The sequence below is a fragment of the Rhodopirellula sp. UH5 genome (assembly GCF_056839225.1).
In genome coordinates this window covers 1,497,835-1,555,505 of sequence record NZ_CM166390.1, presented here as the reverse complement: position 1 = coordinate 1,555,505, position 57,671 = coordinate 1,497,835, and the positions used below count along the sequence as shown (strand labels likewise).

25 protein-coding genes and 1 pseudogene (2 of these 26 only partly in view) are annotated in these 57,671 nt (G+C 56.0%); 22 read left to right on the top strand and 4 right to left on the bottom strand.

All coding sequences use genetic code 11. The annotated features are described in order from the left end of the window. Positions 1-1,513: the 3' portion of an alkaline phosphatase D family protein gene (locus tag UH5x_RS05745; protein WP_482635050.1), read on the top strand. The gene continues 497 nt to the left of window position 1, outside the view; the window shows 1,513 of its 2,010 coding nt (coding positions 498-2,010); its start codon lies off the left edge, out of view; the stop codon is at positions 1,511-1,513. A 413-nt stretch (positions 1,514-1,926) separates the two neighbouring features. Here the strand turns inward: UH5x_RS05745 and UH5x_RS05740 are convergent, their stop codons facing one another. Next, entirely contained in the window at positions 1,927-2,388 is a 462-nt protein-coding gene (locus UH5x_RS05740) for a hypothetical protein (protein ID WP_482635049.1), read from the bottom strand. A gap of 269 nt (positions 2,389-2,657) precedes the next feature. On the opposite strand from UH5x_RS05740, the gene UH5x_RS05735 reads away from it, so the two are divergent. Beyond that, positions 2,658-3,503 carry a PA4780 family RIO1-like protein kinase gene (locus UH5x_RS05735; RefSeq protein ID WP_482635048.1) on the top strand — a complete coding sequence of 282 codons (846 nt, stop codon included), beginning with the start codon at positions 2,658-2,660 and terminating at the stop codon, positions 3,501-3,503. Positions 3,504-3,634: 131 nt separating this feature from the next. Here the strand turns inward: UH5x_RS05735 and UH5x_RS05730 are convergent, their stop codons facing one another. Then, entirely contained in the window at positions 3,635-6,532 is a 2,898-nt protein-coding gene (locus tag UH5x_RS05730; RefSeq protein ID WP_482635047.1) for a CRTAC1 family protein, read from the bottom strand. A gap of 1,003 nt (positions 6,533-7,535) precedes the next feature. On the opposite strand from UH5x_RS05730, the gene UH5x_RS05725 reads away from it, so the two are divergent. Continuing rightward, complete coding sequence (locus UH5x_RS05725; RefSeq protein ID WP_236696166.1) at positions 7,536-8,741, top strand: DUF1559 domain-containing protein; 1,206 nt, start codon at positions 7,536-7,538, stop codon at positions 8,739-8,741. A gap of 236 nt (positions 8,742-8,977) precedes the next feature. Further along, positions 8,978-9,154 carry a hypothetical protein gene (locus UH5x_RS05720; protein ID WP_173442640.1) on the top strand — a complete coding sequence of 59 codons (177 nt, stop codon included), beginning with the start codon at positions 8,978-8,980 and terminating at the stop codon, positions 9,152-9,154. Positions 9,155-9,749: 595 nt separating this feature from the next. Here UH5x_RS05720 and UH5x_RS05715 read toward each other — a convergent pair. Beyond that, positions 9,750-10,562, bottom strand: coding sequence for a glycerophosphodiester phosphodiesterase (locus UH5x_RS05715; RefSeq protein ID WP_482635046.1), 813 nt, complete (start codon positions 10,560-10,562; stop codon positions 9,750-9,752). Between the two features lie 666 nt (positions 10,563-11,228). Here UH5x_RS05715 and UH5x_RS05710 point away from each other — a divergent pair. From UH5x_RS05710 to UH5x_RS05645, 14 genes and pseudogenes are all read left to right on the top strand, one after another. Then, a complete protein-coding gene (locus UH5x_RS05710) occupies positions 11,229-20,636 on the top strand; it encodes an SdrD B-like domain-containing protein (RefSeq protein ID WP_482635045.1) in 9,408 nt (3,135 codons plus the stop codon). 278 nt (positions 20,637-20,914) lie between these two features. After that, positions 20,915-22,693: a TolC family protein gene (locus UH5x_RS05705; RefSeq protein ID WP_482635044.1), complete on the top strand. Its 1,779-nt coding sequence runs from the start codon at positions 20,915-20,917 to the stop codon at positions 22,691-22,693. A gap of 159 nt (positions 22,694-22,852) precedes the next feature. Continuing rightward, positions 22,853-24,823: a preprotein translocase subunit SecA gene (locus UH5x_RS05700; protein WP_482635043.1), complete on the top strand. Its 1,971-nt coding sequence runs from the start codon at positions 22,853-22,855 to the stop codon at positions 24,821-24,823. Beyond that, the gene (locus tag UH5x_RS05695) at positions 24,798-25,754 is read left to right on the top strand and encodes an efflux RND transporter periplasmic adaptor subunit (protein WP_482635042.1); all 957 of its coding nucleotides are present in this window, start codon (positions 24,798-24,800) and stop codon (positions 25,752-25,754) included. The genes UH5x_RS05700 and UH5x_RS05695 overlap by 26 nt, the downstream gene beginning before the upstream one ends. A 109-nt stretch (positions 25,755-25,863) precedes the next feature. Beyond that, entirely contained in the window at positions 25,864-27,432 is a 1,569-nt protein-coding gene (locus UH5x_RS05690) for an efflux RND transporter periplasmic adaptor subunit (RefSeq protein WP_482635041.1), read from the top strand. Then, positions 27,429-29,564: a site-2 protease family protein gene (locus UH5x_RS05685; RefSeq protein ID WP_482635040.1), complete on the top strand. Its 2,136-nt coding sequence runs from the start codon at positions 27,429-27,431 to the stop codon at positions 29,562-29,564. The genes UH5x_RS05690 and UH5x_RS05685 overlap by 4 nt, the downstream gene beginning before the upstream one ends. 363 nt (positions 29,565-29,927) lie before the next feature. Next, entirely contained in the window at positions 29,928-30,305 is a 378-nt protein-coding gene (locus UH5x_RS05680) for a hypothetical protein (protein WP_482635039.1), read from the top strand. A gap of 228 nt (positions 30,306-30,533) precedes the next feature. Further along, positions 30,534-32,153 (top strand): endonuclease/exonuclease/phosphatase family protein, encoded by a 1,620-nt coding sequence (locus UH5x_RS05675; protein ID WP_482635038.1) that lies wholly within the window; start codon positions 30,534-30,536, stop codon positions 32,151-32,153. Positions 32,154-32,473: 320 nt separating this feature from the next. After that, the gene (locus UH5x_RS05670; RefSeq protein ID WP_482635037.1) at positions 32,474-34,282 is read left to right on the top strand and encodes a DUF1186 domain-containing protein; all 1,809 of its coding nucleotides are present in this window, start codon (positions 32,474-32,476) and stop codon (positions 34,280-34,282) included. Between the two features lie 31 nt (positions 34,283-34,313). Further along, a pseudogene (locus UH5x_RS05665) lies at positions 34,314-34,605 on the top strand (IS4 family transposase); the annotation flags it as partial. 1,143 nt (positions 34,606-35,748) lie between these two features. Next, complete coding sequence (locus tag UH5x_RS05660) at positions 35,749-37,410, top strand: hypothetical protein (RefSeq protein ID WP_482635036.1); 1,662 nt, start codon at positions 35,749-35,751, stop codon at positions 37,408-37,410. Between the two features lie 238 nt (positions 37,411-37,648). After that, entirely contained in the window at positions 37,649-39,070 is a 1,422-nt protein-coding gene (locus UH5x_RS05655; protein WP_482635035.1) for an efflux RND transporter periplasmic adaptor subunit, read from the top strand. A 77-nt stretch (positions 39,071-39,147) separates the two neighbouring features. Next, on the top strand, positions 39,148-42,069 hold the full coding sequence (locus UH5x_RS05650) for an efflux RND transporter permease subunit (protein ID WP_482635034.1): 2,922 nt from the start codon (positions 39,148-39,150) through the stop codon (positions 42,067-42,069). A gap of 347 nt (positions 42,070-42,416) precedes the next feature. Beyond that, a complete protein-coding gene (locus tag UH5x_RS05645; protein WP_482635033.1) occupies positions 42,417-43,409 on the top strand; it encodes a YHYH protein in 993 nt (330 codons plus the stop codon). Between the two features lie 362 nt (positions 43,410-43,771). On the opposite strand, the gene UH5x_RS05640 is transcribed toward UH5x_RS05645, so the two are convergent. Then, positions 43,772-45,019, bottom strand: a complete 1,248-nt coding sequence (locus UH5x_RS05640; protein ID WP_482635032.1) for a carbohydrate porin — start codon at positions 45,017-45,019, stop codon at positions 43,772-43,774. A 511-nt stretch (positions 45,020-45,530) separates the two neighbouring features. On the opposite strand from UH5x_RS05640, the gene UH5x_RS05635 reads away from it, so the two are divergent. The 4 genes from UH5x_RS05635 to UH5x_RS05620 all read left to right on the top strand — a co-directional run. After that, positions 45,531-50,600 (top strand): two-partner secretion domain-containing protein, encoded by a 5,070-nt coding sequence (locus UH5x_RS05635; RefSeq protein ID WP_482635031.1) that lies wholly within the window; start codon positions 45,531-45,533, stop codon positions 50,598-50,600. 261 nt (positions 50,601-50,861) lie between these two features. Next, positions 50,862-52,628, top strand: coding sequence for a ShlB/FhaC/HecB family hemolysin secretion/activation protein (locus UH5x_RS05630; RefSeq protein ID WP_482635030.1), 1,767 nt, complete (start codon positions 50,862-50,864; stop codon positions 52,626-52,628). A 703-nt stretch (positions 52,629-53,331) separates the two neighbouring features. Beyond that, positions 53,332-54,498 carry an efflux RND transporter periplasmic adaptor subunit gene (locus UH5x_RS05625; RefSeq protein WP_482635029.1) on the top strand — a complete coding sequence of 389 codons (1,167 nt, stop codon included), beginning with the start codon at positions 53,332-53,334 and terminating at the stop codon, positions 54,496-54,498. Positions 54,499-54,585: 87 nt separating this feature from the next. After that, positions 54,586-57,671, top strand: partial view of an efflux RND transporter permease subunit gene (locus UH5x_RS05620; RefSeq protein ID WP_482635028.1) — the 5' portion only. The gene runs 184 nt beyond the window's last position; 3,086 of the gene's 3,270 nt are visible here — the first part of the coding sequence; the start codon lies at positions 54,586-54,588; its stop codon lies off the right edge, out of view.

Genomic DNA, 57,671 nt, shown 5'->3' with positions numbered 1-57,671 from the left:
CGACAGCACTGATCTGAAAAAGGTGCGAACAAGGCAGCGTGAATTTTTGCAGATGCCTGATCTGGCGGAGTTGGCTGCCAACACACCGGTCGTGGGCACTTGGGACGATCACGACTTTGGACTCAACAATGGCAATGGCCACAATTTGATGGAGGGCAAAGTCGACACACGCCGGGGGTTCGTCAACTATCGGGCTCATTCGCAGTTCGGCAATGGCAAGGAAGGCGTTTACCATCGTGTCGACCTGGGCATGATCGAGGTGTTCTTTCTCGATCCACGCTACTTCTCGCAAACCGAGCCTTCTCCCGTCGATCCAACGCAGCCAACGTGTTTCGGTGCCGAGCAATGGGAATGGTTGCTAACAGGTTTGCGTGAGTCCAAGGCTCCCTTCAAAGTGCTGGCCTTCGGTGCGATTTGGGAGGACAAGAAGAACTTCGAAACCGATGACATGTTCACCTACTGGTACGAACGGGATGCGTTGCTGGACGTGGTCAAGAACGAAAACATTGGCGGTGTCGTGCTGCTAGGAGGCGACATCCACGTGGCCCGGCATTTGATCCATCCACAGCGAGTGGGGTATGACCTGCATGACTTTGTCATCTCGCCGGGGCACAAACGCACGATCACCGAGTTGGATGTCTTTCACCCGTCGTTGGAATGGTCGCTGGTCGAAGGTTGGCAGTTTCTCACCTTGACCGCGGACGGGACACAAGCAGAACCAACGTTGACGGCTGAGTTCCGCCAACCGGATGGCGTCGTGAACCGCCAAGTCAAACTCCCGCTTGCATCATTGACTGCAGTTGATTCATCCAAACCGGATTCTGGGTTGAGAGCCCACTGGTCATTCGATGGCGACTTGAAGAATCAATCGGTTCTCGGCAGCCGCATTGATGCGGTTGCTGTGAACGACGCTCAGGTGGTTTCCGACGGAGGCGTCTCCGGTGGTGCGTTGAAGCTGGATCGTTCTCGTGAACAGTTTGCTCGTGTGCCACGAAGTTTCTTGGATGACAACTCGAACCATCACACCGTGTCGCTGTGGTGCAAACCGACCAGCCTGCCGGCACACGGCACCTCGGAACGACACTTTTTGTTGGAAAGCACGGCGGAGGGAACCGAGTCCGCAAAATCAGCCTGGCATCTCTCGCTAGGAATGCGGTCTTCGGAGGACGCCAGCAAGGTGAACCTGCAATTGTTCACACACACGTTGCAGCCCGCTACCGAAATCGGGGCGGCTCCGGCCGCCAAGGCGCAAGGCGGTTTCGACGCCTTGGTTGATCGCGAAGCTCTCTTGGGCCGTTGGAATCATGTGGTCATGGTTTTCGATTCCAAATCGCTCACGCTGACTCTGAACGACAAACAGATCGCCAAGCATCCGCTGCCAGTTCCCGGTCCGGCTTCCGAGATTGGAGGACTGATCATTGGCGGGCATCGCGTCGGTGCCGGTCGAAACTTCGACGGGTGGATCGACGAGGTCTCGATCTGGCAAGGTGAGATGCCCGCTGAAACCGAATGATCGAACGGTCGCTGGGTGCGGCTGGTCAACGAGTGACTGCTGCAACAAACGCAGTTTCCCAAGCTCAGGATCCGTCCCCTCACTGCCGCAACCAGTTCAATGGCCACAAAGGGAACCGTCTCGCTCGCATCCCACCCGCCGCGTCAGCCAGGCATTGTCCTGGACTGCGGAATGTTTGTTAATGGCGTTCTGATAGCGGATGCCATTTTTCTTCCGGCTTCTGTCTTTCTTCATCCCTAAGCAGGTCGGCAGGAATGATCGGGCATCACCATGGGAGCCGTTTGGGCGTTCGCCCCGGTTGGACGTGAAAGCAACCACGCTTGCCAAGACATTTCAAATGCCGAAAGACTCCTGCCGACCTGTTTGCCAAGATGGAAACTTGCGCAAACGAATCCCCGCGTTCCGTCTGTCCTTTACGCGGTGTGCAGACTGACCAAGTACTGGCCGCCGGTGGGAGCGATTTCTGCACGCAACTTCAGTTCTGGGGACAGACGAGACAGCCGATCGATCAACCAGGCGGCGACAGAGTCCGCGTCGTCCTGCGAGGGACAGCGAGCCATCGCTTCGCGGCCACCTTTGCGTTCCAGCCGCTCAGTGGCTGCGATAATCGGTGCCGGGTCGACGACGATCAAATGCTCCGGCCACGGCACGACCGGATCGTTCCCACCCTTGCCTGTGTTGCACGCCTTGTGAGCCAAGCGTTCTGGCGGCACCGAGTTCTTGTCCTGCTTTTTCTTCTTGGCTTTGGCCTTGGTGATCCGAGTGTCCACGCTGGCACCGCGAGGGTCATTTGGCGACATGTCCGGATCAACCGGTTCGTCGCACAGCCAGCAGCGCCAGCCATCGGCCTCACCCACATCATTGAGTTGTCCCATCGGTTCCCTTCAAAGCGTAGCGAAACTCGTCAAGAGTTTCGTTCTCATCAAAAATACGAACATCTTCACAACATCCCCCCGGCTTCAATTGTTGTCCCATGATAGCGGTTGCACAGCTGAATCCGGCCCTCGCAGGCTCATCAGGAGAAATTTGTGCCGACCAGGGAGGCTGTTCTGGGGTGGCGATGTTAGGATCAGGGACGCATTTTGCTCCCCTTTCGTCTCCTGCTTCCCAGCGGAAGCGACTTCGTTCCTGAATCGGTCGTCCTTTGAAAGTCCCCAAACGCATCCAGCCTCTGATCGAAGACGGGCTTGTGGACCAAGTCTTGGGCTCTCTGATGAGCGGCAAAGAGGCCCAGGTTTTCCTGGTCCGTTGCGGTGACGAGGTTCGCTGCGCGAAGGTGTACAAGGACGTTGCCAAGCGTAGTTTCAAGAACGCGGTGCAGTACCAGGAAGGCCGAAAAATTCGAAACAGTCGTCGTCAGCGAGCCATCGACAAGCGTTCCAAATTCGGTCGGGATCAACAGGAAGACGTCTGGCAGCGGGCCGAAGTCGACGCCTTGATCAAACTCTCCCAGGCGGGGGTACGCGTTCCGAAGTCGTACGGATTCTTCGATGGCGTGTTGTTGATGGAATTGATCGGCGACGGGGAGGGCGGAGTGGCTCCACGGTTGAACGACATCACGATGTCAGCGGAACAAGCGGTCCGAGAGCACGCCGTCATGATGACGTACGTGTTGCGGATGCTATGTGCTGGTTTGGTGCACGGAGATCTCTCTGAATTCAACGTGCTGCAAGAGGAAAGCGGCCCCGTCATCATCGATTTCCCGCAAGTCATCAACGCATCTGGCAATAACAACGCCAAAACTATGTTGCAGCGAGATGTCCGAAACATCACCCAGTACTACGCCCAGTACGCGCCCGAGTTAGCGGAAACGCATTACGCGGAAGAGATGTGGGAGTTGCACGAGAAAAGCGAACTGGACCCCGACATCAAACTGACTGGCCGGTTCAAATTCTCAACCAAGTCCGCCGACGTCAAATCCGTCATCACAATGATCGACCTCGCCTACGAAGACGAACTGGACCGCCAAAACCGCTCCGATGGTGGCTGAGATCAGACGCCTGCCTGAGAAAGATCGAAGTGTCAATGCTGTTCGCTCACGGAGACTTCCGGTGTCCCTGCTCAACACTCTCGGTCTTTTCGCCTGAAATTGACCTCCGTCCCACACGATCACATCCGAGATCACCTGTGCTTCGGTTCGGGGGCTTGTTGGAATTTTCTTGCAAACGGTGATTGGCTTTGGACACACAGCCATTCGGTCCCGGTCGATAGGCCTTGATGGGACTGCGTCGATCCATCGGGCCAATCAATGGTCACCTCGACCTTGCCTTCATAGTCTGCCAAACCGAGATGAAGAGTTCGTTGGTTGCTGCATAGATAGCCATCGCCTGCAGTGATTGTCGCAACCGTGGAACGATCGCCGTACCGAGCTTTCACTCGTGCGCCGATGGCGTCCGTGGCTGAGTGAGTGCCTCGCAGTTCGAAACGGATCCAAGAGTGGTTTGTTTCTGTTCGGTTGATCATCAGTGCAACTGGTTCCGTCTGATGAGTCATGACAAAGTCTTGTTTGCCGTCGCGGTTCACATCAAGGAACCAAAGGGCACGTCCAACGTGGGGGTCAGCGAAGTATTCGTCACCGAAGTCGTCCTGCACGATCTCAAATTTGCGACGCCCGGTTTGTCGGATCATTTGAAACGGTTGTGCGTACCAAACTTCCTCGTCATCGACCGGGAAATCTGTATGCCCATTGGTGACGACAATTTCAGCATGTGAATTGTTGTCGAAATCGATGGCTTGGCAACCGAAGCCAACCATCGGCCACGTTGAAGATGCAAAACCGCTCGACGGCGTCGCATCTTTCCAAAGACCGTCCCGATACTGGCAATGCAGCGTATTGTATTCTCGCTCGAAATTTGTCACCAAGAGATCCTGTCGCTCGTCCCCGTCACAATCCCAGCAGGCAATCCCCATGGAACCTTGCGCATTGGAGTTGGCGTCGGTTGCCAATCCGGAGATCATCGCGGATTCACGCAAAATGAATGGGGCATCGCCTGTCGAGTGGCTGCTGTAGTAGTGGTTGGGGGTCATGTCATTGGCGACGAAAATGTCCAAACCAACTTGCGAGTCGACCGAACCGATGATGAGCCCCAAGCCCCTGCCCAAGATGTCAGCGGTGACCGACCACTGGGACGTCGCATCGACAAAGCGACCGTCAGGTGTTCCTTTCCAAAACTCATCTGCCCCTGCAGGGAAATGCGTTGGCGCGCACGATCGTGTGATTGTTCCACCCTCCGCCGTGCAAGCGTTGGTGCTGGGGGCAAATCCATCGCAATAATTCACGATCACCATGTCAGAGATGCCGTCGCCATCTAAATCAGCGATCGCCCCACTGGTCGACCAATTTTGATCGGCGGATGCGAAACGATTGGAGCACTCTTGAAACGTTCCGTCACCTTGGTTGATCCAAAGCTGATTGCCCCCGTAATTCAGTGACAAAACGTCCGGGAAGCCGTCTGCATTGACATCGCCGATGGTAACGCCCTGTCCAAACGCTTGATCGGTCGTCCCTGCATGCCTGGTGATCGGGACAAACTGCCCTTCAAGATTGCGGAACCAGGCACTGGACGAGGAATCACGTTGGCCAGGATTCCCGCCTGCCGCTGCGAAAACAAGATCACTCCATCCATCTAAATCGAGATCCAGTGCACCGCCGCCGCAACCGAGCGTGTTCGACAATAGAATGCCCGGTTGATCCAACGTATCGGACGTTCGCCCAAAAAAGTCCAAGCCGCGTTGAGTCGCTTCGTTGCGAAGCAGAGGTGTCGTCCACTGCGTCGCTGTCCAGTCCCGGTCGCGATCAGCATCCTTTCGGAACAGTGAAAATTCGGCCGCCGGCAACTCACCAAGATCCAGTTGCAATGCAGGATGCCGTTCAGTGCTCTGCCAAGGAGTTTGCCGGCGGAGTTGCCCAAGAATCTGTTGGCGTGCTTGGGTGAGTGCTGCCGGAGTTGGATGCAATTGACGAATCCCGAGCGCGGCCCACGCTTCTGCTTCCCACAATCGCCCCAGTGCCGCATGGGTTTCCACGAGTTCAACGAGCGTTTTGACGTTCTTTCCACTCGGCGTCGCGATCCGCTGTTCGGCTTGGTGCAAGCGTTCCAGCAGAGTGATCCGTGTTTGAATGGAATCGAGAATGTCCTGTGGCCACGGCGAAGAGGCTAGTGTTTTGGAATGGAGGGCGGATGTTTCGCGAATTGTCCTCGCCAAGTTTTGCCAAAGCTGCATCACGTTTGCATTGCGTCGGGTGCCCTCCCAATAGTATCTCGCCGCGGCTTGGATTTGACCGGTTTCCGATGCCCAGTTGCCCAGGACAGACCAGTACTCCCATCGATCGCTGCAACTGTCGTCGAGACCACGATGCCACGACTCCAATTGGTCCCATTTTGCTTGACGAGCCAGCGATCGGCCCAGCAAAATTTGGGCAGGCGCAAATTGGGAATCTTGCTTGAGAATGGTTTGAAGAACGCGCACTGCTTCAACAAGCTTGCCCCGATCAAACTGCCATTCTGCCTGAGCCAGCAACGGACGAATGTCTGATTCATTGCGGTCAACCATTTTGACCATCGAATCAATTTCCAAGGTTCGGCCACGCGTATTACCAATCGCCAACAGTAAGTCTTGGTCGATTTGTCGTTGACGCACCAATGCTTCGCCGTGAGGCAAAGCCGAGTGCCGATCCCCCAACCCTGTCCAAAGGTCAAACAGCAAACGTCGCGATTCGTGCTGAGCCGGCACTTGCTGGACAGCCATGGTGAGCAGGTCAATCGCGTCCATCACTCGACCAACCGAGATCAGTCCCACAACGGTGCGTTGTACCTGAACCGGCGAAGCAAAAGCATTTTTGCGAGTAGCGTCAATCATCAAGTCGACGGCCAGTTGCTTCTTGTCCAGAGCAAAGGCAAGCGACGCGATCTCTTCCAGGACTTGCGGGTCGTCTTGGTGTGTGATCAGCACGTCTTGAGCGATTCCCCAGGCTGTTTGCAGATCGCCAGATTTTATGGCCGTTCGCAAATCAACCATGGTCGAATGAGGCTCAACCGCCAGATGCTGATCGTCCCCCCCCGCATCACTTGGACGGCGGCACCCTGTGCATGGCAACGTGACCAGGGTCAGTACGAGCCACAATCCAAACCGTGGGATCGCCGAACCGAAAGGCATGACCAACATAAAACTCGCATGCATGAAATTCGCGTTTGGGGCGGACCAGGGAGCCATCGTCTCCTGGCGATACCCCGTTTGTGATTGCAACTCTCGATCACGTCTCCGGTAAAAACCTAGGTTGTTGAGGTTGACCTTGCAAGAAGCTCAGCCTGCTGATTTCGTTGGAGGTGTAACCAACAGGAACGAAGGCATTGAAACGGGTTTGCCGAATTGGTGCGCAGCACGCTTAGGCGTGTAGTCCCCCATCTCCAATCCGCCACCCAATGGTCGACGAGTTGAGTACACATTCATTCTCAAGACCATGCCGAATCGAAAGTGTCAATATCTGGCTCGTTAGCATGTTAATGCTTGGCAGACTGACTTCAGTCTCGCCTTGCCGAGTGGGCGTCGACACCCAGCAGATGTCCCCTCACCGGCATCGTGCCTTGGGGATTTCCGGGACATTCATGCTGACCGGAATCGAGCCGTCTTTGTCGCAAACGGGTGAATAAACCCCCTTGACATGCTCAGAATGCTCAGGCAGAGTACTGTAATACTGAGACGTTGTTTCAGTTTACACACGCCCTGGCCTGTTGTCCTGCCCCGAAATACTGAGTCGCTGTTGGTTCCCTTCGTTCGGAAAAACTGATTTCCCGATCGAACGTGAACGCTCTTGAAAGCTTTGCTCAAATCATTTCCTCATGGTCACGGAACGAGTCTGTCGTTTCAGTGATGCACTGACGAATCTAATTTTGGCGATCCTGACCATCGAAATTTCAATCCCACAGATTGCAAATTTGGTCAGAGAACTCACTGCGACCGCATCCTGCCCAGTTCTTGGTCCCCTCCTTTTTTGATCAATGGTTTTTTTATGAAAGTCAGAATGTCTCGACGTGGATTCACTCTCGTCGAATTGTTGGTCGTTATTGCCATCATTGGTGTGCTCGTCGGATTGTTGTTGCCTGCTGTTCAAGCTGCGCGCGAGGCAGCCCGCAGAATGAGTTGCAGCAACAACTTCAAGCAACTTGGTTTGGCAATTCACAACTATCACGCTGCCTACAACAAGATGCCGATGCAGGCCACCGGCACTTTCGACACCCATACTGCCACTCCCGAGTTCTGGCGAAATGGCGATGGTGCGAACCACTATCGATTGAGTATCTTGGTCGGTTTGACTCCCTTTCTCGAGCAACAAGCGATTTGGGAGCAGATCACCAACCCGATGGTAGGTCGAACCGATGAAGGGACCGGATGCCCCGGCGGTTCCAACGCATGTCCATGGCCAGCGATGGGACCGACGCCCAACCAGTTGCAATACATTCCTTGGGCCACTCAACTCCCATCGCTTCGATGCCCAAGCGACCCAGGAAGCGGGTTGCCATCGCTGGGACGTACCAATTACGCAGCTTGCTTGGGTGACTCTGGCGCTGGCTCCATTTGGCTCGGTGTTCGTCCCTACAACTATGCCAACAAGCCTGGCTCAGGCGATTTTCAACGGTCTCGCGCTGCCCACCGCGGCGTGTTTGTGAACGGCGACCAGTTGCAATTTCGGGACATTCTCGATGGCCTGTCCAACACGATTTGCATGGGCGAAATTGCCAGCGATATGGGGGACCAAGACATCCGAACCCGACCGTTGACTGGCACATCGCTTCAACCGGAAGACGCGCCCCAAGAGTGCATGCAATACGTTGCGGCTGATCGACCACAATACTGGAACGGAACGGCACCAATGGATGGTAGCGCTGGCAATGGACGTGGCTACCGATGGGCCAGTTCGTACACGGTTTACAGTGCGATCACGACCAATTTGCCGCCAAACCGCGAGCTTTGCACAACGCAAAACTATGCCGAGCAGGTTACCCTTCCTCCATCGAGTCGCCACCAAGGTGGGGTCCACGTGTTGATGGCTGATGGGGCAATCAAGTTCATCACCGAATCCATTGAGGCCGGGAACTTAGACAACCCAATGGTTCGCCAAGGTGGAAACGCAGCGAACTTCAACCAGCCCGGTGCAAAAAGCCCGTACGGTTTGTGGGGTGCATTGGGAACTCGAGCAGGCAAAGAAACGTTCGAAGCAGACTTCTAGGTCGACGGCCGTTCGCAACCGATTTTTAAATGAAACGCCTCGGGAACAACTCGTCCCGAGGCGTTCTGTCTACATCAAGCATGACGTAAAGAACAACGGCTTTCGAGAAGGTCCGATCCCTGTGTTTCTGGATCCAAACGTGCACGTTGAATCGAATGCCCTCCAAGCTCGTTCCATCCATTTGCCTTACTGACTAACGATTCTGTTACTTCATTCACCTTACTGAGAGAAACTCAATGACTCGATTTCTGACAATTGCTTTTTTGGCGACTTGCTTGACCACGGTTGGATGCGGAGGATCTGACGGCGGACTCGCGACCGACAACGCTGACGCCGATGCCATGGCGCAGTACGAGGCGGAACAAGCAAAGGCTCAACAAGACATGGAATCTGACTACGCAGACCAAAAGTAGAAATTTGCATTCAAGCCATTTTCGAGCGAGAAGAAGAAAGGGGTGCGAACCCTTTCTTGCAGACAGTCTTGCCCCATTCGGGGTTGTTGCTCTTTGATGGATTCATCTTTGCCGGGGCCGTCAGGCCCCGGTCTTTGATGCACTCCCTCCTCTGCCGAGGTCGTGCAGTTTTTAAGTGCCGATCCAGCAGTGACTTGTAGGACCTCGCTCGTTGTTGAGGCCGTGCAGTTTTTAGATGCTGTGTCAGTAGCGTCTTGAGAACCCCGCCCGACGAAGTTGGGAGGGGGCGGAAAGCGAGCGTTCAGCAAGATTTCCGGGGGAGGCATCACGCGCCGCCTCCCATGCCCGGCCCTCTCCCTTGCGAACGCCTGAACGGCGTCGCTCGACGTCCCCCAAAACTTCGTTTCGGGGGACGTGCATCATGCGGAAACTCGCTGAAAAGCGGCACCTATAAATTGCACGACCTCGCCAACGGGCGGGGGTCGCGAGGTTTTGCGAGCAAGGGATTTAAAAAGCTGCTCGACCTCGGAAGGCCGACAGAGGAGCTCGCAGGTGGCGATGCGATCCCCGTGCGTGATGCGCTGCACGGCGGTGGCTACGGGTTCGTTTCCGTTGGCAGGGATTCTTTCGTTTTCTGGATCACAGTTGGGATGTCGGTGCAGGCGACGTCGAGTCCCAAGCCGATCGCGAGGTAGTAATCCTCGACTCGGTGACCGGGCCAGCCATTGATTTTGTAGCCCAGTTCTTGAGCCTTCTTCACCATGTCACGTGAGGTGCCGGTGATCCGGCAGGCGATGTGCGTTGCTTGCAGTCGTTTGGCTCGCTCGATGAATTCGTCGGAAAGCGGTTGACTGGCGATGATTGCAGTCGGCCAATCGGCATCGAGTTGCCGCATCGTGACCAAGGGACGCTCGTCAAAGGAGGTGAAGAGATAGTCTGACCCTGCCGGTTTGTACTGCTTGGCCAAAGCATGCAGTTTCTGGCAGTACTCGACGACCCGTGCGTCGGGGTACAAATCCTTGTTCTTGGTCTTCATCTCCAGTTCCAAGTACACGCCCGGTTTGTCTTGAAAGTACTGCAGAAAATCCTCAAGCAACAGAAACGATTGGCCCTTCTTGGTTCGCACGCTGTTCAGTTCAGACGCCAGCATTTCTTCAACGGGGCCGCTGGCATCATGAGTTCGGTCGAGGCTGTCGTCGTGCAACAGAACCAACACGCCATCCTTGGTCATGCGGATGTCCGTTTCGAATCCGTGAATGCCTCGTTCGTAACAAGCTTGGAAGCCCTCCATGGTGTTTTCTTCGTACTCATGGGCGCCGCCGCGATGGGCCAGGATCAAAGGCAACTGATCCGTGTCCTCGGCGTGACAGTTCCAACCGAACATCAGGCTGGCGAGCAGTTGACACATCAAAACACATTGGAACCTGGGGAGTCGATTCATTGAAGAACAATATCAGTCCAAGGGAGGGAAGCATGACAGCAAGCCTTGAATCTAGCTTGGATGCAGAAGCTTATTCAACCCGCTGGTGAGAACTCGGGAAACGTGAATCGTGGGATGCTAGGATGAAAGTTTGATGAAGTCGGCAGGACGAAAACACTCGTGACAGGTCGGTGATGACAAAAGCAGACGACCGATCGGTGTCGCAGTTCTGACTGCGTGACTGCCACGTTTGTGCTCCCCGCGTTCCGGTGTTGTCTGGAGGAAAAGGGAGTTTGGTTGAGAAGCGGGCCTTGGGTTGAGATGCGTGCTGGCTGACAAATCGACCTTCTCTCGCGATGGACAAACGACTGGCGACCACGTGATGTTTTAGTTGTGAGCAAGGGGATCTTTCCACTCGCATGGATGCATTCGCTTTGTCCAAAATCAACGAGCCGGTTCGATCGATACCACTTCTCTAGCCGGTAGTGGCGGATCCAAAAGCTGCGGCTTCCCCGAGCGGTTCAATTTGCCGAGCCGGAAGATATGGTGAACGTTTGAATGGCCCTTGGCTGTACACCATCGATTCCCCTGGCGATGGCAAGGATTGGAGGGCCCCCAACGGACTTAGCCTAAGCACGAAGCTGCGAGAGAATCATGAAGTTTTTTCGTTCGAAGGAACGCCGCCCCGCGTCCTCGTTCATTTTGCGTCGTCTGGAAGACCGCATTCTTTTTGACGCCGCCGTTGACGGTGGAATCACCCCCGACCAGTACGACGCATCGGCTGCCCAAACTGCAGTGGATACCAATGCAAGTTATGTCGAGGACGCTGCGTCAGTGTCGAACGACTTGTCCACCAACCAGAACGCGGACACAGCGGCCGACGAATCGGACGAATCCACACGCGAGTTGATCCTGGTCGATACCAGCGTGCAGGACTACGTCGTGATCGTTGACGATCTGTTGGCGAACGAAAACGGTTCCCGCACCTTTGAAATCGCGTTGCTCAGCACGGATGGCGATGGCGTCCAACAGATCACCGACATTCTGACAACGCGACAGGACCTCGATGCGATCCACTTGATCACGCATGGCGAAGACGCCGCGCTGCAGGTTGGCGACACTTGGCTGACGGCTGACAACCTTGACGCTTACGCAGGCGACATCGCTTCCTGGGGAAACGCGTTGACCTCGCAAGGTGACATTCTGATTTACGGATGTGATTTGGCGAACTCCGCTGAGGGGCAACAACTTGCCGATTCCATCGCGGCCCTGACCGGCGGCGACGTCGCTGCGAGCAACGACGACACGGGGGCCACTGACCACGATGCTGATTGGGAACTGGAATACCACCACGGCAATGTTGAAACCAGCGTGGCTGTTTCCAATGCATTGCAACAGTCCTACCGAGGCATTCTGGCGGTTGGTCCCGTCGTGTCGGTCGGTGCCGATCAAGAGGTGATGATCGGTCAAGAATTTTCCTTTGACGTGACTTTTGACAACACGGGCACGACCGCCGGATACGGTCCCTTCATTGATCTGGTCTTCCCTGCCAACGGCGCGGATGGCGCGGCGGGAACGGAGACTCCCGATGGCATTGCATTCTCAAATGCAACGTATATGGGACAACAATTGACGGTGACCAAGATCACATTCCCGCCAAGCGGCGTTGTGGAACACCCCTACGCCGTTGATGCCGCGGGGGATCCGTTGTTGGTGACAGGGACACCCGGCGATCAACTGGTCGTCGTTGAATTGCCGTTCGGCAGTGTCACTCAAGACCAGCCAGAAGTCACGGTCCAGATCAATGCGTCGGTCAGTGAATTGGCTGACATGGGAACGCCTCTGAAAATCCAAGCACGTAGCGGTTTCCGGTTCGGTGACAGCCCTGTTGGAGGCGTTGCTTCGATTCTCAGTGACACGGATTCGGATGTCACTGACCCAGACAATGCGGGAACCAGCTGGTCAGAACAGCTGGCGATCACCCCGACGTTGATGTCGTTACGGACCGAGTACGTGGGTCCTGAGAATGAAACAGCGACCGGCCCCAACCACCAACGCCAATTCCGTGTCATCGCAGACATTGCCGCCGGCCAAACCATCACGTCGTTGGACATCATCGATTCCCTGCCCGACAACATCGTCGTGACGGGCATCGACTCCGTCGTCGTCGGTGGCCAGACGCTCACGGGAACCGACTACACGGACAATTTGGCTTCGCTGACCGGACCGGGTGCGAACGAGGAATTGGTGGTCACGATTAGCGACGACTACGACACCTTGGGTGGCGGAGTGGTTGGTACGACCAGCACCAGCGATGTGGAGGTGACGTTCAGTTTCTATGTCGCTGAGATGGACGCCGTTGGGGACGAAGTGATTGGCCCGACGGGGGAAGACGACACCATCGCGAACCCTGACAGTCGATCGATCAACGATGCGCGAGCGATCGGTGACTGGACTCCAATCGACACCCGCGACGCTGCCTCGGCAAACAATGCGGTCGCCGACGCGTCAGGAAGCGAACAAATCCTGGATGACAAGGCCATCGCGATTCAGAAAACGGTCGCCATTGCGACCGACACGGGAGCTGCGGGAGCGACCCCTGGTGACACGCTGGAGTACACCCTGACGTTCCAGATCAGCGACTACTTCACGTTCGGCAACATCGTCATCACCGACACGTTCCAAGACGGGCAGGAATTCGATTTCACGTATGGTGCAACATTCGACATCATCGACAGCCAAGGCCACGTGACGGGCAATTTCACCGTTCGTGAAATCACGGATCCCGATGGCGGTGAACGTTTGGTTGTGGATCGGACACAGATCGATCGCACGGACGACGCCGGGCCTGACGCGGTTCCGGGAACGGCTGATGATGAAGACGGAGTCACCCCTGATGGCACCGATGGTTCGACCACGTTGGTGTTCGATGTTTCGGGAATGATGCAAGACGCCGATGGAAGCGAAGACGGCATTTTGCAAGGCGGTCTCTCGTTCAACGATGACGACAGCGACATCCGCACGGCAGCGACCGGCGTGATCCGGTTTCGCACGGTGATCCAAGAGGATTACGCCGACTCGTTTGAGTCGGGTGACCGGAGCGTCGATCAAGGCGACGCGATCACCAACAGCACGCTGGAGATCACCGGTGAGGTTCGCGAAAACGTAGAGGAAAACGGTGGCACTGGTGACATCACCAAAGTTCTGCACGAAGAACAAGACAACTCGTCGACCAGCATCGACATTCAGCGTGGAACTTTGGCAAAAGAAGTCTATGCGATCAATGGCGACACCACCCTGGTCAACGGCCCCGATGGGCTGCCGCAATTGGTGGCAGGTGACCGGGTGACTTACCGAATCACCTACACCTTGCCGTCAAGCGATTTCGAAGACCTCGTGCTGACGGACTTCTTGCCACTGCCCATCTTCGTTGCCGGAGACCACAACGCTGACGGCACCACCGGCGATGTGTGGACCTTCGATGCCGACAATGACTTTGATGCGGTTTCCGGAACCATCGAAGTCGGAGCCAACGACACGTTCTTTGATGGTTCCGGAATCACTCCGACGTTGACAGTCAATTCCAGCAACGGCTTGGAAATCGAAATTGGCAACTATGATGATCCTAGCAGTTCCTCCAGCACGATCGAACTGTACCTGACCGTCACGGCTCAAGACACGTCGACGGCGGATGGTTTGCACCTCACCAACATTGTTCGCGTGGAAGAAGGCACCACCCAGCAGACGCCGACGATCATTGATCGCATCGTGCAAATCGAAGTCACGCAGCCGGTGTTGAATCTCACCAAGGGAGTCATCGACGCGGATTCGGCCAGCGAGACGTACTCGGCGCCAGTCGGTCCTGCTGGCGTCACATTCGACGCTGCGGGAACGGCAGCAGGTGGATCACCATTCACAGGCACGATCAACTCCGCCAATTTAGCCACTCAAGGGATTCAAGCGGACATCACCGGTGGCGTCGACGCGGGCGACGTTGTCCGTTACGCCGTCGTGGTTGAGAACACCGGTTCCAGTCGCAGCGGAGCGTTTGATGTTGCCATTCGAGATGTGCTGCCAGCCGGGATGAACTACGTGGCGGGCAGCTTGCAAGTTGTCGATGGTACCGGAGCAGCGGTTGCCTACACGGGCAGCGATCTCGACCTGTTCACCACCGGCATTGAACTGACTGATCCAAGTCCGACCCAAGGTGCGATCGAAGGCTACGACGCGAACCATGGCAAGAACGTGATCGTGTTGATCTATGACTTGCAAGCCACCGTTGCAGTGAGCCCCGGCGAGACGTTGCCAAACACGGCGAGCGTCACCAATTTTGCGGGCCAGGAATCCGGTGCGAACCACATTCCGGATGGCATCACCGTCACCGCTGATGTGACGACCGACGCCGTCACTGGCACGAAGACACTCGTTGGCACCGAAATCGTGTCGGGCGCCAACGGTCAATATGCCGCGGTCATTGGCGAGCTGGTCAACTACGAAATCACCTTCACCATTCCCGAAGGCACCACCGAGAACGTGACCATCGTCGACACGCTCGACAGCGGTCTCCGATTCGTTGGGCAAACCGGCGTCACCACGAACAACTTGACGATCGAAAACCCGATCACGCCCACCGTCAGCCTGGATGGTCGGCGCGTCACGTGGGATCTGGGGGACCTAACCGACACGGACATCAGTGACAACGCCGACGGCACCATCACGATTTCTTATCAAGCGGTGGTCGCCAACACTTCCGGAAACCAATCTGGCACGCGACTTGACAACACCGCCCATTTCAACAGCGAGGATAGCCAACTCACGTCTGTCACTCCTGCCCAGGATGTGAACGTGGTGGAACCGGCCGTGACGATCAGCAACTCGGTTGAAGTGGGAGGCATCGCGAGCCAGACGACTGGTGATGCTGGGGACCCGGTGGAGTACACGGTGGAACTGACCAACACCAGCACCGTCGACGCGTTTGACTTGAACTTTGCGAGTGAACTGCCCACGGTTTTCGATGGTTCATCTGCCATCCTGGGTGCGGCCTTCACGATCAACGACACCGCTGGCCTGCTCGACGCCAGTGACTTTGAACTCATCGGAGACGACGCGACCGGTTACACGTTGCAACTGAAGCCAGGCACCGATTTTGACATGTTGCAATCACAGGCCGGACGCAAAGTCACCTTGAGCGTGACCGGCACGATCGCTCACACCGTCACACCGAATCAATCACTCGTCAATCGCCCTGAGGTGAGCTGGACCAGCCTGGACGGAGACGTCGGCAATCGCTCGACGGAATCGACCGTGGACACCGGTGAGCGTGACGGCACCCACTCAGGCAGCAACACCCACGACTATCTCGCCAGCAACGCTGCCACCATCACGATCAATGCTCCGGCTTTCAACAAGTCACTGTTCTCGACCAATGAAACAGAAACGTCAGGCAGTGACGTCACCATTGGGGAACAGGCCACGTTCGCCTTGCTGGTTTCTTTGCCAGAAGGGAACTCTTCCGGCATCGTCGTCACCGATTTGATGCCCGATGGGCTGAAATATGTCGGCTACACGTTGGTCACCGACGCGTCCTCTTCGGGCGGACTGATGGTGGCGGACTATGACGGCACACTCAATTCACCCACGGTCGCGGGGGGCGCCGGAGCAGGTGACGATGTCACGTTCACGTTTGACGCGATCAACACGACCGTTGACAACGATGGCACCAACAACTCGTTCTTGATCTTGGTCGAAACGGTCGTGGTGGATGTCGATACCAACGTCGGCACTGCCGCAGGTGCCAACCAAACCCAATTGTCCAACACCGCCACGATTGACGCTCTTGATGATGGTGTGGGGACCAACATCGTGACTTCCAACGCGGCCATCGTCGATGTGGTCGAACCCAATGTCAACATCGTCAAGGACATCGTTGATAGCGATGCCAACGCCGGCGACACCATGACGATCCAGTTGACCGTGTCCAACACAGGGCTCGGCGATGCCTATGATGTGGTGGTCGATGACATTCTCAACGGCAGCCACTACGATCTCAGCAGTGTTTCTGTGGGAGTGGCGGGCACTGAGTACCCAGCTGACTTCACCGCAAATTACAACTCGATGACCGGGGAAATCGAGTACTCCGGCGGAACCATCCTCGCTGGTGACCGTGTGACCTTTGAGGTGACCGCGACGTTGCTCAATACAGTCGAACCGGACGCCGTGCTGATGAACACGGCTCAGGTCAGGCAAGCCACCACGCTTCAGGGTGATGTTGTTGGTGAGCGAAACGACACCGATGCCGACAGCGACTCGGTTCATATTCGCGAACACAGCCTCTCCGGGTTCGTCTACTTCGATGCTGACAATGACGGTGTCAAAGACGCAGGGGAAACTGGGATCGAAAACGTGGAGGTTCGGATTCAAGGCACAGACCATCTTGGTCAGGATGTGGACATCACGATCCAAACCGATGCCGACGGTTCATACTTCTTTGGCGATCTTCGTCCTGGAACTTACTCGATCACGCAAACGCAACCCTTGTTCGCTGCCAATGGCAAGGCATACCTCGACGGCAAGGACACGCTCGGTTCACCAAGCTTGGTTGGCAGTGACGATTCGTTGAACGACACCTTCACGAATCTGGTATTGCCTCTGTCGAGTGAAGTCGATGGAACCCATTTCAACTTTGGCGAATTGGAAGAAGTCGAACTCAGCGGTTTCGTCTATCACGATGCTGACAACGATGGTGTCCAAGATGCGGGCGAAGTGGGCATCGGCGGTGTCACCATCACGCTGGACGGAGTAGACGACAACGGCGTGATCGCTTCGCAAACGATTGTTACCAACGCGGACGGCTCCTATGCCTTCGACGGACTGCGTCCCGGCACGTACACGCTGACGCAAACGCCGGTGGCAGGCAACGCACCATCGGGACGTCCGTACATGGACGGCAAAGAGACCGATGGCAACCACGGCAATGGTGATACATCGGTCAACGAAGTCATCTCGTCGATCGACTTGGTCGCTGGCAACACTGGTACAAACTACAATTTCGCCGAAGTCGTCGAGTCGACTGTTTCGGGCTACGTCTATCACGACACCGAAAACGACGGCAGTCGGGCTGGCAACACCGGATTGGGCGGAGTCACGGTCACGTTGACCGGAACCGATGACCTGGGCAACACGGTGAACTTGACGACCACAACCTCTTCGGCGCCGGGGACACTGGGGTACTACGAGTTCACTGGCCTGCGTCCCAGTGATGGTACAGGGTATGTGATCACACAAAGCACGCCAGCAGGTTACCTCGACGGCAAAGACTCCGTCGGCAGTCAAGGCGGGACGCTGAACAACGACGCCATCACCAGCATCATCGTGTCCGATACCGCGGGAACGGAGAACAACTTTGGTGAAATCCTACCGTCTAGCCTCGCTGGGATGGTCTTCAACGACAAAGACAACGATGGCGTGTTGAACAATGAGGACGAAACCATTGAATCGGTGACGATCACGCTGACAGGGGTCGATGATCTCGGAAACGTGGTCCATCGAACCACGCAAACTCAGGCGGATGGAACTTACCGGTTCGACAACCTACGCCCCGCTGACGCATCGGGGTACACGCTGACGGAAATCCAGCCAGCGAACTTCAACGATGGTGTTCACTCGGATGGCTCTTTGGCAAATGGTGATACCACCGTCACCAATGCGATTGGCAGTGTCAATCTGAATCAAAATCAGGACGGCACCGGTTACAACTTTGCCGAACGGGGCGTCGGAATCGAGGGCACCGTGTTTTTGGACGCCAACCGGGACGGCATTCTCGATGGAGGCGAAACTGGTCGCTTGGAAGGCATCACGATCGAACTTTATGCGGCCGACGGAACCACGCTGTTGGATACGATGACGACCGCCGCGGATGGAACCTACCTGTTTGCCGATCGGAAATCAGACACCTACATCGTTCGCCAAGTTCAACCGTCACAGTACACGAGCTCGTCTGCCAATGAACGGACCATCAACGTTCCTTTGGCGGGAATGTCAGGCGTGGATTTCGGGGAACAGCTGTGGGAGATCGGTGACACGGTTTACTTCGATCAAGACGGCGACGGTATCCAAGACGCCGGCGAACCCGGCATCGGCAACGTTGGCGTGACCTTGACGTACGCGGGAGCGGACAACACGTTTGGAACCGCGGACGATACCACGCAATTCACCACCACCGATGCCAACGGAGCGTATTCCTTCACCGACCAGTTCAACGGCGATTATCGGATCAGCATCGCCGACGCGTCGCTACCCGGTGGACTTTCGGGGACCGCGGAAATCGATGACGTGGATGTCCTCGTTGATGGCACGTCGCACGTCACTGTCCTGGATGGGCATCGCAACGACGTTGACTTTGGATACGCGGGCACCGGTTCGATTGGAGATTCCGTGTGGTTGGACATCAACGGAGACGGCATTCGACAAGGTGAAGAACGCGGGCTCGCTGATGTCACCGTTGACCTGCAATTTGCGGGTTTGGACGGGATCTTTGGTAACGACGATGACTTCACGATCGAAACCACCACCGACGCAAATGGCGTGTATTCGTTCGATCACTTGCCGGTGGGTGATTACCGCGTCGAAATCGACGCCAATGATGCGGACCTGCCCGCTGATCTGGTCGCCAGTCCTGGAGTGGATTCCATCGCGGGCGTCGCGGAAGTCACGCTTGCGGATGGTGAAAGCCGGTCCGACATTGACTTTGGGTTCGCCGGTTCGCTCGTCATTGGTGACCGCGTCTACATCGACCACAACGCCGACGGAGGCAATTTCGACGGCAGCGATGGTGACCGGGGAATCGAAGGCGTCACGGTTTCGCTGGACATCGACTACGACGGAGACGGGACGTTTGACCACACGCTGATCACCACGACCGACGCGGACGGCCAGTATCAGTTCAACACGCTCATTGCCGGTGATTATCGGGTGCGAGTGGACTCGTCAACACTCGGTGACAACATCGCAACGACCAGCACATACGATCTGGATGCGGTCCACGACGATCAAACGTTGGTCACGCTGACACCCGGCAACGACAACGACACGGCCGATTTTGGATATCCCGGAATCGTTGACTATGCGGTTACAAACATCTCTTCGCTAACGGATGCGGCGCAGGGGGGTGACACCTTCACTTATGAAGTCACTGTCACGAACCTCGGCGAGCGTGACGGCACCGGTGTCGTGGTGGTGGATCAGTTCCCGATGGACATCCTGGACGCAAACGGCATGGCCCATGATCAACCGGGCGACGCCACTTGGGATTTCGCAAATGGCACTTTGACTTGGAACGTGGGGGACCTTGACGTTGGCCAAACCGAAACGATCACGGTCACCGTGCAGGTGCGTCAAATTCCTCTCGATCCACTTGCCGATCAGATCATCACGACCGCTACCGTCACTGATGACACGCTGAACGGTCCGGAAATCACGGTGTCCAACAACACCGATTCCACTCTTGATGGGCTGGTCGTCTTTACGTTTGATTCCTTTACCAACGAAGGCAATTGGGCCAACGACAATCCACGTGACGATCTGCCACAGGGGTGGTGGCACGCCCCGGGAGATCCGACCGAACGACAACTGCGCCCCGTCCCGGTCGATCCAATCTTCAGTGGGTTGGCCGAGCCAGGTACAACGCTCAGCATTCGGATCTATGACGAGAGCGGACGCTTGATCGGAGACCGCCAGGTGGTCGCAGACACCGGTGGAAACTGGTTGGCAACGTTCCCAGGCAGTGTGATTTGGAAGCACCCACATCGCATGGAAATTAAACAGGTCGCTTCCATCGAGAACGCGAACCAGGATGCTGGGTTCAACCTGCGTCGATACTTCCATCCGGCCAACCACTCGTCTCTGATGATGACCGAGCGGTTGACTGTTAGCGGCGTGATGCGAGAGACGGCATATGAAACACTCGAAGTGATACATATCGCACACAACGATCCATTGCAGCTTGGTTGCAAAGCGCATCGTTATCAATTGAACACGGCATCCACCAACGTGTCGTCAAAGTAGCATCAAGCTTGCTTGAGACGCGCCGTCAATCTTCAGACGTTCAATCATGCCCCGTTCGAGGCGTGGTTGAACACGCTGTTTTTGGGCCTGTTTGACGCTCCAGTTCAGCCGAAAGGTGTTGGTAAAAATTCCATTTGCGCGTTTGCGCAATCGGCCAAACTCCTATGAAGCGTCATGTTGCATCGCACCTGTACAAAAGGTCGGTGGCGCGACGAGTGTTAAGTTCACCGCGATGATTCATTGCGTGGATCACAGACACCCTCCACTCGGATTGACGGATGCTTCAGCTTTCAAATCTGTCGGATGCTCGACGACCTGTTCGCCGACGACACTTGGTGTGTTCATTGGGATGCGTCGCCACAATTGCCTCGCTCTTGCCGAGTGTCACTTCGGCGCAAACCGGATCGCTGGCCGCTTATGAGAACTCATATTCACCTCAGATCCAAGTCGCTGCCGATTCCGACGCCAGCGAGTTGAGTTCGCTGCAACAACTCGCGCCCGTGCAGGATGGCTATCGACCATGGTGGCAGGATGTGCTGACTACCCCGATGCAGGCCGATTCCAACACCGTCCTGATTGGTGTGGAAGACTTGCTTGTGCGAACGCTTCAGAATTCTTCCCAGGTCAAGGTGTTCAGCGACCTGCCATTGATTCGCCAGACTGCGATCACGGAAGCTTGTGCTGCCTTTGACTGGAATGCGTTCATGAACACTCGGTGGGACGACAATTCCGATCCCGTTGGCAACGTCCTGACGACGGGCGGATCCGATCGCTACCACAACCACCAATGGACAGGGAGTGCCGGCCTGGCGCGACTCAATCACTACGGTGGGCGTTTCGAGGTCGCTCAGGACTTTGGTCACCAGAATACGAACAGCACTTACTTCCAGCCCAACAACCAAGGCACAGCGAAACTGCGTCTCAGCTACATTCAACCGCTGATGCAAGGTCGTGGCAAGGTTTACAACAACTCGTTGGTTGTGTTGGCTGCAATTGACACTTCGATTGCCGAAGACGAATTTTCGCGGCAATTGCAATCTCATTTGCTGGAGGTCACGCGAGCCTACTGGGCGTTGTACCTGGAACGCGCCACGTTGGTGCAAAAGCGACGGTCGCTCGAACTCGCGCAGCAGGTTCAAGACAGTCTGCGGGCTCGTGCCAGCGTCGACGTGGTCGGCAGTCAACTCGCACGAGTCGATGCCGCCGTTACCAACCGGCGATCGGAACTGGTGCGTGCCGAAATGGCCGTCCGGAACGCTCAAGATCGAGTTCAAGCTCTGGTGAATGATCCTGAGTTTGCCATGACCACGAACTTAGAGATGGTTCCCGTCGATCTGCCTCGTTTGGAATCAACCCACCTGGCCGTGGGTGACGTGTTGTCAACAGCGATGCAAAAACGGCCTGAGATCGACCAAGCGATCAAGCAAATCAAAGCGGCTTGTGTGCGTCTGAACATGTCCAAGAACGAACTGTTGCCCCAGTTCGACTTCATTGGCGAAACATATGTCGCTGGTCTTCGCGGGCACAGTGACATCGGTCGGGCGTGGACGGATCAGTTCAGCACCGGAGAACCCAGCTTTGCGATCGGTCTGTCCTATCAAATGCCGATTGGCAACCGAGCGGCCAAGGCCCGATTGCAGCGCCGGCGATTGGAAGTGCGGCAATTGCAAAACCAGTTCAATGCCACCGCCGAAACCCTGTTGATGGAAGCCAAAGTCGCCGTCCGGGAAGTTCGCACGGCAGAACGAGAATACCAAGCCAAGTTCGCCGCCATGGTTGCCGCGGAAACACGCCTGGACAGCATCCAGCAGCGTTGGTCGCACGTCCCAGGACAGAATGGTTCGATCGGTTTGTACCTGGAAGATCTGCTCGCCGCTCAATCTCAACTGACAGACGCGGAATCTGAATTCACACATGCGCTGACGACCTACAACTTGTCGCTCATGAACGTCAAACGAGCCAGTGGCACCCTGCTGGAAACCGAGCAAGTCACCGAAGGCGTCGCAGAAATCGGTGGTCTGCCGACGAAGATTCTTGACAAGCCAATTCTCGAGTGACCAAGTTTCGACAGCGGTGCCAACGCTGCGTCCGATGATGGTTTGGGTGAATGATTCGCCTGCTTGTTAACTGTCCTTCTTCGTTCGTCTCCGGTAACACGGACTCTTGCTGTTCTGTGTTACCAGGGACACCAAAAACTCACCGCCCACCGAACACCTATGATCCCACCCCGTTTGCCAGCATTCTCGCAATGGCTTGGCTTCGCTGAAAGGCGAAAGCAGGCTTCGTGTGATGAGCTCCTTCCATCGGCGAAGACACTCGCCTGTGCAATCAGTTCACTCAGTGACAGTGAACTGCGTTGGCACGCGAATTTGTTGCGAGAACAACAAACGGGTCCCTATTCCGCATGTTTGAGTGAGCGTTCGGGGAATCAAGATTCGCAACTCACAACTCATGCGATGGCCTTTGCGGTTGCTGCGATTCAGCGGCAACTTGGCTACACGGTCTACGACGTTCAACTCCAAGCCGCTCTGGTGATGTCCAGCGGCCAGATCGCTGAAATGCAAACCGGCGAAGGAAAAACGATCACCGGCGCGGTCGCGACGATCATTCATGCGATGCGTCACCAGCAGGTTCATGTTGCAACGTCCAATGCCTACCTTGCCCGCCGTGATTGGGAATTGCTCGCCCCCGTTTTTGATCGGCTGGCGCTGAGTTCGGGGCATTCATCAGCCGATCAGTCCCCCCGTGAAAAGCGGGCCGCGTATCAGTGCGACATTGTTTTCGCGACGGGATATCAGTTTGGATTTGACTACCTACGCGATCAAATCACGCTCGCCGCTCAACCGCGCAAGCAACTTGGACAATCCATTCGCGAATCACTGTGTGGGCAATCCGATCCGCAGCAGTTGCGTTGCCAAACGCGACATCAAGTTGTGATCGTAGATGAAATCGATAGTGTTCTGATCGACGAGGCCATGACACCGTTGGTGTTGGCGCAGCAACGCCCGCAGGTCCGCGACAATTCGCTCGTGTCTTCCCCTGACAATGAATCGTCCCACCAGACCAGCGTCTTCGATGCGGCGCGAACTTGCATGCAGACGTTGGTTCCAGGCACCGATTTTCAGGTCGATCCGCTGCAGCAAACCGTTCAACTTACGGAACGGGGAATTCAACGAGCCCTTAAATGGTTGCAGACGCGCCGGATCAAATTGTCCATGCCATGGACGAACTACATTCAAACCGCACTGCGAGCGGAGTGTTTGCTGACCCGCGACATCGACTACGTCGTGCGGGATGGAAAAGTGCAGATCGTCGATTCCTCCACCGGCAGGATCGTGCCCGACCGGCAATGGAGGTCAGGATTGCACCAAGCGGTGGAAACAAAAGAGCACGTCCCATTGAGCGAAGCACGGCGCACGCAGGCGCGCATGTCCCGGCAACGCTACTTCGCTCGCTACGAAACCTTGTGCGGGATGACGGGCACCGCGTCGGGACACGAACGGGAATGGAAACAATCGTATGCCTTGAAAGTGCATGCCATCCCGACGCGTCTTCCCTGCAAACGACGCGTCGAGCCCACGCTCTATTTTGCTGACCACACACAGAAACTCGCCCGCCTTGCGGATGAGGTCTCAGAACATCACCAGATCGGGCAACCCATTCTGATCGGCACTCGAAATATTTTGCAAACCAAGCAAGTCTCCAAAGCTCTTATGCAAGCCGGTTTGAACCATCACCTTCTGAACGGCGTGCAAGACGAAACCGAAGCGGATCTGATCGCCGCGGCGGGAACGTCTTCCGCGATCACGGTGGCAACCAACATGGCAGGTCGTGGCACCGACATTTCGGTTGACGAAAGAGCACTGGCCGCTGGGGGGCTGCACGTCATCGGGCTGGAACGCAACCTGTCCGCTCGAATCGATCGCCAATTGCTAGGACGGGCCGCACGCCAAGGACAACCCGGCAGCGGTCGGTTCTATGTGTCCGCCGACGACGAATTGGTTCAACGACACGACCCTGGATTGCAATCGATCCTAAGCCGATTGAAGTCACCCATCCCAAACGAGGCCTGGGATCGCCGAATCCAACAATTGCAATCCATCGCGGAACGAGAAAACTTTCACATTCGACAACAGACCGCCCAACAAGAGGAATGGCTCGATGAACTTCGCCAACAGGTCGCCTGAGAGCAAACATGCCCGTCCGATGCCGTTGTCCCCCAGAATGCGACTCAATCCATCGATGTTTGCTGTCCTGATGCCGGCAACGTTGCTGCTGGCAATGTCAGTGTTCGCAAATTGCGTCCAGGCCGAGATTCCTTCTGGTCGATCCCCTGAGTCGTTTTCTGAACCCCTGGAAACGATTGACTTGGCCGCAGCAGAACCTGGTGTTGTGGATACATTGGCCGTTCGCGAAGGCGACGCGGTCAAGGCGGGGGATTTGATTTGCCAACTTCGCTGCGATGTGCTCAAGGCGACTCGTCATGCCACGCTGACCAAGATCAATGCGACCGGCAAACGGGAGGCAGCGGCAGCAACGCTTTCCCATCACCAAAACCATTTGAAACAACTTCAAGCGTTGCTTGCGAAGAACCATGCCAACGATCAGGAAGTTGCCGAAGCCCAATTCAACGTTCAGATCGCGCAAGCACAGTTGCAAACGGTCGACGATGAAAGAGCGACTTTGCGAGCCGAATTGGAACAGATCGAGGCACAGATCGCCCGCCGCCAAATCATCGCTCCCACCGATGGCATTATTTTGCAATTGCCAGCGCGGGTTGGCGAACGAGTCGGCACCTCTGACTCTCCCGTCGCCCAATTGGTCGTGTTGAACAAACTCCGTGTGCGGTATCACCTCACCACCGTTCAAGCGGCTCAATTGTCGGTTGGATCGCAACAAACGCTGACCTTTCCTGACTTCGGCACGCACGCGATTGGAACGGTTGACTTCATCGCCCCGACCACCGATCCCAGCAGCGGAACGGTTCGCGTGGAACTGTTGATCGACAATGCCAACAGACGGCATCGATCGGGAGTTCGGTGTCAGTTGAAGTTGCCGGATGCATCCCATGCCGAACCGATGCAGGCAACTGTCCTGCATCGACGCTCTCCCCAATGACCCTTTCCTGCTGAATCCTTCGCATCGCGAAAATCGATTTGCCTGGGAAACCATAGTGCTTCACCAAGCCACCGCTCCTTCTGAAACAGTTCTGTCCCGCTCGATCAATATGCCTGTCATCACACCATCCAGTGGAACTGCTTTTCAAGCAATTCCACCTGAGAGTCTCACTGCACAAGATTCCGGCACACCGCAGCACCGCATTGATTCGGCGCAGGTTCGTAGCACGGAATCCGCCTCCGAATTCGCTGAACTGCAGTGGCAGATTGACGCCACCGCCGCGATCGCTGAATTGATGTCGAAGATCGCATCGGCACGCCGTCTGGACGAGGCCCATTTGATTGTTGCGAATGCATTGCGAGAGTTCTTGGGAGCCGATGTGGTGGCAGTCGGGACTGTGAATCCAGGCTCTTCGCTGGTGCGTGTCCGTAGCGTTTCCGATGTGTCATCGATCGACGAAAGTTCGCAAGTTTCGCAACAGTTCGAGCAAGCAATGTCGGAAAGTATCGTGCGTTTTCGAGAACAACTTGCACGCACGACGGTGGTCGATCCAGACTCCGAACACGTGGCTTTGATGCAATTGGCTCACGAACGGTTGCTAAGCGTGACGGGGACGCAGTGCGCCGTCTCGTGCCCCCTGTTCTCCCAACTTGGTCCGCAGCAGACTCCGTCCGACCCTGAGCATCGAGAACTCAGTGCCACGCAAAGCGATCCCGTCGCGGTCTGGACAGCCCTTTTCCGGCAACGTCCTACGGAGCTGGATCGCTGGAAACATTTTGCCAACGCCTGCCAACAACCGCTGGGCGAATCATTGGCAGTCGCCGGACGGGCCTGCGAAGGCCCACTGGCCCGACTTCGACGTGTGGTGCGAGAGTCTTCCGCTTGGACCCGCAAGAAAATGGTGCTTGGTGGTTCCTTGGCGATTGCTTTGGCCATGACGATTCCGATCCCGCATCGGGTTGGCTGCGTTTCTGTACTGCAGCCGGTCGAACAACGGTTCGCCGTCGCTCCCCATGACGGGATCCTCGAACAAGCCATGGTGCGAGCGGGTGAGCAGGTTCACGCCGGGCAACTGCTGGCTGAAATGGATGCGACCGATCTTCGATTGCAGATCGCGGACGTGACGGCTCAAAAGGAACGAGCAGAAAAGAAACGCGATCTTCATCGAGCCAGCGGTGATGCCGCATCGACCCAGTTGGCTGAATTGGAAACCGATGAATTGGCCGCCCAGTTGGCATTGCTTGAGCATCGTGCAGCTCATCGACAGATCGTCAGCAGCATCGATGGGATTGTGTTGCGGAGCGAGTTGGACGAAGCCCGCGGTGTGCCTGTCCGAACTGGCGATGTCCTGATGCAAGTTGCACCGCTGGAAACATTGCGAGCTGAGCTCGAAATCGCCCCTGCAGATCTCGCCCATATCAAGCTGGGGCAAACCGTCAGTTTGGTCCCCGACGGCAATCCACTGCACCGGGGCCAAGGGACGATTGATACCATCCGCCAAGCGTCGGAAGTTCGGGAAGGTCGCAACGTGTTCCTGGCGACTGTCACGATCGACAACCACGACGGTCGCTTGCGTCCTGGGATGAAGAGCCGGGCCAAGGTAGACGCCGGCTATCGAGCCAGTGGTTGGGTGCTGTTTCACAGCGCGATCGAGAAAACTTACGGGATGCTGCGATGAACGGATACGATTCCCAATCTTTTGAACTGGCCAATGCTCACTTGCAGCGACGCGATGGACTGAGCGTCCGCTTGCATGAATCGCGAGGGGAAACGACCTACTTGGTAAGCGATGGGGTGTCCTCGAATTTCCATCAATTGGGGAGCGCACAGTATGCGTTTCTCTCCGCCCTGGATGGCAAGACTAGCCTGGAAGAAGTGACGGCGCGGATCGCCAGTGAACTTCCCAAATTGGCACTGACGGCCAGCCAAGCCGAACAGACCGCTCGGTACCTGCTCGATCATCAACTCATCTTTGCAGTCGATGCGAATGGTGAACCACTCAATGCCACGAATCGTTTGCAGCGGCAATCGGAACGCGCCGCACAACAACGCAAACAAGAGAATGCCAATCCGCTGTTCCTGAAGTTTCCGCTGGGCAATCCAACACGCCTGCTGAACGCGATCGTTCCGTGGACGCAATGGCTGTTTGCGCCCGCCTGCATTGTCTTCGCAATTGCCTTGGGCCTGATTGCGATGGCGAGATTGTGGCAGAACGCAGATGAACTTGCCGTCAGCCTGCGGGGAGTCATCTCCCCGACATCCGGGATTTGGTTGGCGGTGACCTTCGTCGGGTTGAAGATCGTTCACGAACTGGGGCACGCCATCGCCTGTCGTCGGCTTGGCGGCACCGTTCGCGAAACCGGCGTCGTGTTCATTCTGTTCGTCCCCATTCCCTATGTGGACGTCACGTCAGCGTGGGACTTTTCTTCCAAGCAACAACGGATGCTCGTTTCGGCTGCGGGGATGATGGTCGAAATGATGGTGGCGTCCTTGGCTGCGATTGCTTGGTCATTGAGTCACGATCCCGTCGTGCGGTTTCATCTGACAAATTGGATGTTGATGGGAACGCTCACGACGGTTCTCTTCAACGCGAATTTTCTGATGCGCTTTGACGGCTATTTTTTGCTCTCCGACGCCATAGGAATCCCCAATCTCGCTGCCCTTTCTCGGCAATGTGTTCGGGCTAGGTTGAAACAACTGTTGTTGGGATCAACGAGCAAACTTCCCGCTGACATGATGCAACATCAGACGGTGCTGATGTCTTACGGTGTCGCCGCGATGATTTGGCGATGGATCGTTTGCATGGGACTCGCCGTAGCCGCATCGAAACTGTTCAACGGCTTTGGTTTGATTCTGGCAATCGCGAGTTTGGTGGCATGGTTTGGCCGTCCAGCGATGGGGATTCTAAAATCGTTGGTGGCCGATACCGTGGAAGGTGCCAGTGCTCGGCGGACGCTCGTGCGCCGCACGGTTCCCTCATTGCTCGGGATCGTGGTCTTGATGTGTCTCACGCCATGGCCGGGGCGAGTTTCCTCGCCCGCGGTGGTCCGGTTCCATCAAGCGGAAATCGTGCGGGCTCAGACAACTGGCTTTGTCGATCAAATTTTGGTGCAACCAGGCCAATTCGTTCATGCGAATCAACCCATCGCCAAACTGAAGAACCAAGCTCTCGTCACCGAGATCGAATCGTTGCAAAGCCAAGTCGATGCCGCACGCATTCGTGCACGGCGAGAATGGGCGGATGGAAAGATTGCCTCGCATCATGCCGAAGTCGCGGTTGCGGACTCGCTGCAGAGTCGATTGAACAACCGTCGCGAACGTTTGGAATTGCTCACCATCCGCGCCGGTTCCTCCGGACGAGTCATGCTGCCGCCGCAAACCGCGTCGTTAGATGATTGGCTGGGACGATATGCTCGGGAAGGAACGGAACTGGCCAGGGTCGTTGATCCCGCGAGGAAAGAACTGCTCGTCAGCATCGGACAATCCGATCGAAATACATTTGCCGAATGCGTCAACGAGATTGTCGAGTTCGTGCCTCACTCGGCCCTGCCAGTCACTTCGGCAAGGCTCGAACGAGTCGAGCCCACCGCAACTGATCAAACCGATTCTCGCCTCACTGCATCGGCTGGTGGTCCGTTGACCGAACACAGGATCGCCACCGAGACACGCTTGATTGCCCCCCGATTTGAGGCTGTGGTCAGGCTCGATCCACAGGCATCGATCCAACTCGCCAGCGGCTTGACCGGCCAAGTCCGCCTGGATCGTCGCCCCCGTTCCATCGCGGGCTATCTGTTGATGAAATTCCTCTGAGTCCTCCATCCATCGTCGAGGAATCCGATGGACACTATCGCGAGAATCAAAGGAGCAGACCTTTGGCTCGCGTTCTGCCGTCAAATTGTCCGTTGAGATCGATGAGAGGTCGCAACGTCTGGGAAGAACGCAAGGGTGGGTGGAGCGAAATGCCCCCATTGGATGGCCAGGTCCGAAAACGCGACCTATTGTTTTAGGCCGGTCGGCAGGAGGCAGGAGTCTTTCGGCATTGAAACTGTTTTGGCAATCGTTGTTGCTCTTCGGAACAACCGCGGCAAATGCCCAATCGGCTCACATGCTTGTGCCCGATCATTCCTGCTGACCGACTTTGAATCAGAACAAACTTGACCCGATGCGAGCAAGATGATGAAACAAGCGATTGGATTTGTTGGCGGCGTTGCCATTTTGGCGTGCCTGGCGATTTGGATGCCTGAGTACATGGAGGCCCGGGAAAGCCAGGAAGGTCATCGGGTCAATCTCTTATCAAATCAAAGCGGTGGAACTTCGGACCCCGAATTCGTTGCGTTCTGGGAATCGATTCATCGGGATCGACTGCTCGAGTATGTTGATCGATACAACGAGACCGGGCAGGTGGATCTGGACTCGCTTGCAAAGTGCGCCGATTTTGACGCCTATTCGGCTTACTTGCGAATCTCGAAGCTTGAGTCTGTCAAGAAGTTTGAATATGCGTTGCGTTTCACAGACAGCCTGTTGGAATTTCAAGACCGATTGACGCGTTGATGCGTCGAGTTGATCGCTCGGCATGGGATTGTCGGATGACTGGAGTGGTTCCGTGTTTGGAGTGGAATGCCGATCGCGAGGGGACCGGGCCTTCCGTTCTTGGAGGATCAATGTGTCACGTGGTATCGTTTCGGGCGAAGAACTAGCTGCACGAGTACCACCCCGGATCCAGTGATGAACATTTGCCATTGCCTGACACCCACCTGCATAGCCGCTCGTTGGAGGCCCGTGATCCACGTGTCCTTGTGTGCGCTGTTCTCACTGGCGAGTGTTGTTAGCGACGTGCGGGCCCAGGAACCAGTCGAGAAGGTCCCGTCGCTGAAGGCGATGACGTGGAACATTTGGCATGGTGGCCGTGAAGATGGCGAAACCGTTGGTCCTCAGCGGGTGGCGGAGGTAATCCGAGACTCGGGGGCGGACTTGGTCGCCGTGCAGGAAACGTACGGTTCCGGCGAGCGTATCTCGAACGCCTTGGAGTTCCACTTTCATCCTCGTGGAACAAATGTTTCGATCCACAGTCGCTATCCGGTGATCGAAGACATTTCCGTTTTCGAAGAATTCAAGTGCGTCGGGGCGTTGGTGGAACTGCCGGACGGGGAGCGAGTGGCGTTCTACAGTGTGTGGCTTCCCTACAAAGCCGACATCTGGGCGCCTCACGGTCGAGATGGCTTGGACGAGGCTCATTTGGCGACCCAGTGCGATGTGTCACGAGATGACTTGCAGAAGATCTTGGGCCTCATCGATGAGCGTTTGAAAGACGATCAGTACGCAGACACGACCGTGCTGATTGCCGGCGACTTCAATTCCATGTCGCATTTGGATTACGGCGAAATCAGTCGCGACCAATATGGGCACCAGGTCAAATGGCCGACCAGCATGGTCATGAAGCATGCCGGTTTTCGTGATTCCTACCGGGAAGTGAATCCGGTGGTCAGTCGAGTGATGGACTCGACCTGGAGTCCTCGCTTCATCGAGCAGGAGCAAGATCGGATCGATTTCCTTTACTATCGATCCCAGCGCTGGCGTGCAAAAAGTTCGTCGGTGGTAAACGAGCACGAGGACTGGTTTCCTTCCGATCACGCGGCGGTTTTGACGGAGTTTGAACGCGGCGACACGGCAGGGTCCGACGCACTCGAAACCATCAAGCTCAAAGCGGTTGCCTACAACATTCGGCACGGGGTCGGTGTCGACAATGAGTTGGCATTGATGCGAGTTGCGAAGCGACTGCATGACTTGAAACCTGATTTGGTGGGGTTGGCTGAAGTCGATCAGAATTGTCGGCGCAGTGGCAATCGAAATCAGGCGGCTGAGTTGGGGCGAGCGCTCAACATGCACGCGGCTTTCGGGAAATTCATGGACCATGACGGTGGTGCGTATGGAATGGGAATCCTGTCCAAGCATCCCATTGTCGAAGTGACATCGCTGGACCTTCCACCCGGCGGTGAGCCGCGGATCGCCTTGTTGGCCGAGGTGCTGTTGCCCAATGACCAGCGTGTGTTGGTGGTCCATGTCCATTTCGATTGGATCGGTGACGACGAGGTCCGATTTTCGCAAGCCAGCACGCTTCAGAAGCACTTGAAGACGGTCGAGTTGCCGATCGTCCTGCTCGGTGATTTCAACGATCAGCCGGGCTCCAGAACCTTGGAATTGTTTCAGGACTTTGTCGAAGCGGACAAACCTGAGTCAGCCAATTTGACCTGGCCCGCAGATCACCCGGAGATTGAAATCGACTTCATCTTTGCTTCTCCCCCGAATCGATGGTCCGTTGGAGAAACACGAGTGGTTCCCGAGTCCGTGGTCTCGGATCACCGACCTGTGATCAGCGAGTTGCGTCTGCGTTCGGAGTGAGACGGGCCAAGCACAATCCAAGGGTGGAATCGGCTTCCAGCCTGCGGTTTGCATGGATGGGAATGACGCGATGCAGGCAACGTTGGAAAAGGTGACGCGATGAGTCCCCCGTTGCTGCCGAAAGTAGCGGGTTTTCTCTCGCAAGTGGATGCTCCAGAACGGGCGACATTCAAAAATGGAGGCCGTGAGGGAAACCAGGGCGACGATATCCCGTTTTGAGTTAGCAGAACAGAGGGTCCTGCCCTTTCCATCGTCGCTTGATCAGGCAAAGTTGTTGAACAGACAATCCACCAGCCGTTCCGAATTAAGGACGATATTCGATGACGTTTTCTGCAGCCAAGATTGAAACCGAGGACCTCATCGAGTCACTCGGTCGGTTTCGAAGTTTGGTGTTGCCTGCCGGGGTGATGCGTGAACTGATGCAACGGGGCTCGGAAGTGATGCCTGCGTTGATCGCGAGGATGGATCGAGCGATTGAGTCGAAGGAACTGGGGCTCGGCAGCGAGTATCCGGAAGCCTTTTTTTGTTACCACTTGCTGGGCATCGACCCACAGCCGAGTTTACAAGCATGGTTTGATCGGCTGTTTCGCTGTGATGATGACAGGATGGAAAGGGTCTGCGGCGAGATCACGGGCCGGTTCACCCGTGCAATCTTGACCGCGATCGCCGATCGCGAAGATATCACGGCATTTTGCCAATGGCTGGACTCGCTGGTCCAGGATGATCAGGTCAGCGACTACATCAAGCTGCAAGTGGTTGAAGTGTTGTTCAATCTCGTCGCTGACAACGCACTGGACGATGCCACGGCGGTTCAGTGGGTGCGGACTTGGATGGAACAGCGACAAACGCACAAATATGACTTGTTTTCATCAATGGCGATGACATCGTTGATCGATGTTGGCGGCAGCGATTTCAAATCGTTGGCGGAGGAATGTTTCAAACGAGGTCAAATCGACGATGACTATGTGGGGCTGGAATCTTTCCAAGGGATGGCCAGCGAACGCCAAACAACGTTCTCGCGAGAGCAATTGGAGATCGACCAGCAGATCGTTTCCAATCCGATCGAATATTTGGCCGATTGGCATGCATTCGCATGGACAACCGATGATTTGGATCGGCATCGGGCAAATTGCAAAAGACTGCCTGAGACCTTTTCAATTCGTTCTGATCGAGCTGAGCCCAATCAGATCGACGGGTGGTTGGCGGAGCTGGATCAATCGAATTTCAAGAACTATCCGTTCGAAGCGGTCGAGAATCTGAACCGGTTCATTGGCCAAGTCTTTCGACCGCTCACCTCCCGAGTTCGACGCGGCATCGAATCAGCCCGGCGTGACGAACCAAGTTCCAACAATGGCCCCTACCTCGCGACGATCCTGCTCACGCACAATTCCCAATCACGCGAAGTCTTGATTGACGATGCGGATCTGTTGTTGGAACTCCTGGATCTTCCCAAACACCAACGGGAAGAATGGTTCGGCGCATCGATCGAACCGGGATTGGTCGAGGGATTGGCTCATGCTCTGGTGGGGAAGACAGAGCCGATTGTGCAACGGATTCAGGATTGCAATCGAAAGGAGTTCGATCGAGCCGCTTTGGTTTCGTACTTCATTGTTTCAGTCTATTTCCGGTACCTGAACCGTGGTGAGTGCATCGAAACCCTGCGTCAGCTTTGGACAACTCTGAGTCAACAGGAAACGGATGGTGACGAAGGCGCGATGATGACCAAGACGGCCATCTTCGATGCAGCCTGTTTGCTTTCGTTGCCCGAGAGCGACCCGCTGATTCAACAGGCCGCCCGCGAGGGAGTCTCCCATCATCGGTTGAGTGCCGAATCGGCAAAGGTGTGTCGCGAGCAACCAGAGAACGCTGCGAAAGTGGTGCGTTCTGACGTGTTGCCACCGTACTCCCTGATCGACGTGATTTCGGAAGGTGGCAAATTCGCTGTCACCGCGCTCCATCGCAACCCGATAACGCAGGCACGGGGGTTCACCGCGTTGAGATCCTCGGACTTGACTCCGGAACCGCAACTTAGCGGCACCCTGAGAAGCGCGGAACCCAAGGTGGGGCGGAACGACCCGTGTCCGTGTGGCAGCAACAAGAAGTACAAAAAGTGCTGCCTTCGACGTTAAGAATATGGGCAGGAACGATTCCGAGCGAAGCATGGAAGCCGACCAGCAGTTTGACCGTTCCTTCGAACTGCTGCAGCAGCTTGTCAACTTCGAAGATGCGAACGAGCTTTTTACCCAGCGAGCTCACACCGTCTACACCGCCTGCGTTGTCCTTTGGATGCTCGTCTGCCAGCGTCTCAAGCCCGATGCCTCACTCGAAAACGCGGTGAAACACCTGATCGAAACTCGGCCGAGCTATCTTCCCGAGAACAAACGACTCGACGAAAACACGATCTCGACTGCCTCGGGATGTCGTTCGTTGGTTTGCCGAGGAAGTCAGCTCCATCCTGGGCGTGCCCCGGCATGGCCTCAGCCGCCCAGATTTTGAAATTTACAATTTACAATTTCACTTTTTCAATCCGCCCCTTCTCCTCGCCACCTGTCGCCGCTCCGCGGCTTGCCGCGCATGAGGCCGACGCCCAAAACCTCGGGTTGAAATCCCGAGGCTAGTGGTCTGTCAGGACTTGTTTTTTGGGGTAGTGGACGAGGCCACGAGTCCTGAACTGGCGTCGAATCCAAGGACTCGTGGCCTCGTCCACTACGATCAACCCTCACTTTTAACTTTGACGGACCACTGGCAACTGTCACGGCTCCGCGGTTGTTCGAACGCCCGACACCCACAACCAGTCGCGGAGCGACGGAAGTTGTTTGCCCGCATCGCCGAACAATCCCCCGGTTCGTATCCCGTATCGATGAACTTCCAAGCCCGTCGAAATGGAAACCCGCCGCGTTAGCAAGGCTCACGCGGCATGCCCAACGCCGGCCCCGTCCGGGGCGTGCCAGATCATTTTCGCCATCTGTCTCGGGGCTTCCGCCCCGAGCTAAGCACGCCGGCCCCATCCGGGGCGAGAATCGTCTCCGAATGCTCCGGCAGTTCATGTCCCGGCATGGCCTCAGCCGCCCAGATTTTGAAATTTACAATTTACAATTTCACTTTTTCAATCCGCCCCTTCTCCTCGCCACCTGTCGCCGCTCCGCGGCTTGCCGCGCATGAGGCCGACGCCCAAAACCTCGGGTTGAAATCCCGAGGCTATTGGTCTGTCAGGACTTGTTTTTTGGGGTAGTGGACGAGGCCACGAGTCCTGAACTGGCGTCGCATCCAAGGACTCGTGGCCTCGTCCACTACGATCAACCCTCACTTTTAACTTTGACGGACCACTAGCAGGTCGTCGTTCGCTGGCGTTGCTTGGCAAATGCTGAGGAGCTCCGCCGAGATCGTGTTCGGGTGTTCTCAAACCACAAAGTCGCATTTGTGTCTTTAGTCGCAAGGGGCTGGTACAATTCATCTGCGGCACCAGCTTCCGTCCGATGAGCTGCGTGGAAGAAGAGGCGCGAGTCCAACACAGGCTGGAAGCCAATGCCACTTTGGGGAACATTCAAAATCAACTGAATGTTCCGACATTCTCCAATGCATGGTGAACTCTTCGATGAACGCATCCAATCAGAATGACGAAATGGAAACGCCGCCGGTTGTTGTGGTCGTGCTGGATCACAACGCTTGCCGTGTCGGCACCGCGGTTCCCTACGATGCGGCACTGACCCTCTGGGCAACCATGTCCGAGGACCCTGCGAATTGGAACGAAGTCGCAGAATATTGGGGAAGATATCGTAGTCCAACGGTTTGCGAATTCGTCGACGGACTCCCCATCCAAACATCGGATCCCCAGGAAGCGTTCGCCGCGATTGACGGTCACGAGAATTGGCTCGCGATCGACTTGATTCAGAAGCGAATCATAGTCGGCGACAGTGTGCAAAAGCTCGGGGCCCGCGCCACGCTAGCGCTCGAAACCGACCTGGAAGGGCAAAAGTGTTGCCCGCTTCCATTCGTTCTTCCGCCATGGTGGGAGTTGCATGAGTCCGCCTCGGCTTCGCTGGTTCTCGACCAACGCGAAAGTGAGATTTCGATCCCGCGAACCAATCGAAGCTTTCTATTTGGTACGCCGCTGATCGAGACCTTTGCCGAGCAAATCCTCAAGGCTGTATCCGTTGGCAGATATCCTCCGAAGAACCTCGAAGAGCAAGAAGCATGGAACGCGCGGCATGCATTGACAGTGGAGGTACACGCGAGTTGGTTGATGACACCACGAGAAGAATTGTCGGGGCGTTGTCCACGCTCCCTGATGCACGGCGCACACGATTGGAGCGATGCCGTGATTTGGGGACAACGCCAACGGTTCGAAAATGGCATGCCCATGATCGCGACTCCGGATGATGTGCTCGGTTACGACGACGCACCGATGGGGACGGAAGAGATGATCATGTACTTTGACCTTTGTCGCCATTTGCTCGACGCCGGTTGGGACTGGTGTGATCTTCAACACGAATTGTCTGGCGAGACGCAAACGGAGATGGAACAGGAAGACCAACTATCCGCGCTCTTGTCCGACGCTCGGGATTCATGGATGGATCAACCTTTTGAGGGCGGCTCTCCACCTCGCTTCATCATGGAATGCAGCCGCCGACGCGTCCCACGCGGGAGTGAAGTTCCCATCGTGGGAATGGACGACACAGAATGCGAACAACACATGCCCGATTGCGACTGTCCCATTTGCGACATGATGGCGTCGGGGTTGTTTGGTGTCGGCTTCACCTCGCTTGCGGGAGATAGCCTTGAGTCGGACAACGAGTTCGCCTTTTCCATGCACGAGACCATCGAAGATTGGCAACGGGAGCAGGACGAATTCCGCGAATTCAATGAAAAGATGGAACGAGAATTTGCGGAGCGAAAGGCGATGGCCGCGACAGGTGAAAATCAGGACGACGTGTTCGCTTCGGCTTGGTCCAGCCCCATGAGCGAGGAAGCTCTGCCCGGCGATGCGTCGGGGTTCTTGAAGTTGTCTTTCCGTCTTGCTGAGATCATCGATGATCTGGAGCAAGCCAATGCCGCCAAAGAAACCATCCAGCAATTGAATCGTTCCTTTCGCGAGTACCGAGAATGCAAAGACGGAGAGCATGCAACAGCGAAACACACGCTGCGTGAAAGGCTGGACGAGGTCGCGGCGAGGCACCCTGAATTGGTTCCCAAGGTCGCCGATTTTCATGCCCAAATCGATGAGCAAGCACGAGCGAGAGCGTCGAACACAGACTGAAACGAGAGCACACGCCCCCCATTGCAGCCGTTCTCAAAAGGCCATTCCCCAGTCTGGTCGCCCCCTCTCGGATGGCGGCACACGTGCGGAGTCCTCGGGAATTCTGCTCGTCATCCAATTTATTGTGGCCCTCGACTCCTTCAAATTTCGCATCAGGTAAATAGAGCCACGGTTCGCACTTAAAACGCGAACCGTGACGCTTTCAAATCCCGAATGGTGAAACAACAAGGAATCCGGAATGAAGTCCGCAGTGCGATGGGGAACGTGGGGCAAACGATTGCTGGTGGTCCCGCCAATCGTTTTGGCCGTCGTTGCCTACGCTTGGCTGGTCAAGCACTCGCCTCCGCTCACTGTGCAAAAGGAAGACGAAGTCTCCCGGATGCTGGAGACGATGGTTGTTCAGCGGATGGACGTTCGCCCAAAGGTCAGCGGGTATGGCACGGCCAAATACGCTCGTTCTTGGCGAGCGGTCACGCAGGTGGAGGGGCGAATCGACAAGATTCACCCCGAGCTGCGTCCTGGATCGATGATCCAGGAAGGCGAGGTGCTGTTGGAAATCGACGATTCCGACTACCGTTCGCAAGTTGAACAACTGGAGGCCACAATCGACCAGCAAAACGCTGAAATCGAGCAACTGGAACAGTCGATCGAGAACGAGGAAAAGAGCTTGGCTCTCGAGAAAGAGGTCCTGGCCGTTCTGCAGCGGGAGTTCGATCGCGAGGAAACGCTTTTGACTCGGCAAGCGGGATCGAGCGCTTCGATCGATTCGAAACGCCGTGAACTGCTCATGCAGCAGAAGGCCGTTCAGGATCTCGAGAACAGCATCGCTCTGATCGGACCTCAAATCAAAGCCTTGCAAGCTGCGCGACGTCAGTCAGAAGTCCAGAAAACGCAGGCTCAGCGGGACATTGAACGCACCACCATCACCGCACCATTTCAAATGCGTGTGGGTGAGGTTCAATTGGAAGTTGGGCAGTACGTCACCGTGGGGGAAAACCTGTTCGAGGGTTACAGCGGCGCTGAGATGGAAGTCGAAGCGCAGTTGCCGCTGAGTGAGATTCACCGTTTGTTCGTGGCGGAGAGGGACGGAAGCGAGTTCGAAGAGCAGCTCACTCAGGAGGCGTTCCGGCGATTGTTTGCGTTTGAGGCTGTGGTCAATGTCGCGGGCAACGAGGTGACAGAATCGTACAAGGGCCGCTTCTTACGAGTCCGAGAGATCGTTGACACTCAGACCAAGATGGTGGGGTTTGTGGTCGGTGTTGAAAACGTTCCGCCATCCAGACAAGAGCGTCCTCAGCCGCCTCTGCTAGAAGGTGCGTTTTGCGACGTCGACGTGTTTGGCACAACGCTCTCTGACCAAGTCGTGATTCCACGTCGAGCGATCCGCAATGGCTCGGTGTACTTGCTGGACGACCAAAGTCGATTGACCTCGCAAGTAGTGCAGTTGGCGTTCACTCAAGACGACTATGCCGTGGTTGCCTCGGGATTGGAGGGGGGCGAACGACTGGTCATCGCGAATCCGTCGCCGGCGATCATGGGGATGTTGGTCGATCCCATAGAGGCGGAGGAGGCCACTCAGAAATTGATTGATTCCGTCGCCGCGGACGATACAGAGCGGCCTTCCGGTCACGCCCCTTCGCAGTTTTCACGCACTCCTTGAGACGCCCACTTCGCGGATTCGGAAACACTTTTGTGCTAGAGAAATTTGTCAATCACCGAACGTTGGCTAACGTGCTGATGATGTCCTTCATTGGGCTGGGGCTCTACGCGGTTCCTCGTCTTCAGAAGGAAACGTTTCCGAACTTCGACAGTTCCGAAGTGCAGATCGTGATGACCTATCGCGGAGCATCGGCGGAAGACGTCGAGCAGGGAATCTGCTTGCCGATCGAAGACGCGTTGGATGGCATCCAAAACATCGAAGAGGTCACCAGTTCTGCGCAAGAGGGGTTTGCGTCGATCGTGGTGGAGATCGACGAGAGTGCTGATCTGTCGACGGCGCTCAACGACATCGAAACGGAAGTCGAAGCGATCTCGGATCTTCCTGATGGTGCCGAGGATCTGTTCATCACCGAACTGAACCGGACGGATTCGGTGATGACCATTGCAGTCAGTGGTCCCATCGACCCGGACTCGTTGAAGGATTACTGCGAGGGGTTCAAGCAACAACTCAAACGATTGCCCGGTGTGTCTTTGGTTGAGATCCAGGGATTCTCCGATCGTCAGCTTCGCATTGAATTGAATGTCGAAGCGTTGCGTCGATTGGGTTTGTCAGCGGAGACGGTTGCCGCATCGGTCCGCAGCCAGAATCTGGATTTGCCAGTGGGCACGATCGAGTCAGAGCACGAAGACATCCTGCTGCGTTTGGTGGAACAAAAACAGACGCCGCAAGACATCGAAGAAATCGTCGTTCACGGGGTGACGGGACGATCCGAAGTTCGGATTCGCGACATCGGACGTGTGGTCGACGGATTCGCCGACGCAGAACAAGAGGCTTGGATCAAAGGTCAACGGGCGGGCATCATCCAGGTCAACAAGACCCGGTCGCAAGACACCACTAAGATTGCCGCGGTGGTCCGTGAATTCGTTGAGAAGGAACAGCAACGTCAACCGCAGTTGGACATCACGATCACCAACGATGAGTCGGAACTGATCGTTCAGCGTTTGACATTGTTGGCCAAGAACGCTTGGCAGGGCATCGTGTTGGTGTTCTTAGTGATGTGGGTGTTCTTCAACCTGCGACTTTCGTTTTGGGTGGTGATGAGCCTGCCGGTCTCGTTCATGGGAGCGTTCTTTTTCCTGCCGCTGATCGGCCAAAGTCTGAACATGATGTCCTCGGTGGCAATCTTGATGGCGACCGGGATCTTGATGGACGACGGGATCGTGATCGCCGAGAACATCGCCCGGCATGTTTCTTTGGGCAAACATCCCATGCGGGCTGCGGTGGATGGTGTCCGAGAAGTTGCCGGCGGCGTGATCTCGTCCTTCTTGACGACTTGCTGCGTGCTCTGCCCGCTGTTTGTGCTGGAAGGGCACATCGGGAAAGTGCTCCGTGTGATTCCGATGGTTCTGTTGACGACGCTGGCGATCAGTTTGATCGAGGCGTTCTTGATTCTTCCCGCGCACCTGGGGCATTCCTTGAAGGCGAAGGATGCAAACGCTCCCCGTGGGCTGCGAGCGAAAATTGACGGTGGCGTCGATTGGGTCCGCGAGAATGTGTTTGGCAAGGTGATCGATTGGGCGATTCATTGGCGGTACCTGTCGATTGGATTGTCGATTGCCACCTTCATCATGGCCTTTGCGATGGTTGCCGGAGGGCTGGTGAATTTCGTGCCCTTTCCTGATTTGGAAGGGGAGATGGTGGAAGCTCGCGTGTTGATGCCTCAGGGGACGCCGTTGAGCAGGACGGAAGAGATTGTCCGAAATATCAATGACGCGGTCGAACGAGCAAATGATCGGTTCCCAGGTCAGCCAACGGGCGACGAGTTGGTGCGGTCGGTGATGTCCAAATTCAATGAGAACAGCGACGCAGGTGAATCAGGGCCCCATGTTGCGACCGTGTCGATTCTGATGCTCGAACCCGATGTGCGAAGCACGTCCACGGCGGAATTCATTCGAGCGTTGCGCGAGGAGGTCGGCCAGGTTCCCAACGCGATTTCGGTCACGATTGCCGAAGCGGTCCGTGGACCGGCGGGACGAGCAGTGGAGGTGCTGTTTAAAAGTGACGACTTGCAGGTGGCACAATCCGCCGCTCAAGAGACTCAACAATGGTTGTCCGAGTACACCGGGGTCTACAACTTCAACACCGACCTTCGACCTGGCAAGCAAGAAATTCGATTGCACCTGAAGCCCGATGCGGTCGCACTCGGTTTGAATGTGCAAGCAATGGCCAGTCAACTGAGCACTGCGTTTCAAGGAGCAAAGATCAGCGACATCCAGGCGGGGCTGGATCAATACGAAATCAATGTGCAGTTGGAACCCGAAAGCCGGAACACGCTGGAAGCCTTCCTGGATTTCCAATTCATCCTGGCAGGTGGAATCCAGGTGCCATTGCAATCAGTTGCCGATTTAGAAATGACGTATGGCTGGTCAAAGATTTCTCGCGTGGACGGTTGGCGAACCGTGACCTTGACGGCGGACACCGACACGGACCTGGTCAACACGACCAAGTTGATGAGTGGTTTTCAATCCGAGTTGATGCCCCAGTTGGTTGCCAAACACCAGGGGCTGAAGATTTCGCTGGGTGGCGAGGCGGAGCGGTCCAGTGAAACGGGATCGTCGATGGCGTCACTCTTTTTGTTGGGGTTGTTTGGCGTCTACGCGATTTTGAGTTTCCAGTTTGAGAGTTGGCTTGAACCGCTGATTGTGATGGCGGCGATTCCCATGTCGCTGATCGGAATGGTGTTTGGGCACATGTGGATGGGGATGGATATCTCCATGCCCAGCTTGGTGGGATTCGTTTCGCTGGCCGGGATTGTGGTCAACGATTCCATTCTGCTGGTGCTGTTCTTGAAGAAGGAACGCTCCGAAGGCAAACCGAGTCATGACTCCGCTCGCAGTGCCAGTCGCCTTCGTTTCCGAGCGATCATGTTGACCAGCATCACCACGATGGTTGGGCTGTTGCCGCTGACGTTGGAAAAGAGCACGCAAGCCCAGGTGTAGATTCCGACAGCGGTTTCCATCGTGTTCGGATTGTTGAGTTCAACGATCCTGGTTCTGATTGTTATCCCCTGCATCTACGTTGTCGCTTGCGATTTGGGGTTGATCCGATCGGATGAGCACGAATCGAGTTCACCGGCCTAACAGCCTGTGGATTTAGTCAGCCGGAACGCGATAGTGTCCGGTTCGTCTCTGGAAACCGTGGGCTAGCACCCGTCGGCTTATCCTTCAATCTGGGAATCGTTTTATATCAACCGTCTGCTAATCGATCGCTATCCATCCGATGACGTCCGCTAAGCTCGATGTTGTCCTTCTCATCCCCCACTCCTTCGTTTTAGAGAAATTCAACCATGCCATTCAACGCTTCACATAACACAGTGCCTCTGCTTTCGCTAATCAGCCTGGCAATGTTTTGCTTGGGATGCGGGCCGAGAGGGGAAACGATCCCTCAAGCGGTCGTTCAGGCAGTGGATCCCGACCACTTTCTCGAAGAAAGCTTGGTGGAGCCGATTCGGAAAGAGATGCGGACACTGAGTGATGGCAGTGAAGCAGAATGCTACGTCATCACGACCAAGGCCGTTCCGCCGGATCATCCGCTTGGCCCATGGGCACCCAAGCACGTGACCGACGGCGAAGACAAAGGGGGCATTTGGATCAAAGACGGCCATGTCTACAACGTTTCCGGTGAATTCGTCGCTCACTTGGATGAACTTTACGATGACCCGGAATGGAATTTGGTGCGGGAAGATGGAAGCATCAAAGTCACCGACACGGAAGAAGCATTCAATTTAGCCGCGCGACCGAACGTTGATCCTCGCTACGAGAATCACGCCGTCGAATGTCCTCCGGATGTGGTTGAGTGGAAGAGTTACCACAACGTCTACGTGATTCCCGTGAACCCGGTTTATCGATCGGTTGCCACGGATTTCCACCGAGTTGGTGACGGGCATTCCCCGGTTGGAGTCGCGTTCAACGGTGTCAAGTACGATCCACCGGCACCGATTCACATGATCATCAAGGCTCACACCATCGCGCCGTTTGATCACTCCGGCGGGCACGTCAACCCACACGCCGGGTACCACTACCATGCTGCCACGGGGAAAACCAAAGAGATCGACCAAGCCGACGGGCATGCCGCGTTGATCGGATACGCACTGGATGGTTTCGGCATCTACGCTCACTTGGACACCGACGGCAAGCAGCCGGAAGGTTTGGACGAGTGCAGCGGGCACTACGATGACGTTCGCGGCTACCACTATCACGCCGGGGCAGCGGGTGACAACCAAATCATTGGTGCGTTTCGGGGGATCGCCGGTTCAGCCAAAGTTGTCAAACCAGAGTGAACGGCTGGGGCGATCAAGGATGCATGCTGATCCATGTTCCGTCGGCGACGTTTCTCGTCAAGCAAGAGCTCGTGCAGCTTTACTTCACGCTCCCTTTGGGAGGGTGATGATAGATGCGTGGCATTGCAACAACTTAGAAAAATGCACGACCTCGAAGTTGGGAGGGGGGTTCGGCATTGGATCTGACATACCACTAAGCAGGTACGCAGGTGTCATCGGGTATGTGAGCCGCTGGCGTTAGCCACGGTTTTCACGCACAACCGGGGCTAACGCCCAAACGGCTCACATGGTTGTACTTGATCACTCCTGCCGACCTGCTTAGCAGCTCAGATGGTTCTGCCTGATCAGTCCAGCCTCCCTGTTTAGAAGCTCGCTCCCATCCACGCACCCATCACGGTGCTGTTGGGAATGTTGCCGGTGCCGCCCGGGTGCACGATGTACTGGATCGCTGGTTGCAGGTAGAACGCTGGACAAACTTGGACGCGGTGCCCCAGTTCATAGACCCATTCGGCGTCAACGTCTTCGCCGATTGAATCGCCGTAGTCGTCACTGAGTTCGCCATAGGTGGCGAAGAAGACAGTGTGGTCCTCTTCACGGCCAGGAAGCAGTCCTTTCTGGTTGATCCCCGCACTGATTTGCAGGGGCGTCTTGGCGACTTGGTCCTCGTCGGAATGACTCGCAAACGCAAAGGCGACGCAGTCAGGCGTGATCTCCATTTCGCCATGAGCGTACAAACGCAGAAACTCATCGGTGGTGCCAACGCCATCGAAGTTGTCAAACTCAAAGAACGAGTGAACCGCTCCCAAAAACAGACGAGCGGGCCGCCCATTGATTTCTGGCGTCCAATCATACTGGGTGATCAACGAGACTCCGTCACTGCCACGAATGCTGAAGTCGAGCCCGTGCTGGGTGAAGTCCCACATGCCATCCCCGATTTGATACACACCGAACTGAATTTGGTGTTGGTCGTTGGGAGCGTACTTCACTCGCCCGCCCCAAACCGGATAGGGGAAGGACGTGATGATGTTCTCTAACAACATCGCTCGGATCGGACCGTTGATGGCGGTGCTGAGTGAATAGCGATACAAACCGTTGTTTGCAAAATCCGTGTCGGCGGACACTCGGCCGAATTTCAAAGCCACGTCTTCGCAGACCGTTTTCTCAATCCACAGCTGGTACAGATAGCCGACTTGCCCACCATAGATACACATTGGGTCGTAGATCCCACCGACCGCGGAACTGACACTGTCGCCGTGACGCTCGACCATGGAAATCTTCATTGTGGTCCCGTCCCAACCCCACATCTGTTCCAGGTCGAGGTCGGCACCGGCATAGATCTGCCCGGTGTACGCTTGGTCGGTGCCGATGCCGCCGTTGATGTTGGCCGCAAAGATGGAGTCGTAGTAAAGGAACGGCGTGGTGCCCGATTCTTCCAGTCGGGGACGTGTTCTGCACCAGTCACCGAGTAAGAAATGATCCCATTCGGGAGTCGCGTCCACCAGCAACGAGTCGCATGCGGTGTCGGAGTAGCAATGGAACTCAAGTTCTTGGCCGCTTGCTGCGGGAAGGCCAAAGGCGGCCACCGCTGCGATCAATGCCTTGATATTCATCGCCACAGAAGCTTTTTGAGAAAGATCGAGGTGCCAGCGAAGGCGGTTCGGATTGCGAAATGACTCGGGTCTTAGGTCGAGATCGGTTGGGGCAAGTTGGACGGTGAAGGAATCTCGTTGGGGGCGAGACAAACTGGAGGCGAGAATGCTGGTTTGCTGCGAACTTCTACCTGACCCGCATCGCTTTCCAATGATTGCGTTCGCTTTGCGCCCCAACGCAGGACGCCACGTTTCATGGACGCGATGTTGCTTGAGTCAAAGTTGCATTGTCCGCCTGGTGGGACTCTGAGGACTCTTTCGCGGTTGGGCAAAGTCTGTCGATGATATTCGACCGTTCTTTCTCTCCGGGTTCTGTCAGACGTGTAAGAGTTCGGGATCGTTCGCTATCGGACAAAAATTGAAATCTCATCTGGGGCACAAGATGAAACGTTGTTTGACGAAGAAGACTGACCGCCGATCGAACGGTCAGCCAGAGGGTGGCAGTGGAATCCGTCCAACACGAACCAGCGTGATGCGAAAGCGTTTGATTCTTTCCGCGATCCTGGCGGGCTGTTCGATGCCTGGATCACTGTTGGCTCAAGCTCCCGTTGGAGGCAACATCGTTGCGGGGGCGGGCACCATCGACAACAGCGTCAGCAATCTGACCAACATCACCACCTCGACCGACCGAGCGGTGATCAACTGGGACGACTTCTCCGTCGGCAGTGGACACACGGTCAATTTCGATCAACTCAGTTCCAATTCCGCGGTCTTGAACCGTGTGATCGGTTCGGCACCTCAATCGTTGATCAATGGAGCCATCACGTCGAACGGCAACGTGTTTGTTTCCAACGCCAGCGGTGTTGTCATTGGCAGCACCGGTGTCATCAACACCAACGGGTTCACCGCCACGACGTTGGACATCACCAACGACCGATTCATGAGTGGCGATCTGGCATTCAGCGGCAATTCGGATGCGGCGATCGTCAACAACGGTTTGATCTCCACCGGCGATGGCGGTGCCAATTTGATTGCGTCGCAAGTTTTCAACAATGGCACCATCGAGTCGTCCGGCACGATCAATCTGGCCACCGGCGGACGATTGAAAATGCCGGGAGGCAGCTACATCCAAGCCGACTTGGAAACGATCAGCAACGGCATCTCCAATGGTTCTTCGCTGATTCAAAACAGCGGTACGATTCGTGCGATCGGTGGTTTGAATGTCGGTGGCGAAGTGTACTTGGTCAATCCAAACGGCAACATCGTCAACGAAGCCACGATCGTCGCGGCACTTTCCAGTCCAGACGGAACGCAATCCGGTGGGACCGTGGAAATGGTCGCGTCGGCCGACGCGGCGCTGACCAACGCGTCGATCGATGTCAGCGGAAGTGTGGGCGGCCGCGTCGTTGTCACGGGCGATCGAGTCGAAGTGACCTCGTTCAACGTCAATGCTTCCGGTGAGTTGGGCGGTGGCGATGTTCGAATCGGAGGCGGTTGGAAAGGAACCGACGCCAAGGTTGTCAATGCGTCGACAACCAAGATCTCGGCCGACAGTCAAATCAGTGTCGACGCCACGGTCAATGGTGACGCGGGTTCCGTCGTTGTCTGGGCTGACACGGCAACGGACTTCGCTGGGCAAATCAACGCCCGAGCACTGGGGGATGGCGACGGCGGCCAGGCAGAAGTTTCTGGCAAGCAAGAGTTGGTGTTCACCGGCAACGCAGACCTGCGAGCGAGCCATCTCGACAAAGAACATGGCACCCTGCTGCTTGATCCAGCCTCATTCACGGTGGATTCTAGTAACCAAGACGCGATTCGTGCTCAATGGGGATCGGGAAACTTAGTGATCGAAGCCGCAGACACGATCGACATCGAAGTGGACGTCTTCCCCACCTTGTCATCGGGTGGTGATGAAAGCGGTTACCACGATGGCTCAAAAACGCAATTGACGCTACGTGAAGAAAGCGGTGGAAACGGAGCAGTTGACATCACGATCGCGGCAAACATCCGTGACAGTCGGCAAAACTCAGCCGCCGTTGAAATCAACGCGGGCACGGGCAGCGTCACCGTAACCGAAGACGGCTCGCTCAGTTCAAATCTTGGTGGCTACGAAGATGTCACCGTATCCGCAAATTCGTTCGATGCGGCGGGCAGCGTTTCGATCGACACTCTGATCGCGACCGGAAACGAAAGCGTCGGGATCGGTGACGCCGCCACAGGAACACTGAACCTCAGCGACGAAACGATGACGAACATGCGGTCCGTTGAAATCCGGGGCAGTGACTTCGATGTGGACATGGGCGGGCCTGCGAGTTCCTACTCGACGCTGAAGTTGGTCGGTGAGACGGTCAATATCGATCGCTTCGAGGGATACACATTGAACATTGAGTCCAATGATCTGACCATCACAGGGCCTGTGATCGGAGGCGGGAATTTCCAATTCATCGGCCAAGCCAACCAGTCGATTGGGCTGGGAAGCGGCAGCGGCGACTTGCAGTTCTCCAAGGCGATTCTGGCGGGGATCACTGGGTTCAACACGTTCGAGATGGGGCACAACACCGCTTCGGGAAGTGATATCTCCATCGTGGATGCCGGGCTGAATTTCAACAATGTGATCCTGCGAGGTTCGGCGATCGAAATTGACCGCCTGTCTATCGGAAACAATCTCAGTTTGTTCACGGACGCGTTGAACGTGCTCAATGCAGTCACCCAGGTGGCAGACACAGGAGCGTTGTCGATCCAGTCGATGACGAGCAGTCGTACCGTCGGACTTGGTGATTCGACCGTCGGTTTGTTGAACATCACAGCAGACGAGTTCGATCATCTTGGTCTCTACAGTTCGCTGGACGTCACCGTTGGCAGTGGTGATGTGATGGTGGACATGGATTTCACTGAGAACTACAGCAGCCGAATAAGAATTGATAACGGCAGCGGGTTGATTCATCTGGGCAATGTCAGCGTCGACAGCAACTTGTTTCAACTCATCAGCAACGACCTGCTGGTTTCGAACTCCGTCACAGGCGATGTCGACAAGACGGCTTTGGACTTGAACGCTGGCGTATCCCGGATGGCCGTCGGTTCCGCAGCGTCGGGTGATTGGACACTGGACAACACCGAATTTGGTCGACTGAGCAGCTTCAAACAACTGACCCTACACAACACTCAGGTCAACGGAATGCTTGATGTCGCAGGCGTTGAATTGGGTAACGAATTGGACTTCAGCTCCATCACACCTGGCTCAGTTAGCCTCTTGAGTGATTCGATGGCATTGAGCGACGTGTCGGTTCCGGATGCGTTGAATTTGTCCGTCTACAGTGGTCTCGCATTCGATGGTGGCGTGAAGACGGATGATCCGACGAGTGCCCTGACCATCACCGCGGGCCGAGCTTCCGATGGCACAAGCGGTTCCACCACAGTTGGGATCGGAGATGGCACAACGGGCGCGGTGCACTTGGACAACGACGAAATCAATCGAATCAATCAGTTTGAGACGGTTCATGTCGGTCACGTCTATGCAAGTTCACCCGGCACCACGCAAGTGAATGCGACGTTCGACAAGAACCTGACGCTCAGCGGCGGAGGCCAGACGACCATCGACTCACTGACCATGACCGACGGCAGTGATCTGGATGTCTCCACGCATTACAAGTGGGGTGGCACTGGCAATCCAGGCACGGACAAGATCGTTGTGGGGAATATCACCTCGGACGGCGACATCACAATCGACAGCAGTCGCGTCGAGGTGAATGGGGACGCTCACACGGTCAGCGGCGACGTGTTGGTCGAGGCAACATTGGCAACCATCGGTGATGGTTCTCAAACGAGTCACGTCAGCATTGGCAGTGCCAACGGAACGACAACGGTAGAAACCGAGGACTTGGACATCAATGCCAGCGGCACCGCAGGCGCCCAGATCGGGTACGCGTTCACCGGCACGGAATTGGAGAACGCGACGGGTGACATTGTTGTCGAAACCACGGGCGACGTGAACTTGACCGGGCAAGGTTCGCACTTCGCATCGATTGGGCATGGAGACTCGCTCGGTGGCGATGACACAGGCAAGACCGTTTCGGGCAACGTGACGCTCCACGGTGGCAAGAATGTGAATATCCAAACAGGGCACATCGGTCACCTCGTCGATGCCACTGGAACCTACGGTTCGGGGAGCACGTCGGTGTTCGCCGGCATGCAAGACTTCAATGAGGACAACGAAAACCGTGCGGGCGGTGATTACTATCAACCCTACACGCTGGAAGTCGATAGTCAGTCTGTGCTGGTCAGTGATGCGTATGCCGACGGAGGCAAACTCAGCCTGTTTGCTCCCTCACTCTCGTCCTACGACATTGATCCCTCTGCGTTGCTAAATGGCGGTCATGCAAGCGGCGATCCGCCAACCAATTTCGCTGGTCCCAGTGATCCCGCCAACGACTTCTATGGCGAATACATCGGCGATGCCTCTCACAACTGGTCGCTGTTTTCATCGCCCATTGGTTTGGACCTTCAGATTATCGATGCCACGTCGGTTTACGGGGATGTGATCAATTCACCTGCCACGCTCGACCTGCTCACGGACGCATCGGTCTTGTTTGGTTCACCGACAGTGACTGACCTTGGCTTGCAGGTCGACTACGAAAGCATCGATCACGAAACCGACGCGGGATCGTATGTGCTTCAAATCGATAGCGAAAATCTGAAGGGCGGGTACTACATTCGCAAGCTGTATCGAAACGGAGAAACCTACGGAACCGGACCTGGCACACTAATCACGAATGATGGTCGGCACATCATCACGCCTGCTGACCTGTCCATCGTGATCAACAATCAATCCAAGACCTACGGTGACCTGTTCAGCTGGGAAGGCACGGAATTCGACGCGACCGGGTTGGTGAACGGTCAAACAATCGAAGCCTTGGTGCTGGCCTCGGGTGGGGCTGCCGAAACAGCAAGCGTGCTCGGCGGTCCCTACTCCATCACGGGCAGCACCCCAACCGGAACCGGGTTCAAAGCATCCAACTACGGCATCTCGTACACACTTGGCACGTTGACCGTGAACCCTGCTCCGTTGGATGTGATCTTGCTTCCGGCGTCCAAGTTGTTTGGAACGGAGGGTGTCTCTGAAACCACTCAGTTCACGACCAGCGGCCTGAAGGGGTTGGACGCGATCGAACACATCGTGGTTGTCAGTGCCGGCATACCCTCGTCGGCGACGCCCGGGGCGTATGCGTTGAACCACGACGTTCCGTTTGGGGTTCACTTTGATGCGTCGAATTACACGATCAGCTTCACCGATGCGATTCTGACTGTGTTTTCCCCTGATGGCGAAAACAGCCATGACGTCTGGACCAGACACAATTTGGTTTCCTCCTCACTGCCAATGAGTCTCAATGGCAGTGGCGGCGGCATGACCAGCAGTCGCACCGGTCGGTCAGCGGTCGAGATCACCACACCAGGGCAAGAGGGTGACCTCAGTGGCAAGGGCGCGGGGCAACCGGATTTGGATGACACGGTGATGCCGCTCGAGCAACCAAGCGATCAAAACGCGACTGAGTCGAGTGTGTCATCCGTGGGAAGCAGTGATTCGCCGGGGAACACGACCATTTGAGAGTGTCAACTGATAGGCTGCACCAATTGTCCGGCTTGTTCGGCCTGTGCCTGTTGCGGGCACGGATGTACACGACGTCACGGCGTTGGTAAATCTTGCCGAATTTGATCGCTAGGGCAATCAAAAGCGTTTGTGAAGTCTTCGTTGCGAAGCTTTGCCAACACTATAAGCTAGTCTGTCGTGACGTACTTCCTGTCGGTTTGGTGCCACAGGAATTCTCCGGCAGCAGCTTGGGCATGGATGAATTTGGGGCAAGTCGGGATGGCGTTACGACGTTTTGGGGTATTGGCTGGCTGGACCTGCGCCGCGAGCCTGCTGTTTGGCAGTTCCGCATTTGGACAGAACTTTGAACGCTATCGTCCGAAGGTGTTCCAACCTTGGGAAGTCGGCAAGTTCGATCTCGACCTGCAGACCGAGACCGATGCGGAGACGCCCAGCAGCGACGTGGTGTTGGTCGACGCATTGGAAGCCGTCATCCTGCTGCCCAGCCGCGACGAGGTCGATCCTCACGAAGCGTTTGCGGAGTTCGATGGCGTGCATTCACACATCCATCACTCAGGCTCGCTGGCCAATTCATCTCGCGTTCAATCGATCATTGATCGCCATCTCGGGCTCCCGATCACGCTCCGCAATCTGAACCAGTTGTCGCGTGAGATCATCGAAGTCTACGAACGATGTGGGCAACCGATCGTCGATGTGCAGATCCCCGAACAAAAGATCACGGGCGGAACCGTCCAAATCGTGATCGTTGAATCGCGAATCGGTGCGATCAAGATCCAAGGTGGATGCTGGGTCGATCCCTGCTTGCTTCGCCAAGGCATCACGCGTTCTCGCGTTGGTGGCCGAATCCACGAATCGTGCGTCGCCGAAGATCTTTACTGGCTCAACCGCAGCCCGTTCCGATCCGTTGGACTGGACGTCGCACCAGGTTCACTCGATGGCACATCCGACCTCGCCTTTGAAGTCGATGATGTCTTCCCAATGCGAGCCTACATGGGATACGAAGACACCGGCGTGGAAGCATTGCGGCTGGAGCGGTTGTATACCGGCCTGTTGATCGGCAACCCGTTTGGCTACGACGGGTTGCTCGGTTACCAATACACCGCCGACTCAGAGTTTAATCGTTTGCATGCTCACGCCGTCAGCTACACCGTCGACCCCAGACGCGAACGCGGCTATCAAGTCTTTGGCAGTTGGGCATCCGCCGAACCCGCCCTGCCAGCTCCAATGAACCAGGATGGTGAAGCTTGGCAGGTTGGCACACGTGCATTTCACTACACCACCCGGACCGCACGCGCCGAGCGAGCTTGGTTCGTCGGGTCCGATTTTAAGTCATCGAACACGTCGGTTGAGTTCGGTGCCTTGAACACCTCCAACACGGCGGCTGATTTGTTGCAGTTCTGCCTTGGATACAACGCTTTGGTCCGCGAGGAAAACGGCGACTACGCACGGTTGAACACGATCCTCAACTATGGACCGGACGGCGGTTTCACCTCACAGAACAACGCCGCTGCGTTCAACAGCCTCCGTCAAGACACGGCGCCTGGTTACGCCTACTGGCGAACGTCGCTGGACATGCGTCGGCAACTTGGTCGCGATTACGAGGGAACCTTCCGAGGCACGGGGCAAATCTCGAGTGACCGGCTGCTGTTCAGTGAAACGCTCGGCTTCGGCGGATACGATTCCATTCGCGGTTACGACCAACGTGTGGCCAGTGGCGACAATGGTTGGCTGACCAGTTTTGAATTGGGGCCAAATGCCTGGACGTTTGGCAGCGGTGATTGCGAAAGCAATGTGAAAGCGTACACGTTCGCCGACCTTGGCCAAGCCTTCATCCTGGATAGCATTCCTGGGGAAGCCAAGGACCAGTTCCTTTCAAGTGTCGGAGTCGGCTGCCGCGTCGCAGTTGGTCAGAAAGGATCGCTTCGATTGGACTACGGGCACGGCTTCAACGACGTGCTTGGTGCCGATGCCGGTGACCGTATCCACGTCGGCTTCGTTTCGTTCTTTGGCCCCACTCCAAACTGACGAATCCCAAAGGTTCGAGATCGAAGCAGGTCGGCAGGAATGATCGGGCATCATCATGTGAGCCGTTTGGGCGTTCGCCCCGGTTGATGATGTGAGCCGTTTTGGCGCTTGCCTGGACTGCCAAATGTTTGCTGTTGGCGTTCTGATTGCGAATGCAATTATCCTTGTGGCTTCTGTCTTTCTTCATCCCGGTAGAGATGTCAGATGGTAGCCGGGGGTCGCTGCGTAGCAGCACACCCCCGGAAACCGTGTCTCCCAAAATACTGTCCCTCCCGCCGTGGCCATCGGCCACGGCGGGAGGGACAGTGACGACGTGGTTTTATGTCCGTCGGTGGCGCAGTCGCTTACCGACGGCTACACTCTGAAATCCCTACCGGGATGAAAACGTGCGCAACCACAGTGCGTCGCAGCAGCAAAGATTTAGCAGTCCAGCGTTCGCCTCGGTTGACCATGTGAGCCGATTTGGCGTTCGCCCCGGTTGTACGCAGGAAGCGGCCGTTTGCCGACACAGTTCGAATGCCGAAAGACTCCTGCCGACCTGCTTCACAACCAGGAAGCAATTTCCCGAGCCATACCTGCCTGCTCGGCATTCAAGCTTTCATCCCGACCCACTCGAATGTTTTTCGGTCACCCGCTAGATTTTGGGGCAGCGCCCAACAAATCTATCTGCCCCGCCGCTGGGGCGACCAAGACCGAGTGAACAATGATATTCAAATTCTTGCCAGCTTCTCCGTTGTGCATCGGTCTGTTGTTGGGTTTTGCAGCGGGGTGTTCCAAAGCAAAGCCGGCGGAAGACGCCTCCGCCCGTCCCACTCAGAAGGTATCCGTTGCGGTTGCCGTGCAGAATGACGTCACCGACTATGTCGAATTGGTCGGACGTCTCGCAGCGGACGAAAAGGTGGTGATCCAGTCACGTGTGTCTGGATTCCTTTTGAAGACACATTTCACCGATGGACAACGAGTCAAGGCAGGTGATCTGCTGTTCACGATCGAGCCTGACGAATACCAAGCGATTTACGAACAGGCCCAAGCACAGATTTCGGTGGCCGAAACACAGTTGGAATTGGCTCGAAAGAAGTTTGCTCGGTCTCAGAAGTTGCTGACCAACGATGCGATTTCTCGCGAAGAATTCGATGAGGACCAAGCGGCGGTGGCGGAAGCTGCCGCCAGTGTGATCGCCAAGCAAGCGGATTCGGCTCGCGTCAAACTGGATGTGGATTACACCAAAATCATTTCGCCCATCTCCGGGCGAGTCGATCGGGCACTGTTGGACGACGGCAACTTCGTTACCGGTGGACTGGTGGGTGGCACGGTGTTGACGACCGTTTTGAAGGATCGGCCCATCAAGGCGATTGCGAACATCAATGAGGGTGTGCGGTTGACGTTCATGCGTCGGCGACGCGAACTGGGTGGAGAAGAGTTCCAAGAAGCCGACAAGCTTCAGGAACTGAACATCCCGTGCTTTCTGCAGCTCCAAGATGAAACCGATTTCCCGCATGAAGGCAAATTGGAATACGCGGAAAGCCAAGTCAATGAGCAAACGGGCACCTCGCAGATTCGTGCGGTGTTTGAAAATGCCAGTGGTTTGCTGACGACAGGGATGTTCGTGAGGTTGAAGGTGCCTGTTTCCGACGCCCATCCTGCGGTCCTCGTGCCGGACACTGCGATCGGGACCGATCAGGCAACCAAATTTGTCTACGTCGTGGATGATCAGAACGAAGTGCAGCATCGCACCGTGGAAGTCGGTGACCGCAAGGGCAAGCTGCGAGTGATTCTGTCTGGTGTCAAACCCAGCGAATCGGTGGTGGTCGCGGGCATCCAGTTGATTCAGCCAGGCATGAAAGTGGATCCGGTTTCGGAATCTCCTTGACGGCGATCCTGTCAGTCTCTTTGTGTCGCCCTCCGTGTCGCCTTGAATCGCATTTCTTCTTAGTGGGCTACGGCCTGTCCAACGACCATGTCTCAATTCTTTATCAAACGACCGATCTTCGCCTGTGTGATTTCAGTGCTGATCGTGTTGGCGGGCGGCATTTTTGTCTGGACGCTGCCGATCGCTCAGTACCCTGAAATCGCACCACCCTCGGTCTTGGTCACCGCCAAGTATCCCGGTGCCAGCAGCGAAGTGGTCGCCGAGACCGTCGCCGCGCCGATCGAACAACAGGTCACTGGCGTGGAGAACATGTTGTACATGTCCAGCCAGTCGACCAATGATGGTGGGTACTCTCTGACGGTGACCTTTGCCGTCGGAACCGACTTGGACATGGCACAAGTCTTGGTGCAAAATCGAGTCAACCTGGCCACACCGGTGTTGCCGGCGGAGGTAAAGAGCACGGGCGTGTCGGTGGTCAAGGCATCCTCCAGTTCGTTGCTGGCGGTGAACTTCTTTTCGCCAGACCAATCGCGTGACCAGTTGTACCTGAGCAACTACGCGACGATTCGAGTGAAGGATGAACTGGCTCGTATCAATGGCGTGGGCGACATCACCATCATTGGTGAGCGTGATTACAGCATGCGGGTTTGGTTGGATCCCAATCGCATGGCGACGCTCCAGTTGACTGCTTCGGACGTGATTGGGGCACTGCAGGAACAGAACATTCAAGTTGCGGCCGGTGCGCTCGGTCGACCGCCGGTGCCGAGCGGCCAAGACTTTCAGTACACACTGAAGACGCTCGGCCGTTTGTCCACGGTGGAGGAGTTTTCCGAGATTGTGGTCAAGACGGGAAGCAATGGGCAGATCGTGAAGTTGGCCGATATTGTGACCGATCGGCGGACAGACGGGAGCGGTGCCTCGTTTGGCGGCATCGAGTTTGGTGCCAGTTTTTCAGACACGAAATGCAAACTCGACGGTGTCGCTGCTTCGGGGTTGATGGTCTTTCAATTGCCTGGTTCGAACGCACTGGACACCGCCAATCGAGTTCGTGACAAGATGGAAGAACTCAGCCAGAATTTCCCTCAGGGTGTGGAATATTCGGTGAGTTACGACACGACCCCGTTCATCAGCGAATCCATCGGTGAGGTGTTCAAGTCGCTGCGGGACGCGATCATCTTGGTCGCAATCGTCGTGTTGGTCTTCTTGCAGTCCTGGCGGGCAGCCATCATCCCGTTGATCGCGGTTCCCGTTGCCATCATCGGTACCTTCGCGGTGATGGCCGGGATTGGATTCAGTCTGAACAATCTGTCCCTGTTCGGTTTGGTGCTTGCCATTGGGATTGTCGTCGACGATGCGATCGTTGTGGTCGAAGCCATTGAACACAAACTCGAAAGCGGCATGTCGCCGGTGGAAGCATCCGAGAAAGCGATGCAGGAAGTGACCACACCGATCATTGCCATTTCGCTGGTTTTGATGTGCGTCTTCATTCCTTGTTTGTTCATCTCGGGGCTGACCGGACAATTTTTCAAGCAGTTCGCCGCGACCATTGCGGTGTCGACGTTCTTCAGCGCGTTGAATTCGCTCACCCTCAGTCCCGCACTGAGTGCCCTGTTGTTGCGTCCGAAGTCCGAACAGCACGATTGGTTTTCGCGGATTTTGAACTTCCTATTTGGTTGGTTCTTCAACCTCTTCAACCGTTTCTTCGGAGCCGTCTCAGGGATCTACGCCAGCATCGCTGGTTGGCTGATTCGGTTCGCGTTGATCGTCCTGTTGGTCTATTGCGGTTTGTTGTGGGGAACCTATGAGGCCATGACGACCGTGCCCACCGGTTTTGTGCCCGCACAAGACAAGGGGTATTTGTTAGTCGACATTCAGTTGCCCGACTCGGCGTCGTTGGAACGATCGGAGAAAGTGGTCGCGAAACTGAGTCAAGCGTTGTTGGGTAAACGCAGTGGCGACAGCAACTATTTGGCAGGGACGGTGGAGGCCGAACGGTCCTCGGACCCTGAATCGCAACACCATGGCGAACATGACCCGGACAACGGTTTGAAGGGTGTGGATCACACGCTCGAGATTGTGGGACAGTCGTTCATTCAGAACGCGGTTGGATCTAACTTTGCGTCGGTGTTTGTGATTTTGGAGCCGTTCCATGACCGCGAAGAAGCGGACCTCTATTCGGAGCGAATCGCGACCAAGGTTCGGCAGGCTGCGGCGATGGATATTCTGGACGCGAAAGTGTCGGTATTTGGTCCTCCGCCCGTGGACGGTTTGGGCAGTGGCGGTGGTTTCAAGATCATCGTTCGCGACGTCGGGCAAATTGGCCTGGCTGAACTGGAAAAGACAGCCGGTCAGCTCAGCAAGGCCGGCACATCCAAGCCAGAGATCATGGGAATGCAAAGCGGCTTTCGAGCCAACACGCCGCAGTTGTTTGTCGATGTGGATCGTGAAAAGTGCAAGACAATGAACGTTTCGCTCAATGAGGTCTTCTCGACCCTGCAAACGTTCCTGGGCGGCTACTACGTCAACGACTTCAACGCATTCGGCCGAACCTGGCAGGTCAACCTGCAAGCGGACCCGATGTTTCGTCTGTCGCCGGATCAGGTCACCCAACTGTACGTTCGTAGCAACACGAACGAAATGATTCCTCTGGGAAGTGTGGCGGTTGTTCGAGACACGACCGGTCCCGCCGCAGTGCAACGCTACAACGGATTCACCGCCGCTTCGATCAACGGGTTGGCGATGCCGGGCGTCAGTTCGGGAGAAACGATTCGTGCGGTGGAAGACGCCGTGGCCGAGACATTGCCCTTTGGATTCGACACGGAATGGACGGAGTTGACCTATTTGCAAATCGCAGCGGGAAACACCGCCCTGATTGTCTTTGCATTGGCAGTTGTGTTGGTATTCTTGGTGCTTGCGGCACAGTACGAGAGTTTGAAGCTTCCACTCGCGGTGGTTTTGGTGGTCCCGATGTGCTTGTTGTGCTCCGTCATCGGCGTCGCGCTCGCCGGGATGGATATCAACATCTTTGTGCAAATTGGATTCGTCGTGTTGGTCGGACTGGCTAGTAAGAACGCGATCCTGATTGTTGAATTTGCCAAAGAGCAACAAGAACAGGGGCTCAGTAAATTTGACGCCACGATTCAGGCGTGTCGTCTTCGCCTGCGTCCCATCAT

What these genes read in the sequence shown, in the direction of transcription:
- UH5x_RS05695 (WP_482635042.1), top strand. Translation starts at nt 24,798, where the DNA reads ATGAACTTCGCCAACAGGTCGCCTGAGAGCAAACATGCCCGTCCGATG.
- UH5x_RS05705 (WP_482635044.1), top strand. Translation starts at nt 20,915, where the DNA reads ATGCTTCAGCTTTCAAATCTGTCGGATGCTCGACGACCTGTTCGCCGA.
- UH5x_RS05640 (WP_482635032.1), bottom strand. Translation starts at nt 45,019, where the DNA reads ATGAATATCAAGGCATTGATCGCAGCGGTGGCCGCCTTTGGCCTTCCC.
- UH5x_RS05625 (WP_482635029.1), top strand. Translation starts at nt 53,332, where the DNA reads ATGATATTCAAATTCTTGCCAGCTTCTCCGTTGTGCATCGGTCTGTTG.
- UH5x_RS05680 (WP_482635039.1), top strand. Translation starts at nt 29,928, where the DNA reads ATGATGAAACAAGCGATTGGATTTGTTGGCGGCGTTGCCATTTTGGCG.
- UH5x_RS05710 (WP_482635045.1), top strand. Translation starts at nt 11,229, where the DNA reads ATGAAGTTTTTTCGTTCGAAGGAACGCCGCCCCGCGTCCTCGTTCATT.
- UH5x_RS05645 (WP_482635033.1), top strand. Translation starts at nt 42,417, where the DNA reads ATGCCATTCAACGCTTCACATAACACAGTGCCTCTGCTTTCGCTAATC.
- UH5x_RS05720 (WP_173442640.1), top strand. Translation starts at nt 8,978, where the DNA reads ATGACTCGATTTCTGACAATTGCTTTTTTGGCGACTTGCTTGACCACG.
- UH5x_RS05655 (WP_482635035.1), top strand. Translation starts at nt 37,649, where the DNA reads ATGAAGTCCGCAGTGCGATGGGGAACGTGGGGCAAACGATTGCTGGTG.
- UH5x_RS05685 (WP_482635040.1), top strand. Translation starts at nt 27,429, where the DNA reads ATGAACGGATACGATTCCCAATCTTTTGAACTGGCCAATGCTCACTTG.
- UH5x_RS05670 (WP_482635037.1), top strand. Translation starts at nt 32,474, where the DNA reads ATGACGTTTTCTGCAGCCAAGATTGAAACCGAGGACCTCATCGAGTCA.
- UH5x_RS05700 (WP_482635043.1), top strand. Translation starts at nt 22,853, where the DNA reads ATGATCCCACCCCGTTTGCCAGCATTCTCGCAATGGCTTGGCTTCGCT.
- UH5x_RS05740 (WP_482635049.1), bottom strand. Translation starts at nt 2,388, where the DNA reads ATGGGACAACTCAATGATGTGGGTGAGGCCGATGGCTGGCGCTGCTGG.
- UH5x_RS05635 (WP_482635031.1), top strand. Translation starts at nt 45,531, where the DNA reads ATGCGAAAGCGTTTGATTCTTTCCGCGATCCTGGCGGGCTGTTCGATG.
- UH5x_RS05660 (WP_482635036.1), top strand. Translation starts at nt 35,749, where the DNA reads ATGAACGCATCCAATCAGAATGACGAAATGGAAACGCCGCCGGTTGTT.
- UH5x_RS05715 (WP_482635046.1), bottom strand. Translation starts at nt 10,562, where the DNA reads ATGTGTCAACTGCTCGCCAGCCTGATGTTCGGTTGGAACTGTCACGCC.
- UH5x_RS05650 (WP_482635034.1), top strand. Translation starts at nt 39,148, where the DNA reads ATGATGTCCTTCATTGGGCTGGGGCTCTACGCGGTTCCTCGTCTTCAG.
- UH5x_RS05630 (WP_482635030.1), top strand. Translation starts at nt 50,862, where the DNA reads ATGGCGTTACGACGTTTTGGGGTATTGGCTGGCTGGACCTGCGCCGCG.
- UH5x_RS05725 (WP_236696166.1), top strand. Translation starts at nt 7,536, where the DNA reads ATGTCTCGACGTGGATTCACTCTCGTCGAATTGTTGGTCGTTATTGCC.
- UH5x_RS05730 (WP_482635047.1), bottom strand. Translation starts at nt 6,532, where the DNA reads ATGGTTGATTTGCGAACGGCCATAAAATCTGGCGATCTGCAAACAGCC.
- UH5x_RS05690 (WP_482635041.1), top strand. Translation starts at nt 25,864, where the DNA reads ATGCCTGTCATCACACCATCCAGTGGAACTGCTTTTCAAGCAATTCCA.